General features: G+C 64.2%; 49 protein-coding genes and 2 pseudogenes (1 of these 51 only partly in view). 28 read left to right on the forward strand and 23 right to left on the reverse strand.

Annotated features, from left to right (window positions below; all coding sequences use genetic code 11):
* Positions 1–77 precede the first annotated feature (77 nt).
* Positions 78–2,240: an acetate--CoA ligase family protein gene (locus DB459_RS16555; protein ID WP_253706340.1), complete on the forward strand. Its 2,163-nt coding sequence runs from the start codon at positions 78–80 to the stop codon at positions 2,238–2,240.
* Positions 2,241–2,318: 78 nt separating this feature from the next.
* Complete coding sequence (locus DB459_RS16560; RefSeq protein ID WP_371926763.1) at positions 2,319–2,516, forward strand: hypothetical protein; 198 nt, start codon at positions 2,319–2,321, stop codon at positions 2,514–2,516.
* Between the two features lie 96 nt (positions 2,517–2,612).
* Here the strand turns inward: DB459_RS16560 and DB459_RS16565 are convergent, their stop codons facing one another.
* Genes DB459_RS16565 through DB459_RS16590 form a run of 6 tightly spaced genes read right to left on the reverse strand, consistent with a single transcriptional unit; the run spans position 2,613 to position 9,639 of the window.
* Positions 2,613–3,470 (reverse strand): aromatic ring-hydroxylating dioxygenase subunit alpha, encoded by an 858-nt coding sequence (locus DB459_RS16565; protein ID WP_253706342.1) that lies wholly within the window; start codon positions 3,468–3,470, stop codon positions 2,613–2,615.
* A 36-nt stretch (positions 3,471–3,506) separates the two neighbouring features.
* The gene (locus tag DB459_RS16570) at positions 3,507–4,907 is read right to left on the reverse strand and encodes an 8-oxoguanine deaminase (protein WP_253706344.1); all 1,401 of its coding nucleotides are present in this window, start codon (positions 4,905–4,907) and stop codon (positions 3,507–3,509) included.
* Positions 4,908–4,909: 2 nt separating this feature from the next.
* Positions 4,910–5,845: an ABC transporter permease gene (locus DB459_RS16575; protein ID WP_253706346.1), complete on the reverse strand. Its 936-nt coding sequence runs from the start codon at positions 5,843–5,845 to the stop codon at positions 4,910–4,912.
* Positions 5,846–5,858: 13 nt separating this feature from the next.
* Positions 5,859–6,911, reverse strand: a complete 1,053-nt coding sequence (locus DB459_RS16580; RefSeq protein WP_253706347.1) for an ABC transporter permease — start codon at positions 6,909–6,911, stop codon at positions 5,859–5,861.
* Positions 6,912–6,928: 17 nt separating this feature from the next.
* A complete protein-coding gene (locus DB459_RS16585) occupies positions 6,929–8,503 on the reverse strand; it encodes an ABC transporter ATP-binding protein (protein WP_253706349.1) in 1,575 nt (524 codons plus the stop codon).
* 23 nt (positions 8,504–8,526) lie between these two features.
* Positions 8,527–9,639: a BMP family ABC transporter substrate-binding protein gene (locus DB459_RS16590; RefSeq protein WP_253706350.1), complete on the reverse strand. Its 1,113-nt coding sequence runs from the start codon at positions 9,637–9,639 to the stop codon at positions 8,527–8,529.
* Positions 9,640–10,130: 491 nt separating this feature from the next.
* Between DB459_RS16590 and DB459_RS16595 the strand changes: the two genes are divergently transcribed.
* The 7 genes and pseudogenes from DB459_RS16595 to DB459_RS16625 form a co-directional block, all read left to right on the forward strand.
* A complete protein-coding gene (locus DB459_RS16595; RefSeq protein WP_253706351.1) occupies positions 10,131–10,364 on the forward strand; it encodes a hypothetical protein in 234 nt (77 codons plus the stop codon).
* Positions 10,365–10,461: 97 nt separating this feature from the next.
* Complete coding sequence (locus tag DB459_RS16600; RefSeq protein WP_253706353.1) at positions 10,462–11,160, forward strand: Rieske (2Fe-2S) protein; 699 nt, start codon at positions 10,462–10,464, stop codon at positions 11,158–11,160.
* Complete coding sequence (locus tag DB459_RS16605; protein WP_253706355.1) at positions 11,157–11,789, forward strand: glutathione S-transferase family protein; 633 nt, start codon at positions 11,157–11,159, stop codon at positions 11,787–11,789. Before DB459_RS16600 ends, DB459_RS16605 begins: the two co-directional genes overlap by 4 nt.
* 42 nt (positions 11,790–11,831) lie before the next feature.
* Positions 11,832–13,640, forward strand: a complete 1,809-nt coding sequence (locus DB459_RS16610) for an adenine deaminase (RefSeq protein WP_253706356.1) — start codon at positions 11,832–11,834, stop codon at positions 13,638–13,640.
* A gap of 18 nt (positions 13,641–13,658) precedes the next feature.
* Positions 13,659–13,946 carry a LysR family transcriptional regulator gene (locus DB459_RS16615; protein WP_253706357.1) on the forward strand — a complete coding sequence of 96 codons (288 nt, stop codon included), beginning with the start codon at positions 13,659–13,661 and terminating at the stop codon, positions 13,944–13,946.
* Positions 13,903–14,169: pseudogene (locus DB459_RS16620) on the forward strand (thiamine pyrophosphate-binding protein); the annotation flags it as partial. The gene DB459_RS16615 and the pseudogene DB459_RS16620, both read left to right, overlap by 44 nt.
* A gap of 1 nt (position 14,170) precedes the next feature.
* Positions 14,171–14,350 (forward strand): annotated as a pseudogene (locus DB459_RS16625) (fumarylacetoacetate hydrolase family protein); the annotation flags it as partial.
* Positions 14,351–14,374: 24 nt separating this feature from the next.
* Here DB459_RS16625 and DB459_RS16630 read toward each other — a convergent pair.
* Genes DB459_RS16630 through DB459_RS16645 form a run of 4 tightly spaced genes read right to left on the reverse strand, consistent with a single transcriptional unit; the run spans position 14,375 to position 18,088 of the window.
* Positions 14,375–14,821: a hypothetical protein gene (locus DB459_RS16630; RefSeq protein WP_253706358.1), complete on the reverse strand. Its 447-nt coding sequence runs from the start codon at positions 14,819–14,821 to the stop codon at positions 14,375–14,377.
* Between the two features lie 4 nt (positions 14,822–14,825).
* A complete protein-coding gene (locus tag DB459_RS16635) occupies positions 14,826–16,013 on the reverse strand; it encodes a glycosyltransferase family 4 protein (RefSeq protein ID WP_253706360.1) in 1,188 nt (395 codons plus the stop codon).
* A 9-nt stretch (positions 16,014–16,022) separates the two neighbouring features.
* Positions 16,023–17,300 carry a glycosyltransferase family 4 protein gene (locus tag DB459_RS16640; RefSeq protein WP_253706362.1) on the reverse strand — a complete coding sequence of 426 codons (1,278 nt, stop codon included), beginning with the start codon at positions 17,298–17,300 and terminating at the stop codon, positions 16,023–16,025.
* A complete protein-coding gene (locus tag DB459_RS16645) occupies positions 17,297–18,088 on the reverse strand; it encodes a WecB/TagA/CpsF family glycosyltransferase (RefSeq protein WP_253706364.1) in 792 nt (263 codons plus the stop codon). The genes DB459_RS16640 and DB459_RS16645 overlap by 4 nt, the downstream gene beginning before the upstream one ends.
* A gap of 62 nt (positions 18,089–18,150) precedes the next feature.
* Between DB459_RS16645 and DB459_RS16650 the strand changes: the two genes are divergently transcribed.
* Positions 18,151–19,389 carry an endo-1,4-beta-xylanase gene (locus DB459_RS16650; protein WP_253706365.1) on the forward strand — a complete coding sequence of 413 codons (1,239 nt, stop codon included), beginning with the start codon at positions 18,151–18,153 and terminating at the stop codon, positions 19,387–19,389.
* Positions 19,390–19,401: 12 nt separating this feature from the next.
* Here the strand turns inward: DB459_RS16650 and DB459_RS16655 are convergent, their stop codons facing one another.
* The 9 genes from DB459_RS16655 to DB459_RS16695 form a co-directional block, all read right to left on the reverse strand.
* Entirely contained in the window at positions 19,402–20,844 is a 1,443-nt protein-coding gene (locus DB459_RS16655; protein ID WP_253706367.1) for a lipopolysaccharide biosynthesis protein, read from the reverse strand.
* 3 nt (positions 20,845–20,847) lie between these two features.
* Entirely contained in the window at positions 20,848–21,897 is a 1,050-nt protein-coding gene (locus DB459_RS16660; RefSeq protein ID WP_253706369.1) for an acyltransferase, read from the reverse strand.
* On the reverse strand, positions 21,894–22,988 hold the full coding sequence (locus DB459_RS16665) for an acyltransferase (protein WP_253706370.1): 1,095 nt from the start codon (positions 22,986–22,988) through the stop codon (positions 21,894–21,896). Before DB459_RS16665 ends, DB459_RS16660 begins: the two co-directional genes overlap by 4 nt.
* Positions 22,989–23,109: 121 nt before the next feature.
* The gene (locus DB459_RS16670) at positions 23,110–23,976 is read right to left on the reverse strand and encodes a glycosyltransferase family 4 protein (protein WP_253706372.1); all 867 of its coding nucleotides are present in this window, start codon (positions 23,974–23,976) and stop codon (positions 23,110–23,112) included.
* 252 nt (positions 23,977–24,228) lie between these two features.
* Complete coding sequence (locus DB459_RS16675) at positions 24,229–25,512, reverse strand: VpsF family polysaccharide biosynthesis protein (protein ID WP_253706374.1); 1,284 nt, start codon at positions 25,510–25,512, stop codon at positions 24,229–24,231.
* A gap of 140 nt (positions 25,513–25,652) precedes the next feature.
* The gene (locus DB459_RS16680) at positions 25,653–27,959 is read right to left on the reverse strand and encodes a polysaccharide biosynthesis tyrosine autokinase (RefSeq protein WP_253706376.1); all 2,307 of its coding nucleotides are present in this window, start codon (positions 27,957–27,959) and stop codon (positions 25,653–25,655) included.
* On the reverse strand, positions 27,940–29,385 hold the full coding sequence (locus DB459_RS16685; protein WP_253706378.1) for an outer membrane beta-barrel protein: 1,446 nt from the start codon (positions 29,383–29,385) through the stop codon (positions 27,940–27,942). Before DB459_RS16685 ends, DB459_RS16680 begins: the two co-directional genes overlap by 20 nt.
* 374 nt (positions 29,386–29,759) lie before the next feature.
* Positions 29,760–30,338, reverse strand: a complete 579-nt coding sequence (locus DB459_RS16690; protein ID WP_253706379.1) for a polysaccharide biosynthesis/export family protein — start codon at positions 30,336–30,338, stop codon at positions 29,760–29,762.
* Between the two features lie 400 nt (positions 30,339–30,738).
* Positions 30,739–30,960: a hypothetical protein gene (locus DB459_RS16695; RefSeq protein ID WP_253706381.1), complete on the reverse strand. Its 222-nt coding sequence runs from the start codon at positions 30,958–30,960 to the stop codon at positions 30,739–30,741.
* A gap of 623 nt (positions 30,961–31,583) precedes the next feature.
* On the opposite strand from DB459_RS16695, the gene DB459_RS16700 reads away from it, so the two are divergent.
* The 4 genes from DB459_RS16700 (at position 31,584) to DB459_RS16715 (ending at position 36,163) form a co-directional block, all read left to right on the forward strand.
* The gene (locus DB459_RS16700; RefSeq protein ID WP_256519399.1) at positions 31,584–32,204 is read left to right on the forward strand and encodes a sugar transferase; all 621 of its coding nucleotides are present in this window, start codon (positions 31,584–31,586) and stop codon (positions 32,202–32,204) included.
* A gap of 275 nt (positions 32,205–32,479) precedes the next feature.
* A complete protein-coding gene (locus tag DB459_RS16705) occupies positions 32,480–33,916 on the forward strand; it encodes a mannose-1-phosphate guanylyltransferase/mannose-6-phosphate isomerase (protein ID WP_253706385.1) in 1,437 nt (478 codons plus the stop codon).
* Positions 33,917–34,131: 215 nt separating this feature from the next.
* Positions 34,132–34,785 carry an FkbM family methyltransferase gene (locus tag DB459_RS16710; protein WP_253706386.1) on the forward strand — a complete coding sequence of 218 codons (654 nt, stop codon included), beginning with the start codon at positions 34,132–34,134 and terminating at the stop codon, positions 34,783–34,785.
* Between the two features lie 52 nt (positions 34,786–34,837).
* Entirely contained in the window at positions 34,838–36,163 is a 1,326-nt protein-coding gene (locus tag DB459_RS16715) for a UDP-glucose/GDP-mannose dehydrogenase family protein (RefSeq protein ID WP_253706388.1), read from the forward strand.
* Positions 36,164–36,197: 34 nt separating this feature from the next.
* Here DB459_RS16715 and DB459_RS16720 read toward each other — a convergent pair whose 3' ends face one another.
* Positions 36,198–36,443 carry a PilZ domain-containing protein gene (locus DB459_RS16720; protein ID WP_253706390.1) on the reverse strand — a complete coding sequence of 82 codons (246 nt, stop codon included), beginning with the start codon at positions 36,441–36,443 and terminating at the stop codon, positions 36,198–36,200.
* 370 nt (positions 36,444–36,813) lie between these two features.
* Between DB459_RS16720 and ilvD the strand changes: the two genes are divergently transcribed.
* Positions 36,814–38,655 (forward strand): dihydroxy-acid dehydratase, encoded by a 1,842-nt coding sequence (gene ilvD, locus DB459_RS16725; protein WP_253706392.1) that lies wholly within the window; start codon positions 36,814–36,816, stop codon positions 38,653–38,655.
* A 65-nt stretch (positions 38,656–38,720) separates the two neighbouring features.
* On the opposite strand, the gene DB459_RS16730 is transcribed toward ilvD, so the two are convergent.
* Complete coding sequence (locus DB459_RS16730) at positions 38,721–39,158, reverse strand: translation initiation factor 2 (RefSeq protein ID WP_253706393.1); 438 nt, start codon at positions 39,156–39,158, stop codon at positions 38,721–38,723.
* A gap of 330 nt (positions 39,159–39,488) precedes the next feature.
* Between DB459_RS16730 and DB459_RS16735 the strand changes: the two genes are divergently transcribed.
* The 7 genes from DB459_RS16735 to DB459_RS16765 all read left to right on the forward strand — a co-directional run bounded on the left by DB459_RS16735 (position 39,489) and on the right by DB459_RS16765 (position 50,138).
* Complete coding sequence (locus DB459_RS16735; RefSeq protein ID WP_253706394.1) at positions 39,489–41,225, forward strand: NAD(P)H-dependent oxidoreductase subunit E; 1,737 nt, start codon at positions 39,489–39,491, stop codon at positions 41,223–41,225.
* Positions 41,222–43,996 carry a formate dehydrogenase subunit alpha gene (gene fdhF, locus DB459_RS16740; RefSeq protein WP_253706396.1) on the forward strand — a complete coding sequence of 925 codons (2,775 nt, stop codon included), beginning with the start codon at positions 41,222–41,224 and terminating at the stop codon, positions 43,994–43,996. The genes DB459_RS16735 and fdhF overlap by 4 nt, the downstream gene beginning before the upstream one ends.
* A gap of 721 nt (positions 43,997–44,717) precedes the next feature.
* On the forward strand, positions 44,718–45,410 hold the full coding sequence (locus DB459_RS16745; RefSeq protein ID WP_253706397.1) for an ABC transporter permease: 693 nt from the start codon (positions 44,718–44,720) through the stop codon (positions 45,408–45,410).
* Complete coding sequence (locus DB459_RS16750; protein WP_253706399.1) at positions 45,410–46,132, forward strand: ATP-binding cassette domain-containing protein; 723 nt, start codon at positions 45,410–45,412, stop codon at positions 46,130–46,132. Before DB459_RS16745 ends, DB459_RS16750 begins: the two co-directional genes overlap by 1 nt.
* 20 nt (positions 46,133–46,152) lie before the next feature.
* Positions 46,153–47,001 carry a substrate-binding domain-containing protein gene (locus DB459_RS16755; protein WP_253706401.1) on the forward strand — a complete coding sequence of 283 codons (849 nt, stop codon included), beginning with the start codon at positions 46,153–46,155 and terminating at the stop codon, positions 46,999–47,001.
* Positions 47,002–47,055: 54 nt separating this feature from the next.
* A complete protein-coding gene (locus DB459_RS16760) occupies positions 47,056–48,177 on the forward strand; it encodes a molybdopterin-binding protein (RefSeq protein ID WP_253706402.1) in 1,122 nt (373 codons plus the stop codon).
* A 2-nt stretch (positions 48,178–48,179) separates the two neighbouring features.
* Positions 48,180–50,138, forward strand: coding sequence for a molybdopterin biosynthesis protein (locus DB459_RS16765; protein WP_253706403.1), 1,959 nt, complete (start codon positions 48,180–48,182; stop codon positions 50,136–50,138).
* Between the two features lie 20 nt (positions 50,139–50,158).
* Here DB459_RS16765 and mobA read toward each other — a convergent pair whose 3' ends face one another.
* A complete protein-coding gene (mobA, locus tag DB459_RS16770) occupies positions 50,159–50,782 on the reverse strand; it encodes a molybdenum cofactor guanylyltransferase MobA (RefSeq protein ID WP_253706404.1) in 624 nt (207 codons plus the stop codon).
* A gap of 119 nt (positions 50,783–50,901) precedes the next feature.
* Between mobA and mobB the strand changes: the two genes are divergently transcribed.
* The 6 genes from mobB to DB459_RS16800 all read left to right on the forward strand — a co-directional run bounded on the left by mobB (position 50,902) and on the right by DB459_RS16800 (position 56,764).
* On the forward strand, positions 50,902–51,432 hold the full coding sequence (mobB, locus tag DB459_RS16775) for a molybdopterin-guanine dinucleotide biosynthesis protein B (protein ID WP_253706405.1): 531 nt from the start codon (positions 50,902–50,904) through the stop codon (positions 51,430–51,432).
* Positions 51,432–52,685: a gephyrin-like molybdotransferase Glp gene (gene glp / locus DB459_RS16780; RefSeq protein WP_253706407.1), complete on the forward strand. Its 1,254-nt coding sequence runs from the start codon at positions 51,432–51,434 to the stop codon at positions 52,683–52,685. The genes mobB and glp overlap by 1 nt, the downstream gene beginning before the upstream one ends.
* Before the next feature lie 380 nt (positions 52,686–53,065).
* On the forward strand, positions 53,066–53,908 hold the full coding sequence (locus DB459_RS16785; RefSeq protein WP_253706408.1) for an ABC transporter ATP-binding protein: 843 nt from the start codon (positions 53,066–53,068) through the stop codon (positions 53,906–53,908).
* Complete coding sequence (locus tag DB459_RS16790) at positions 53,905–54,699, forward strand: ABC transporter permease (RefSeq protein ID WP_253706410.1); 795 nt, start codon at positions 53,905–53,907, stop codon at positions 54,697–54,699. Before DB459_RS16785 ends, DB459_RS16790 begins: the two co-directional genes overlap by 4 nt.
* Positions 54,696–55,463, forward strand: coding sequence for an ABC transporter permease (locus tag DB459_RS16795; RefSeq protein ID WP_253706412.1), 768 nt, complete (start codon positions 54,696–54,698; stop codon positions 55,461–55,463). Before DB459_RS16790 ends, DB459_RS16795 begins: the two co-directional genes overlap by 4 nt.
* Positions 55,464–55,789: 326 nt before the next feature.
* Positions 55,790–56,764: an ABC transporter substrate-binding protein gene (locus DB459_RS16800; RefSeq protein WP_371926992.1), complete on the forward strand. Its 975-nt coding sequence runs from the start codon at positions 55,790–55,792 to the stop codon at positions 56,762–56,764.
* Positions 56,765–57,083: 319 nt separating this feature from the next.
* Here the strand turns inward: DB459_RS16800 and DB459_RS16805 are convergent, their stop codons facing one another.
* Positions 57,084–57,671: the end of a PEP/pyruvate-binding domain-containing protein gene (locus DB459_RS16805; protein ID WP_253706415.1), read on the reverse strand. 999 nt of this gene lie beyond the right edge of the window; 588 of the gene's 1,587 nt are visible here — the last part of the coding sequence; the start codon falls outside the window, past its right edge — the gene reads right to left on this strand; its stop codon occupies positions 57,084–57,086.

Consider the following 57,671-nt stretch of genomic DNA (forward strand, 5'->3'; position numbering starts at 1 on the left):
CGATTCGCGCGTGAGAGTGCCGTCCGAGGCTCGCGCGTTCGGCGCAAAGGACAAAAGGACGCGACAGGAGGAAATCAATGGCACAGGACGCAGCGCGCAAGATCGATCTGGGACATGAGGCCGCGGCGACGGTCCGCAGGGTGCTCGACGCGGTGAGGGCCGACGGCCGCACCAGTCTGACCGCCCCCGAAGGCAAGCTGGTCTGTGACGCCTATGGCATTCCGGTGCCGAAGGAGGGGCTTGCCAGGTCCGCGGCCGAGGCAGCCAGGATCGCGGGGGCCATGGGCTTTCCGGTGGTCATGAAGATCGTCTCGCCCGACATCCTGCACAAGACCGAGGCCGGGGGCGTCGTGGTCGGCGTCAAGAGCGCAGCCGATGCCGAACAGGCCTACGACACCATTCTGAAGAACGCCAAGGCCTACAAGGCTGACGCCAAGGTCGAGGGCGTGCAGGTGCAGCAGATGCTGCAGGGCGGCACCGAGGTCATCGTCGGCTCGATCACCGACGGCTCCTTCGGCAAGCTCGTCGCCTTCGGCCTCGGCGGAGTCCTGGTCGAGGTGCTCAAGGACGTTACCTTCCGCCTCGCACCGGCGACGCGTGATGAAGCGCTGTCGATGCTCGACGGCATCCAGGCAGCGGAGATGCTGCGCGGCGTGCGCGGCGGCGACCCGGTGAATCGCGACGCGCTCTCCGACGTCATCGTCAAGGTATCCCAGCTCGTCAGCGACTTCCCGGAGATCGTCGAACTCGACCTCAACCCGGTCTTCGCCACCAGGAAGGATGCGATCGCCGCCGACGTGCGCATCGTCGTCGATTTCGATTACAAGCCTCGTCCGGCGCCGCGCTCAAACGAGGAAATCGTCGCCGCGATGAACCGCATCATGATGCCGAAGGCGATCGCGGTGATCGGTGCCTCGGCCGAAGACGGCAAGATCGGCAATTCGGTGATGAAGAACCTGATCAATGGCGGCTATAAGGGCGCGATCTATCCGATCCACCCCAAAGCCACCGAGATCCTGGGCTACAAGGCCTACAAGAGCGTCAAGGATGTGGCCGGCGTGATCGACACCGCAGTGTTCGCGATCCCCGCCAAGTTCGTTGCCGCCGCGCTCGTCGAATGCGGTGAGAAGAAGATCCCGGGTGCCGTGCTGATTCCATCGGGCTTCGCCGAAGCCGGCGCACCGGAACTGCAGGCCGAGATCGTCGAGGTCGGCAAGAAGTACGACATCCGCCTGATGGGGCCGAACATCTACGGCTTCTACTATACGCCAGCCAATCTCTGCGCCACCTTCTGCACCGCCTATGACGTCAAGGGACACGCTGCGTTGTCGTCGCAGTCCGGCGGCATCGGCATGGCGATCATCGGCTTCTCGCGCTCCGCCAAAATGGGCGTCTCGGCCATTGTCGGTCTCGGCAACAAGTCGGACATCGACGAGGACGATCTGCTCGCCTTCTTCGAGCAGGACCCCAACACCAACCTGATCGCCCAGCACTGCGAGGACCTCAAGGACGGCCGCGCCTTCGCCGAGGCGGCCAGGCGGGTCTCCAAGAAGAAGCCGGTGGTGGTCCTCAAGGCGGGCCGTACTTCGGCCGGCGCCAAGGCTGCCTCGTCGCATACCGGCGCGCTCGCAGGCAACGACAAGATCTACGAGGACGTGTTGAAGCAGTCCGGCGTGATCCGGGCGCGCTCGCTGCGCCAGCTGCTCGAATTCGCCCGCGGCGTGCCGGTGCTGCCCACCCCCAAGGGTGAGAACGTGCTGATCATCACGGGCGCCGGCGGATCGGGTGTGCTGCTGTCCGACGCGGTGGTCGACAACGGCATGTCACTGATGGCGATGCCGCCGGATCTCGACGCTGCGTTCCGCAAGTTCATTCCGCCGTTCGGCGCGGCCGGAAATCCGGTCGACATCACCGGCGGCGAGCCGCCGATCACCTATGTCAACACGGTGAAGCTCGGATTGTCGGACGATCGCATCCACGCCCTGATTCTCGGCTACTGGCACACCATCGTCACCCCGCCGATGGTCTTCGCCCGCAACATGGTCGAGGTGAAGAAGGAGATGGAGGCCAAGGGCTTCGTCAAGCCGATGGTGGCCTCGCTGGCCGGCGACATCGAGGTCGAGGAGGCCGCGGAATATCTCTACCAGAACGGCATCCCGGCCTATGCCTATTCCACCGAATTGCCGGTCGAGGTGCTCGGCGCCAAGTACAAGTGGGCGCGCGGCGCCGGCCTCCTGTAAACGACGATTGCTGCGTCCGCCCAGCATCTGCCGGGCGGACGCAGACCTTTGGGTTGCGACCTTCACCTCCCGACCAAGATGCGAGGTGGCGATGGCGAAAGACATGATCCGGCGCAAGACCTCACATTCCTGCGGCGCCACAGCTTCGCGGTGCAGGCGCGGCCCTATCTGTGGAAACTGCGCAACCTGAGCCGTGAAACCGCCAACCTTGCGGTTGTCGACGACGGTGCCGTGATCATCGTCAATCGGGTGGAGAGCCGCGAAATCATGCGCTGAGTTACCAGCGTCGGCGGCCGTGCCCCGAGGGGCCTGCGGTCTCGGCAAGGCGGTGCTGTCGACCTATCCGGAGGATGGGGCGCCATAAGGCATGCTTCATGCGACGCGTCGGACGGTGCCGTAAACGATTCCCTTCTCCTTGAGCCAGCGCCGATACGCGACCGATGAGCCGTCGGCGCGGGTCGGAATTTCGGCGCGGGGCTCGAGCGGCAACAGCAGCGGCCGCTGGTTCTCCAGGATAATGCGATCCTGCAGGAAGATCAGCTGTTGAAACTGGACGAGCTCGGCGAGCTTCGACTGGTCGTCGATCAGGAACATCACGGGATGTGCCCGGCAGAGATCCTCAGCGAGCGGCTGAACGAACAGGCAGATCACGTCCCAGCGGTTGGCGGCGTTCGGGCAGGTCTTGTACAGGATCGTCACGAAAGGCGAAGCGACACGATACATGTATTGGGTGACGATCCCGTCGGTCGCCGACAGCGCTGCCTGCGGCTGGTAGAACTGACAGTCGGTCGCCCAAACCTCGTCGACGTCGCGGCGGATCTCGGTCGCGTAGTGCAGCACTTCAGTCTGCGGTTCCGCGCCGAGAATATCGGTGTGAACGAAAGGAAAATGCGCCATATCGAGGAAATTCTCGACAATCCGCAATCCTGACGAACGGACCGATATCGCGCCGCAGAGCACGTGACGGCGGTCGGACTCGTCGGCCTCGGGAATCGGTAGCACATCGCGATCGGGGCTGCCGAGGCTTAGCCAGAGATAGCCGTAACGCTGCCGCGTCGGCAGGGGCTCGCGCGTGCCAGCGAGGGTGGCGACGATCGTGCCGTCGCCGGATCGGCGGGTGACGATATCGGCGTCCAGAAGGCGGTGTTGCTTGGGTCCTTCGGGAATGTCGATCAACGGATCGATGACGTACCATTGATCAAGTGTCCCCGGTTCGATGATGCGGCGCATGGCGTTCGCTTCCTTGTGCGGCGAGGTCGGTCCGGCCTATTGCCGATAGATTCGCCTTATCACTTTCGCATGGGCGGCCAGTGCGGCCTCGACGTCAAAATCGAGGAACTCGCCGCGGCTGATGATCTCGCGCCCGTTGATGAAGGAATAGTCGACCTTGAACGGACCGCACATGATCATCGCCGCGAGCGGATCGCGCTGTGTGCCGGACAGTCCAAGCTGGTTGAGGCGGACGGCGATGAAATCGGCGCTCATGCCGGGTGCCAGATGGCCGACGTCGTCGCGGCCGAGCAGTTCGGCGCCGCCACGGGTCGCCATAACCAGGGACTCGCGCGCCGAGAGTGCCTTCGGGCTGCCGCCGAAGCCGCCACGGCCGCCCGGCGCTTCCGAAAGATAGCGGTTCGGCGCGACACGCTGCAGCATCTGCGCCAGCCGGGCTTCGAGGAAGAGGTTGGAGGTGTCGTTGGAGGCAGAACCGTCGACCCCGAGACCGCACGAGACGCCGGCATCAAGCATTTCGCGGATCTTCGCGATTCCCTGGCCGCATCTCATATTTGCCGACGGGCAATGCACCATGCCTGTGCCGGTTTCAGCGAACTGCCTGATCTCGTCGCTGTTGAGGAAGATGGCGTGGGCGAACCAGACGTCCGGCCCAAGCCAGCCGACCGAAGCTGCGAATTCTACCGGGCGCATACCGTAGGTCTTTCGGCAGTAGACCTCTTCATCAAGCTCTTCGGCAAGGTGGGCGTGCAGGTGTACGCCGGCATGGCTGCGGGCAAGCTGCGCCGCCTCCTTCATCAGTCCGGGTGTCACGGAGAACGGCGAACACGGTGCGAGCACGATGCGTGTCATCGCGTGCCGACTGCGATCGTGATGTGTCTGGATAAGGCGCTCGGCATCCTTGAGGATGTCTTCTTCGCGCTCGACGCATCGATCGGGGGGCAATCCTCCCTGGCTCTGGCCGCGCGACATCGCGCCGCGCGCGGCATGAAATCTCAGCCCGATATCCTGGGCTGCGGCAATGGTCGAGTCGAGCCGGACGTTATTGGGCTGGATGTAGAGGTGGTCGGAGCTCGTGGTACAGCCGGATGCGATCAATTCAGCCATGGCGACGCGAGCGCTGATATGGATCGCTTCGTCGTCCAGCTCCGCCCAGATCGGATAGAGTGTGGTGAGCCAGACGAATAGTTCGTCGTCCTGCACCATCACCCGAGTGAGGTTCTGGTACATGTGGTGGTGGGTATTGACCATCCCCGGCATCACCAGATGACCGCCGAGATCGAGAACCCGATCAGCCGACAAATGTGCCAGCTCCGACGTGGTACCGACCGCTTCGATGACGTTGCCGCGCACGAACAGTGCACCGTCCTTCAGCTCGCGCCGGGCATCGTCGAACGTGGCGAGATGGTCGATATTCTTGACGAGGAGTGTGTTCATGGTCACCGGAGGTCGCGATGGTAGGGAACGCCGAGCGCTGCAGGGGCGGCCATCGCCAGCCGCATGCGCCGCCAGGCAACGACCGGCACGATGATGAAGGCGATCGTGCCGAGGTAAGGAAGCATCGACAGGATTGGTGCCGCGACCGGCCAGTTGCGCGCCTGTCCGACAAACCCGAGCGAGGTGATGACGCCGAACAGCAGTGCGGCGAGCACCGCATTGAGCGGACGATAGCCCGCGAAGATGACCAGTGCCACGGCGATCCAGCCTCGGCCGGCGACGACGCCTTCGGACCATGATGGCACAAAGGCCAGGGTCAGATAGGCGCCGGCGCCAGCGGCGAGAGCCGCACCTGCAGCCACATACCAGAACCGGATCTTTTGTACGGCGATTCCTGCAGCGTCGGCCGCAGCCGGATTTTCACCGACCGCCCGCAGGTTGAGGCCGTGCCGGGTGCGGAACATCAGCAGATGAATCAGCGCCGGTAGAACGAAGTAGGTGAGATAGACGAGCACGTTCTGCGAAAACAGCGCACGGCCGATCAGCGGAAGAGAACTGAGATACGGCAGCTCAAATGGCGCGAAGACGGCCGGCGCCGGCATTCCGGAATAGGCCCTGCCGATGGTTGCCGCAAATCCGGTGCCCATCAATGTCAGCGCGAGCCCGCACAGCACCTGGTTGGCGCGGACCTGGACGACGATGGTGGCGAACACCATCCCGACGGCAAGACCGACGATGAGGGCGAGGACAAAGCCGGCCGCGGGGCTGCCGGTCGTCACGACGGTTGCGATGGCGGTGATCGCGCCAAGCGCCATCAGGCCTTCCACCCCCAGATTGACGACGCCCACGCGCTCGGCCAGTACCTCGCCGAGCGCGGCGAGGGCCAGTACGCCGCCCGCGAGGATAGAGGTCTGCAACATGCTGGTGATCAGGTCCATCGATGTTGCTCTGTCATGATTCGGCGGGCCGGGCGCGGACGAGCCGGAAATGCGCGAGCTCGTCACCGATCGCAGTGAAGAACAGTATCAGGCCGGTGATGGCGAGCACCGTCGAGGTGTTGACCCCCTGAGTCTGCAGGACGATTCCGGAATTGAGAATCACCGCCATCAGGGCGGCGGCGGCGATCACGCCGACGCAGGAGCCGCGGGCAAGCACCGCGACCATGATGCCGAGATAGCCGAAATTATTGGAGATGCCGCCCTGCAGCCGATGCACCGTGCCCGCGACTTCAAGCATACCGGCGACGCCCGCGATTGCGCCCGACAGCAGCATCACAGCGACGAGACGGCGGCGGAAGGGGATGCCGGCATAGGCAGCTGCCTGCGGATTTGAACCGGCGATACGGACTTCATATCCCCATTTCGTGAAGCCGAGCGTCGCTGCCACGACGAGGCAGATGACGATGGTGAGGGGGAAACCCCAATGGATCAGGCCCCAGAATTCCGGCACGTCGTGGACGAGGCGCGCCGTGGTGGCAAGCGCATGGCCGCCGGGGTCGAGCCAGGGGCCGGTCGAGACATAGTAGACGAGCAGGGTGGCAACGAAATTCAGCAACAGCGTGGTGATCAGTTCACTGACCTCCGCAAAGGCGCGGGCCAGGGTCGGAATCAGGATCCAGACGAGCCCGCCGGCGGCGCCGGCGACGAACATCAACGGCAGCATCAGGACCGTCGGACCAGGAATGAACAGGGCAACGCCGCTCGCGGCAAAGGCGCCCGCGTAGAACTGCCCGTCCGCGCCGATATTCCAGGCGCCGATGCGCAGTGCCACCGCGACGGAAAGGCCGGTGAGGATCAAGGGCGTGAGCAGGAGGCCGACATCCTCCAGGCCAAAGTCGGAGCCGAATGTCGAACGTAGCACCTGACCTGCGAGGTCAAGCGGCCGGGCGCCACCGGCGGCCAGCAGCGTTCCGGCGGCGGCGAGCGCCAGGGCTACGGCGGCAACGCGCGCGACGATTGCCGCGGCGGGAGAGGAGGATGGCAGGCGCTGTAGTCGGAGGGCCACGATCAGTCTCCGATGGCCTAGCGCTGCGACGGGGTGATGCGCTGGCCCCCCATCATTAGGCCGATCTGTTCGATCTGCGCCGTGGCCGTATCGATGACGCCCATGATCTCGCCATGGAACATCACGGCAATCCGATCCGATAACTTGAGGAGTTCCTCCAGCTCCTCGGAGATCACCACGAGACCGACACCGGAGTCCCGCAGTTCGATGAAGTAGCGCATCATTGCATTGATGGCACCGACGTCGAGGCCACGGCTCGGGTATGCCGCTATCAGAACGCGACGGGCAATGCGCATTTCTCGACGGGCGACGAAGCGTTGCTGGTTGCCGCCGGAGAGGTTGCGGATCGGCATGGCGAAATCGGGTATCGTGACCGAAGCGGCTGTCGCAATGGCCTTTGCCAGCGCCAGAGCTGCATGGGGCCGGAAGGCGCTCCTCACCGAAACCGGCGGCCGACCGTATTCCCGGATCGCGCCGTTGTCGGTCACGCTCAGCGCTGGCGCGAGGCCGCTGTGTAGCCGGTCTTCCGGAATATGGCCGACGCCGAAGCCGGAGATATCGGCAGCGCTGGCGGATGAGAAGTCCCGTCCGTCGATGCTGATCGCGCCGGAAGCGATGCGTCGCATCCCGGTGAGGACCTGGCTCAATTCCTTCTGGCCATTGCCGGCGACGCCGGCGATGCCGAGGATCTCTCCTGGAGCGAGATCGAGCGAGACGCTGTTCAAGACGATATTGCCGAGGTTGTCGCGAACCGTTACATCGCGAAGCTGGAGCATGGTTTTTTTGGAAGCGGGAACCGCGGCGCTGCTGCGGGCGCGCAGATCCTCGGTCGTGAAGTCATGGCCGACCATCAGCCTCGCCAGCATCCGTTGGTTGCAGTTTCGCGTCTCTTCCGTCGTCACCCGGCGGCCGCCGCGGAGCACCGTGATGCGATCCGAGATTTCCAGGACTTCATCGAGCTTGTGGCTGATGAAGATCACGGCGTTGCCGTGCGAGACGAATTCCTTCAGCGCCTTGAACAGTTCATGAGCTTCGGCAGGCGTGAGCACTGCGGTCGGCTCGTCCAGGATGAGAACCCGGGCCTTGCGCGCCAGCACTCGGAGAATTTCGACACGCTGCTGTTCGCCGGTGGACAGTTCGGCGATGCGAACCCCGGGGCGGACCGGCAGATTGAGCGAGGCTGCCAGCCTTTCCGTGCGTAATTCCAACTCCTGCGCACTGATCCGGCGCGGCGTTTCCGACCAGCCAAGATGCACGTTCTCCGCAACGGTGAAAGCCTTGACCAGCCTGAAGTGCTGGTGAACCATTCCAATCCCGGCCGCGATGGCTTCCACCGGTGACGCAAAGGTCTTGAGATATCCGTCGATGATGATCTCGCCTGCATCGGGCTGGTAGATGCCGGTGAGGATATTCATCAATGTCGACTTCCCCGCGCCATTCTCGCCGAGCAGCGCGTGGATCTCGCCCGGCTGTACGTCGAGATCCACGTTCTGGTTGGCGATTACGCCGGGAAAGGACTTGGCGATGCCCTTCAGCAGCACGATCGGCGGCGTTCCAGGCGCCGGGCGCAACCGCGATGTGATGTCGGGCATCGCGTTCATCCGAGACATCGAGGTCAGAGCCCGGTCACGCCGGCGATCGACCAGTCCCAGTTGTAGAGCTCCTGCTCGGTCATCTTGTGGCCCGCCGCGACCTTGACATTGCCCTTGGCGTCCTTGATCTCGCCGACGAATGGCGACCACCCGGCCAGGATCTTGTCCCGTACGGCGTCCGCCTGCTTGCGGACCTCTTCGGGAACCGTCTCGCCCCAGGCACCCCTGTCGACGCCGACGCCCATCGACAGGATGGTGCTGGATGGCGTCCATGTGCCGACAAGGCGTTTTCGGACCTCTTCGACGTAATACTTTTTGAAATCGACCACGATCGAGCTGATGTAGCCTTTGGGGCCGTAGCGGCGGATATCGGTGTTCCACATGACCGCTTTGGCGCCGCGTTTCTCGGCAACCTGCAGATAGCCCGCTTCATCCATGATGCCGAAGAGCAGGTCGCAGCCGTTGTCCAGCAGGGCGGTTCCAGCCTGTGTCGCAGCCTGAGGGTCAAACCAGGAGTTGATCGTGATGACCTGGATGGTGGCGTTGGGATTGACCGAGCGCGCGCCCATGAGGAAGGCGTTGGTGCCGGAGAAGACGGACGGCACCGGAAACGATGCGACATAGCCGAGTTTGCCGGTCTTGCTCATCAGTCCCGCCGCGACGCCCGTGACATAAGTGGGATACCAGTGCGCCACGTAGTAGGAGCCGAGATTGTCGAGCGGGTTGCGGCCGTCGCACTCAAAGAAGGCGACCTTGGGTGACCGTTTGGCGACGTCGTACAGGAAGTCACCGTAGTTCGAGGTCGCGAACACCATGCAGGCCCGCTCCGAGATGAACTGGCGGAAGGTCCGCGTCGCGTCGGCGGAATAGGGAATGCTTTCGACGAACAGCGTCTTGAGCTTGGGGAAGGCAGCCTGCACAGCCTTCATGCCCTGATCGTGACTCCACGTCCAGCCTTCATCGGTGACGGGACCGGTGTGGCCGAACGCGATCACGGCGTCCTTTTCATCCACAGGCAGCAGCGGCGCAGCGGCTCTTGCCGGCACGATCCAGCCTGGTGGCAGAAGTAGCGAGCTGCCTGCGGCGGCGCCGATATTGAGAAAGCCGCGACGAGAAAGGGTGCGGAGATCGGACATAGGTGACTTTAACCTCGTTGTGTTTGAGCCCGCGACGCCTTGAACATCGACGTTGTGCCGCTGTCGAAATCGTCTCGGGGCACATCGGGCGTTGCCGATTGCCTCCCCTTCATGACTTTCATCAGCAGCCGGCTGATTACCTTAGCAATCTCCATGCCGGCCATCGGCAACGTTCGGCGTCGAGGGCTGATCCTGCCGCAAGGCGGCGCTCGCTCGGTCAAGACGCGACGAACGCCTCGTCGCTGAACTGTGCAGAATCGCGTCAACCTCCGTCCCGAACTGAGCCGCATCAGTCTGTCGGGCCTCGGCTGTTTCGAACAGACGCTTCTTTTCGATCGGTGTGGTGCGTTAAAGGCAACACATTCGATCGTCGGAATCTCAAAAAACAAGCATATTTCTGCTTTGCTGCATAAAGGGTATGCAGCCGCCAATTTAGCGCTTGCTCCAAGGAGGCGATCGCCGAATAGATTGCAATGTGAGGTGTGAGCGTCATGCGAGAAGCCATCAGTATTGTCTTCATCGGGCATTTTCGCGCGGATAGCTTTTGCGAATTCGTCGACCATCGGGCTCGTCGGCTACAGCTCGATGTCGTGATGGAAAGAGCGGGCGACGAACGCATTGAGGTCAGGGTTGCGGGGCAGCCGGACCTGATCGATGCATTCGAGATGGCGTGCAGCCTCGGACCGATCGATTGCGTCGTTCGCGAGGTCGAGCGCGAAAGCTGATTGAATGCGAATCGCTTTTGGCAGCGGCTGTCATCGCAGTCGCGGGCGTTCTTCCTCCGGGCGATGCCGCGGCGGTGCGTGAACAGTGGAGTAGCGGATGGAGTTCGATCCCGGTTGGTATCCGGTCGGTCTCAGTGGGGGATTGGCGCCAGGTACCCTGGCGGGCACGCGATTGTTCGGTCGAGAGCTCGTTATCTGGCGCGACGCGAGCGGCGCCTGCCACGCGTGGGAGGACCGCTGTCCTCACCGCGGCATGCGACTGAGCTTCGGCTTCGTCCGCAACGACCACATCGCGTGCCTCTATCACGGGTGGCAATTCGATGGTGGAGCGCGGTGCCGCTACATTCCTGCGCACCCGGATCTCGAAGTGCCCGGTTCGATCTGCGTCGCAACCTATGCCGCGGTCGAGCGGCTGGGTATCATCTGGGCCTACAGCGAGGTGAATGTCGACGAGCCGGGCGTCGCCCCGCCTGATGAATGGACGCCGGTCACGCCGGTGCGCAGCCTCTCCGTCGATGTGTCGCCCGCAGGCGTGCTCGAAATGCTGAGCGAGACGCCCGCCAAGCGGACCGGCACGGCATGGACGCGAGCCTGCGGCGGCGACACGGTCATCCTTGCGCTGCAGCCGGTCGCGTCGAACGAAACCGTCCTCCATCTCGTGGTCGCTGGAGCGCCGGAGATCCATCGCGGCGCCGGCCAAAAACGCGTCTCTGCCTGGGGCGAGGCGCTCCGTCGCCAGCTCGAAGCGCGAGAAAACACATCGATTCCCAGCGTCTGGCAGGGGGCGGCTTGGTGAGCGAGATTCTGCTTTACGATTTCGAGCTCGACGAGAACTGCTACAAAGTGCGGCTGATGCTTTCGATGCTCGGCCTCGGTTACCGGAAGATCGCGGTCAACATGTTTCCAGGTCGCGAGCATCTCCAGCCGTCGCTGCTGGAGCTTAACCCGCGCGGCAGCCTGCCGATCCTCACAGACGGCGAGGTGGCGCTGTGCGAGGCCGAATCAATCCTCGCTTATCTGGTCCGGGCCTACGACGGCGGCGGCCAATGGCTGCCGGGGGAGCCGAAGCATTTCGGCCTGGTCGCGAGCTGGCTGCAGTTTGCCAGCCGTGAACTTCACGCGGCCTGGATGCTGCGCCGACACGCTGTGCTTGACGAACCCGCTGACGCGACGGCGCTCTGCGCCGTGGTTCGCAGGGCCTTCAGATTGATGGAAGATCACATGACGGCGCGTGGGTTCGACAATGCCGAGTGGTTCGTCGGCGATGGGCCGTCATTGGCCGAGATCGCGCTGTTTCCCGCGATCGCCCTGAGCCGGGATTTTGGTGTCGACCACGAGGCCTATCCGGCATTGCGGCGCTGGATGCGCCGAGTACGCTCGATCCCCGGTTTCCTGACAATGCCCGGAATTCCGGACTACTACTGAGCAGAGCTGCGCCATTCAGATTCCACACCAGGCAGAGACGACATGACCCGATCTCGACTGACCCGCTTTACAGTTGCGCCGCTCCACTCCATGACGCGTCGTCTCGCTGACGTCGCCGCCGGTCGTGTGGCGCCGGATCTCGTCATTGCGGGTGCCCGCATGCTCTCGACCTATTCCGAACGTTTGATCGACGGTCGTGAAATCTGGATTAGCGGCGGCCGCATCGCGGCGGTCAAGCCGGCCGGCAGCTGCAAGAAAACGGCCGGCAATGTCCCTATCTACGACGCCGCGGGCGGCATCATCGCGCCGGGGCTGGTCGATCCGCATATCCACATCGAATCCTCGATGGTCACCGCATGCGCTTACGCCGAGGCCGCATTGCTCAACGGCACCACGACGATCTTCTGCGACAGCCATGAAATCGGCAACGTCATGGATGTTGCCGGGGTGGAGGCGATGCTCGAGGACGCCCGTGAGGCGCCACTCTCGATCTTTCTCACCGTTCCGAGCACGGTGCCGGCGACCTCGCCGGAATTCGAGACCGCGGGTGGCGATCTGACCGCCGACAAGATCGCCGCTCTGTTCGACCGTTGGCCGGAGGCGGTCGGCCTCGGCGAGAAGATGGATTTCGTGCCCGTCACGATGGGCGACGAACGCAGTCACGCGATCCTGGCCGCGGCGCTCAAGCGCGGCCGTCCGGTCTCGGGGCACGTCTATGGTCGCGAATTCGTCGCCGCCTATGCCGCGAGCGGGGTCACCGACACCCACGAAGCCATCGATCGCGACATCGCGGATGACCTGCTGGAGGCGGGGGTGTGGCTGTTCCTGCGCGGCGGGCCCCCGACGACGCCCTGGCACAGCCTGCCCGAGGCGATCAGAACCATCACTGAACTCGGCGCATCGCACAAGCGTGTCGCGGTCTGTACCGATGACCGCGATGCCGACGATCTGCTCCACTTCGGTCTCGATTGGGTGGTGCGGCAGGCGGTCAGGGCTGGCATGTCGCCGGAGCAGGCATGGTCGATGGGCTCCTTGCATGGCGCTACGCGGTTCGGGGCGGAGAACGAAATCGGTGGTCTCGGCGGTGGCCGGCGCGCTGATCTCGTCCTGATGGACGAAGCTCTCAAACCCCAGTCGACCTGGTACGGAGGTGAACTCGTTGTCGACCGGGGCCGGATCACCGCGGTGCTCGATCAGGCGCTGTCGCATCGTTATCGGTATCCGAAGGCAGCCTACGCGACCGTCAAGCTTCCGACGGAGGTCAAGTTGACCCCGGAGCTGCCGGCCAGAGACTGTACCGTCAACGCAATCCGGACCGAGTTGCCCGGCATCACGCTGGCTCACCACCGGATGACCATCGAAGCGGCAACAGACTGGCCAACCCTGCTCCAGCGCCATGGCCTGTGCTTCGTTGCGGTGGTCGAGCGGCACGGCAAATCGGCAGGCAACGTAGCGCACGGCCTGCTCAAGGATTTCGGCCTCACGCGCGGAGCGGTGGGCTCGAGCGTCGGTCACGATAGCCACAACATCATCCTCGCCGGCACCAATGAGGAGGATATGCAGGTCGCGCTCGAGGCGATCAGGCAGCAGCAGGGCGGCGTCTGCGTCGTCGCCGACGGCGAGGTCAAGGCTCTCGTGCCGCTGCCGATCGCCGGACTGCTGTCCGACAAACGCGTCACGGTGGTTGCCGAAGAGGTAAAGCGCCTGAAGCAGGAGTGGGTCGAAGCGGGTTGCACCATTCCCTACATGGGATTCAACCTAATTCCGCTGTCGGTGATCCCGGAGATCCGCATCACGGACAAGGGGCTTGTGCTGGTGCCCGAAATGCGTCGGGCCATGTTGTTCGAATAGCGGAGCAGCCCCCAGGATATGGACCCGCACCGGCTCGGCCCGATCTCGACCCGTCTGCACTATTTTCAGCGCGTCGCCCGACTTGGTTCGATCGGGCAGGCGGCACGGCTCCTGAACGTCGCGCCGTCGTCGATCAGTCGCGTGGTGAGTTCGCTTGAGGAGGAACTACGGACTCCGCTGTTTGAGCGCGTTCGCCAGCGCCTTAAGCTGACCGGCGCCGGTGAAATCCTGCTGTATCGGACGCGGGCAAGCGGAGGGCGTCATGGCCAGAGTGCGAGCTGTCGATGCCGCGGTGCGTGTGCTTGAGAAGGAAGGCGTCACCTGCGCGGTCGGGGTTCCCGGCGCCGCGATCAACCCGCCCTCTTCGGCGCTGAAGGCGCGCGGTAGGATCCGCCGCATCCTGGCGCGACACGTCGAGGGCGCTTCCCACATGGCCGAGGGATACACCCGGGCGGCGCCTAGCAATGTCGGGCTCTGTCTTGGCACGTCCGGTACTGCCGGCACCGACATGGTCACGGGTATCCATTCAACCGCAAATCTTCAGCCCGCGAGAACTGGTCAGCGGGCTGTCTCAGGACATGACCGTGCTTCCCGGCGATCTGATCTGCTGCGGGACCTGGCTCGGCGTTGGAACCATGAAGGACGCCGTCAACCGGATGACGATCGCGATCGACGGGATTGGCGAACTGCACAACGAATTCCGGCAATGAAGGCGTTGCGAACCGTCGACGGCGTCAATCGTTGAGATCGTCTCCCCTGATCTTCTTGCATGGGGTCGCACTGGTCGACGATATTCGCACCAGCCGTTCCATGGAATTGGCGACGCGCTGGAGATCCTTCCGGGACAGAAAGCGCAAAGTCGCACGCGGATAGGCCTCGCAGAACTCCGACAGTGTCGCCGCTGTTGCGGCGATATTGTCCCGCTTGGGGATGACGGCGATGCCACCGTCGGCCAGCAGAAACGCGTCCTTGACGTTGGACATGCCGATGGCCGCCATGCAAATCTTGAAGAGATCCCGATAGGCTTGTGGCGGCTCGGGCAGGTCAGCAACGTTGAGCACGACGTCGCGGCTTTTGCCGCAGCTCTCGGCATGCGCGGGTCGTTCCGCTGCGAGGAGGAAGGCCGCAGCGACAAGCGCTGCTGCTGGTCGCGAAAGGCCCTTGCGCATGCCGCGGCTCATGTCGTCACTCGCCAACGCGGAGCAGCGCGGTCTGCTGATTGTCATTCCGGCTCGCGGGCGCGGGCAAGCCGTAGGTCGCTGCCGCGCAACGCTCCCAGGACAGCATCTGTGCGTGCGCCAGAGCGCCGGCCGAGAGGCGGTCCCGTACCTCGCGATCATCGGCCAGCACGGCGATGGCGCGCGCGATCGCGTCGACCGAGGGCGCGACAAGGAGGCCCGACTCCTCGCCGATGACCGCGTCAGGCACGCCGCCGATCTCCGTGGCGACGCTGGCGAGGCCGCCGGCCGCCGCTTCGAGGTAGACCAGGCCGAATCCTTCGACGCGTCCCGAAGAGTCCGGCACGCCCGTGAGGCAGAAGAAGTCGCTGGCGCCGTAAAGATCGCGGATCTCGCTGTCCGGTCGCGGCCCCAGCAGCCGGATGTCGCAGTCCGACGATGCGCAGAGTCCTCGCAGTTCGCCGACGTAGTCGCTCTCGCCATCCGGGCCGATCACGAGCCATATGATACGGCGGCGCAGCGCCTCCGGCAAACGGACCAGCGCCGCCAGGGTCATGTCGTGGCCTTTGCGACGTGTCAGGCGGGCGACAGTCACCATCACGATGCTGCTGTCGGCGATGCCATAAGCCCGTCGCGTAGAGTCCCGTTCCCTGCGCTGGCCGAACCAGTAGCTTGAAACCCCAAGCGGGATGGCCTTGACGCGCTGCGGCTCGATGGCGAAGCGTTGGCGAAACAGATCGCGCGTGTAGCGGCTGTTGGCCGCCACCACGGTGCGGGGACCGAAGACACCAGCGCTCCGAATGGCCAAGCGCTTCGCCGGTGTCTGCGTCTCGTTGATCTCGGTGCCATGCACAGTGACCACCAGGCGGGCGCGCGTTCGGTTTCGCGCCAGTCCCAGCGGGATGAAGAATGGCCAGTCGGCGGCATGGACCACGTCATAATCGTGCGCTGCGATCTGGCGCCGTGCGAGCATGATCTTCGCCGGAAGATGGCGCATCGAATGCAGGCCGCCCTGAAATCGCAGGACCTGGAACGGCAAGTCTCGATCGTGCGACGAAGTCTCGCTGAAATAGTCGGGGGCAATCACCGTAAGGCGCGCACCGAGGCTGGTCGCCGCCGCGGCAATCTCACGCACATAGGTGCCGATACCGCCGGTCGCCGGCGCAAATTCGCTGGTCAGCAGGAGAATATTCACGACACCCTCTCAGCAGGAGGCTGGAGTACCGACCATCCGGCGGGAATTCTGGATTTCCTGATGGTAGCGGAAGACACGGGCAAGTTGCGTGCCCGGCGTGAAGCTCTCGATTTCCTCGGCAATGCCGACCGGATCGAGGGCGCCGCGGACGATCGCGCCTCGGATCTCGACAAAGCGTCCTGCGAGCTGCTCGATCATCACCTCTCGCGATTCACTGCGTGGCACCAGAAAACCGCTTTTGCCGTCGCGGATGACGGCCTCGAGCTGGGGCAAGTGAGTGGCAACGACCGGGCGGCCGACCGCGAGGGTCTCGAGAACGAAACGCGGCATGCCCTCGAACTCGGATGTCAGAATCCCGCAATGGGCTCCGGCCAGCGTCGCCGCCATTCCGATGGCGTCCTTGAAGCCGTGCCGGATCGTTAGGCTCTCGATCGCGCTGAACTCCGCGAAACGATGGGGATCGCTGGTCCCGATGTAATGGAACTCGACCTTGCCGTTCAGCCGCTGGCGGACAAGGTCGATGGCTTTGAACATCAGCGGCGGGTCTTTGAACTCGTCGAGACGCCCGGCGAAGACGATGCGGAACGGCTCGATTTCCCCGGGGAAGGGCCGTGGTTCGAAGATCTCGGTGTTTACCCAGGTCCACAGGGTGTCGATCTTTTCCCGTTGCCTGGGATAGGTTTGCTGCAGGCGCTCGGTGATGAAGGGATTAACGCAAAGAAACCGCTCGCTCGCGTTGACGGCGAAGCGCTCGCCGGCATTGTGCACGAAGGAATATTTGCGCAACAGCGAATCCATCTGCAGCTTGGGAGCGCCCTCGCCGTGGAGCATCTGGATGAACGGCAGCCTCAGGACCGCGGGCAACCAGGAAAACTCGACGCGGCGGAGGTCGACCGTGCAGCGACGAGCGCGCAGCAGCCTGGCGATGGTTCCGAAATTACGCACCAGTGCGACGAAGAACTGTCCTGTCAGCGAACTCCGGATGCTGCGCGCCGCCTCGCGAGCCTGCTGGTCCGAATAGCGCAGGATCGGGAGGAAGTCGAAGGTGCGGCCACGAAAGGTCACCTTGTGAATTCGTCCGAGCTCCATGTCCCCGATCGAATCCACGCCGATGAACAGAAGATCGGTATCTTCGGGATGAAAGGTGATGAAGTCCCGGATATAGGTTTCGAGGCCGCCAACCTTCTGACCGCGCGGATCGAACGGGTGAATCAGGCAGATGTTGTACTTTCGCTTCGCATAGCCGGCGTTGCGGGCGCGTTGGGCGAGCGTCAGGGGCGATATCATGCGGCTTTCCTCGTCCGAGCATTTACAATTTGGGGGAGGCTGCGGATCACCAGGCGGGGGATCGTCGCCATGCATTTCACGTAACGGGGCCCCAACCGCCGCGGGTCGCTCAACACGCGCCAAGCCCATTCGAGGCCGGTCTTCTGGGTCAAGCTCGGCGCCCGGTACTGGGTGCCCGCGATGAAATCGAGTGCGGCGCCAATACAGAGAAATCCGGTTCCGTCGAGTTCGTCGAGACACCGCGCCGCGAAGATCTCCTGACGCGGCGCGCCGAGCGCCACAAAACACAATCGCGCGCCGGACGCGCGGATCAACTCGATCGCCGCGTCGGCTTCCGCCGAATAGGGATCGAATCGCGGGCCGGGCGAATAGGTGCCGACTACCCTCAGTCCAGGGTAGCGGGCGGCCATGCGTCTTGCCGTTCGATGAAGCGTCAGGCGGCTCGAGCCGAGCAGGAAAATCGGAATATCCTCTCGTCCGGCCTCCTCGCACAGCGGGTGGACAAGGTCGGCGCCGGTCGTGCGCTTCAACCGCACGCCGGCGAGGCGGCCGAGCGCCACAATGGGAAAGCCGTCGGCCGTGACAAAGCGCGCGCGCCGGTAGGCGGCGCGAAAGTCGGGCTCGCGGGCAAGCTTTTCGACATGATCGAGATTGATCGTACAGACGCTGAAACTCTCGCCCGCCTGAGCCGCGGATACGATGGACGAGACAGCTTCCGACATCGTGTGAATGTTGATCTCGATGCCGTCGACGCTGAGATGGCGCCGCTGCATGTCTGCGTCCCGCATGTGGATCTCCGTCAATCGGCGCCGGCGAGCAGGAAAGTCGTCGTGCAGCGTATTGGAACCGGTTGCACGTTCGAATTCTGCGTTGCGGATTCGTCAGTCATCAAAACGAACCATTGCGACGCAACAATGGCGTCGTTCACGGCGGGATGCGGAACATAGCGGCATCACGTCGATATACGTTCGACGAAATGGAGATCTGCATGCGCACTGGAATTTCGCGGCGGCAAATGTTTGCGATGACTGCCGCAGCCGGCCTGGCGTTACGAGGCGGAACCGCGACGGCGAAGGCCGAGCAGAGCCTCGGCGCGGTGGCAGCAGCCAATGGCTTCACGTTCGGTTCTGCGGCCGGTCCGGTCATCGACAAGGATCTCGCGTATCGTGAGCTCTACACAACCCACGCGAAAATCATCACCACAGATATTGCGCTGAAAATGGGCACGATCGCGCCGCAGCCTGGTCCGAAGCAATTCGCGAGCGCCGATCGCCTGCTTCAATTCTGTGCACACGACAACATCCCGATGCGCGGCCATTGTCTGATTTGGAACGAGTGGGTTCCGTCCTGGATCAAGGCGATGAGCAAGGCGGAGCGACAGACATACTTCGATCAATATATCGAAGAGGTGGTTGGGCGTTACGCGGGCAGGCTGCAGTCATGGGACATCGTCAACGAGCCGTTCTGGCCAGGCCACAAGGCTCCCGGCGGATATCGACTGGGGCCCTGGTACGATGCTTTCGGAACCGACTATATCCGTCGTGCCTTCGAACGGGCGACGTCCGTCGACAGCAGGACGCCGTTCGTTCTGAACGAGGCGCAGACCGAGCGCGACGATGATGTCGGGCGCACGGTTCGCGCCGGGCTGCTACGCCTGGTCGATGAACTCAAGGACGCCGGCGTCCGGCTTGATGCGGTGGGCCTGCAGGGACATCTTCAACCGGGCTATCCGCATGATGCCGGACGGTTCGCCGAATTCGTCCACGCCCTCGGCGAACGCAAGGTCGACATCTATATTACCGAGTTCGACGTCCGCGACGATACCTTCCCCGACGACATCGCGGTGCGGGATGCGATGATCGCCGAAACCGCAGAGAAGTTTCTCAATACGGTGCTGCGGATTCCGGCGGTGAAGACCGTCATCACGTGGGAACTCTCCGACAACTATTCCTTCTATACGGATGCGGCACGCAAGGCGAATCCTCTGGCCGAGAGGCTGCCGCGTCCCCTGCCGTTCGACAGCGAGTTGAAGAAGAAGCCGCTGTATTATGCGATGGTTCGGGCCTTTCAGAATGCCCGGAAGGCGTGATGGTGGGGGGCATCACGCCTCCGATTGCTGGGTCCGCGGCCGCAGCAACTTGAACAGGGTGGGTACATAGAGGGTGGCGAGGACGATGGAATAGACGGCTGCGCCGGCGAAAATATGCGCAAACAGAGCGAGATAGTTTTCCGCCGGCGGCAGCGCGTTCAGCACCAGCGCCATCAGCGCGGCCGCCGGGACGATGCGTAGGAGATGACCCAGCGGCAGGGTCAGTCCGAAGCGCAGGAACCCGATGGCGAAGCTGGCGCCCGCCGCGAGCGCAGCCGACAGCACGGCGGCAACAGCACCGCCGACGATGCCCCACAACCAGATACAGACGACGCTGGCGATCACGGTCGTGACGGCGTCGATGGCTGCGACGACGGTTAAGAGCCCGGTCCGGCTGTGCAGAAGGAAGACCTGATCGCCGAAATGGGCGCGAAAGTTGCGGATGGCGCCCGCCAGCACCGAAAGCGGCAGGATCGCGAGGGTAACCTGTTGGAACGGCTTTGCGATCAGAAGTTGGACGAACTCCGTGCGCAGCATGTAAATGCCGACGACACTGGGCGCGAGGATCGCGACTAGAAGCGCACTGTTGTCGGCGAGCTGGCGCATCGCGGCCGTGCTGCCGCCTTCCTCCATCTGCCTGACAGCGATTGGATATGCCGCGGCGGTCACCAGCATGGCCGCGACGGCGGCGGCGCGCTGGCCGAGACCGTAGCCGACCGCGAACAAGCCGGCGGCGGCGACACCCTGCATTTCGTCCACGATGAAGCGGGAGGCATTGAGCCCGACCCAGCCGAGGGCACCGCCGATGATCAGCGGAATGCCGTATTGCAGCGAATGACGGACGATCTTGCGGTCGACCGGCCAGAGGCGGTAGCCATGGCCGATCTTCGGCAGAACGGCGGCGACGGCGACGAATTGCGCGACCGCGTAGCCGGCGAGCGGCCATTCCGGCTCGTGACCGAGTATCCTGATCAGGGCGACGCCGAGGACAAACCCCACCGCGGGGCCGACGATCTGCTGGACCGAATAGACGCCGATCTGGTGCTGTACGCGCGCTCGCTCGCCGATATAGAGGTTGAGGGAGCGCGACACGACGTAGGCGACGACCGCGATGAGCAGGGCAGGGCTGGCATCCGGGGCGATGAGGAGCAGCAGGATCGCGACCACGATGGTGCTCTGACCCAGGACCGAGCCGAGAAGGACCGCATTCTCGGTTCGATAGAAGCTCTGGCGAGATTCGTCACCATCGAGGAAGCGGCCGAAGAAGCGCAGCGCATATTGCGACCACCACGAAATAAAGCCGATCTGGAGCAGTTCGTGGGTCGCGGTGATGAGGGTGATCACGCCGACTGTCTTCTCGTCGACGATATGCGTCCAGACGACCATGGCGATCAGCTGGAACAGTGGGCCGACGACCTGTGCGGGAAGATAGAGCAGGGTCTGTTTCAGAAGCATCGCTCAGGCTCCTAGCCAGCCGGCGACGCGGGCCGATGCGAGCGCCCGGACGGCCATGAGGGCGCTGATGCTGGTCAGCGCGGTCACGCCATAGGCGGTGAGAGAGGCTGTCAATGCACTGGACGCATACAGCGAAGTATGGTCGCGCAGAAGCCAGATGACGAAAATGTGCCAGAGATAGATGAAATAGCTGCCCGAGCCGAGGGCGGCGAGGAAGCGTATGGTCGGACGCACCGCGACCAGCGCGACGCAGAACATCGCGGCATAGGCGAAATAGGCGGTTGAATCGTAATCGGCGGCATCGCCGATCTTGAAGATCCGCACGGAGGCATAGACCGCGTAGGCGCCTAAAGTCGTCATGATCGCGACCGCACGTTTGCCGCGAAGAAGTGGCTCGAGATCGAGGGTGGCGAACAGGACGCCAAGGGCAAAGAAGCCGAACCAGAACGGCAGGTCCCGCATCCGCGCTTCCTCGATAACGGAGGGCGTAAAGGCGAGACGGGTCAGTAACGGATCAAGATAGCTGCCGCAGAGCAGGCCGAGCACGATCGCGAACAGCATCAGCGCTGCGAGGGCGTCGTGCATCTGGCGGCTCGAGCTCACTGTCCGGAACGCCAGCCAGGACAGGATTACGCAGCCGATATAGACGAAGACATAGTAGTAGACCGACACGTAGGCGAGCACGAAGCGCGCGGCAGTCGTCGTGATGCGATGATCCATCGCCGGATTGTGGGCCGCCATGTAGAGATAGGCGGCGACGAATGCAACGGCGTAAGGGATGAGCGTCGCCATCATCCGCTTGCGAAGCGGCACGCGCCCGGAGCGTGCCGTTAGAACGCCTGATGCGAACAGGAAGACCGGAACGCAAGGGCGCAAAGCGGCATCGATCAGCAGCGCCGAGGAAGTGCCGAGCGGCTGCTGCAGCGAATGAATGCCGATGACCATGAGGATCGCGATGCCGCGCATGGTGTCGATGGCGGAATCGCGGCCGGCCCGCGCAAGTGCGGCGGGGGCGGAGCGATGCCGCTCCAAGACTGTCGCCAGAACCGTCAATGCGTCGCCTCCTGAACCGGAAGCGCCGGTGTCGGTGCGGCGGGCGGCACGGCGGGATGGCCGGCGCCGGAGCGGCCAAAGGCGCGATTGAGGTGCTGGCGCAGTGGGGTTTCGAAGAACCGGTAGGACAGCACGCTGGCCGCCATGAGCGCCAGCACCGCAATCGGAATAAGTGTGAGCCGGCCCCCGGGGATCCAGCTCGGCAGATGACGCGCCCCAAAGGTCAGCACCACAGTGGCGACTGGAACGTGGAGCATATAGCAGGAGTAGGTCAAATGTGACCAGCGATGCAGTCCGAGTTTCGTTAGCGGTGTCGAATGCCCAGCGCAGTCGAAATGGATGGCCAGCAGGGCGATGGCGTACACCGCGAGAAGGCCGACCGATACCGAAAGATAGGAACCCAGCGCCAGAAACACGATCAACGAGGCGGGCAGGGCGAATGGATGAATGCGCCAGCGGGAGATCCAATCGCGGAACAGGTAGCTGGCGACACCAAGGTCGAAGGCGGGCAGTGCGCGGAACGCACCTCCCTGGTTGATCCACTCCGCCCAGGGTTCGCTTCTGGCGGCCAGCACCCATAGGCAGTTTGCGGCGACCGGAAGCACGACGAGAAGCAGTGCGAACTCCTTGCGCCTGAGGCAGAGCGCGGCAATCGCCGGAAAGGCGAGATAGCAGAACATTTCTGCGGACAGCGACCAGCTCGGGAAATTGAAAGTCAGCCGCTCGCCCCAGAGCGAATGGAGAAGGACCAACTGGGCGGGAAGGTCAGTGAACGGGTAGCGGTCCGGATTGTCCGATCGGACCATGCCGAAGTGAATGGCCAGCGCCAGAACGACGTAGAAGAGCAGCGTCGCGACATGAAGAGGATAGATCCGGGCCAGCCGACGCCAGACAAAATGGCCGACCGAGCGGGCGCTGTCGACGCTGTCGAGATACTGGCTGGCGATCACGTAGCCGGAGATCACGAAGAAAAGGTCGACGAACAGGTTGAAATGCTGGGTATGGATCAGCAGGAAATTGCCGATCGGCTGGCTCCTGGCGTAGTCCGAATAGTGGAGCGCCACGACAGCTCCGGCGGCGATGATGCGCAACGCATCGAGATGACGGGCGGACATTCTGCTGACTTGCACGTGATGCGTTCCAAATGACGTGATTTGGGGCAGGCAGCTCTGGCACCGGGGAGCGTCCGTGACGGGCGTGAAAGGCTGCTCGTCAAGTCGTCGGCCCCTGTTGCCGCGGCTCCAATTCGGTCCGGGTCGTTGTTGATGTTCGCTGCTCTGCAAGTTTCGTCATCAGTTCGATGGCCGCGGCACGGTCGCCGAGCGCCAGCTCGTTCCAGCGTTGCAGATTGCGTGAGGCGAGTGAAACGTAGGTGGCGCGCCAGCCCGGTTGGTCGACGGCATTGGCGATCGTTGACGCGGCGGCGGCGGGATCGCTCGTGTCGATGAATATCCCCGAATTGCCGAGGATCTCACGGAAAATGGCGTCTTTCGGTGCAACGATCGGCAGTCCGGCATATTGAGCTTCCAGCAGGGGCAGCCCGAGACCTTCCTCGTGTGACGTACAGATGAAGACGTCGGCGTCGTCGAGAAGTCGTCGGGCCTGTTCTGTCGTTTGATAGCCGTGCAGCTTGACGCCCGGACAGGCGGCGAGCGCGTCCCAGTCCGGGCCCCAGCCACGACGCCCGGCGATGTCGAGCGTCGCATCGGCAAAGCCAAGGCGGCGCAGGGCGGTGAGAATCCGGGCGGCGGCCGCCAGGTTCTTCCGCGGCTCGACTGTGCCGAGCGCGATCAGTCGCAGTGCCATCGGCTGTCCGGTGCGGGTCGGGCGCGCGGCCGGATCGAGCTCGAAGACATTTCGAACCGGAGGACGATAGAGCGTGATCTGGGCATCCGGCCGACAAACGGCTGCGAGCTTCGTTCTGGTATCGATCGAATTGACCAGGAAACGGGGATAGGAGCGCACGACCAGTTCGAACGGTTTCGACATGTAGAGGCGGGCGCGCCAGTTGAGATCGGCTTGCCGCGACAACAGAAAAAGGTCGTGAATATAGGGGAGAACGCGGTCGGCGAACGGCAACAACAGCGGACTGGGCGGAAAGCCAGGGCAGAGGAGGATCGACCGCGAGGCAGCCAGCTGCAGCGGCAGTTGGAAGGACTGGGTGGCGATCATCCGCAGCTTGCTGCTCGCGGTTACCGGAATGATCTCGAGGGGCGCCAGCGCCGATGGCGAGAACAGCTCGAGCGTGATGCGCTCCAGGCCGGTGACGTGGCGCCCGAGGTGCGTGTGATCGACATAAATGGCCATGCAAGCTCCCGGTCCCGCGCCCTGTTATGCTGATTGCTGCCGGTCGCCGCCGGCGCCCGTTCCTCGACGCTGGACGGCGGCAGGCGCGGACGGTCGATCGCGCGGCAGAAGCAGCGCAATCAGAACGACGAACTGCGCGAGCTGGATGTTCTTCGAAGAAAAGCTCACGGAACTCGCGGCGATGATGGCGATCAGCAGGAAGATGACGGTGACCGACCGCTCGGAACGCCGGAAGATCTCGACGAAGAGGGCGATCAATCCGAACGTGAGCAGCGCGGTATGAATGGCGCCGAACTGGACAGTGCTCGCGATCCAGAAATTCTCGATGCCGTAAGTCAGTCCGAGCTGGCTTTGAAGTGCGCTCACCCGGGCTTGATTCGGACCAAGCAGAAGCTCGCTCAGATCGAAGTGGGAAAGGAGGGCGACGGTCGCGACGCGGGCGTTGGCGCTGCCCTTGTCGGACGAAAAGCGCAGAAGCATCTTGTCGAAGATTCCGAGGTCGAATGCGGCGGACAGGGCCGCGATGACGACGAACAGCACGCATATGGCCGCAATCGCCGTCGGCAGCGACGTACGTCCGCCGCGAAGCATCCTGAGCATTTCGATGGCGCCGAGGCTGCCGAGAACCAGGAGCACGAAGACGAGGGCGGTGCGCCCGCCAAAAGCCATCAGCGAGCCGAGGCAGAAGGCGATCAGCGGCAGACGAAGTGTCGGCGCCGGACAGATCCGGGGGCGTAGCACGAGCGAGAGAATATAGGCCGCGACGAGACCCGAGGCGGTGAGTGGATGGCCCAGCAGGGCCGACGAGCGCCATTCGCCGTACACCACCAGATCGCCGCCGAGGCTCAGCGGGAACAGTCGATGTCCGGAGAAGTACTCGTAATAGCCGAGCACGACGTTGAGCAGGATCGTCAGATGCAGGGCCCAGACCAGCGGGCGCCTCTGTGCAGGCGAGAGCCGCCAGATCACCAGACAGAGCACCACAGGCAGAAGGAAGGTATCGATGATGACGGTGAATGGCCGTTCCAGCACGAACATCTGGATGAGCAGGAACGACCAGAACAGCAGGTGGACGAGAATCAGCTTGGCGCCGGACAACATCCGGTCGAGTTCCTCGATGGGATTGCCATTGCGAAAGAGAAGGATGATGAGGGCGAGAAACGCCGCATATGTTGTCGGATGCAGCTTTTCATAGAATGCGCCGCCCGTCGTCAGATAGTGAATCTTCCAGCTGGTCAGCATCGCCGCCGAGAGGGCGTAGACGCCGATGACGACAAGCACCATCAAGCCGGTGACGATGAAGTCCATCGGCAGGGCCGAGGCCGTAGTATTCGAGACGCTGCGTCCCGGGGGGAGCCGGGAGGCGCCGCTTGGTATGCGGTGACGCTGGGGCAATTTCGGCGCAAGCGGCCGGCCGACAACGGGTACCGGCAGGGAGCGCGGCTGCTTCACCGGTTCGCTCCAGGGCTGAGCGCCGGAGCTTCGTAGGGTTTGAGATAAGCCGAGCTCAGATAATAGTCGTAGAACTTGAGCCGGTGGAGATCGACGCGCGTCAGCACGGTTCCGAGCAATCGCCCATAGACCGGTGCGAGCAGGTTGATCGCGTGGGAGACGACATCGACCGGGGTCTGATTCCACGCAACCGACAGAATGATCCGGTCGGACATTTCGGCCAGGGCGCGACCGTCGACCAGGGGAACCAGGGGCGGCGAGTCGATAATGATGAGTTCGAAATGATCGCGCAGGTGATCAAGAATGTCCCGCATCCGTTCGGAGAAGATAAGTTCGGATGCAGCCTCGATATTCTGCACCGGAAGTGATGGCAGGATGGACAGCCCGGTACTGCGATCAAGGAGGATCGCCTGATCCAATGGAGCGTCGCCGATAGCGATGTCCATCAGGCCGATTTCGGCGTGCGGGCAGAGTGATCGCGTCAGCTCCGGATTGCGCAGGTCGCCATCGATCAAAAGGGTCTTGAGACCGAGCGAAGCCAGCGACTGCGCCAGATTTGCCGCAAGCGTCGTCTTCCCCTCGCCGTCGACGGCGGAGGTAACCATGAAGACCTTGACCGGTTCGGCCAGGAGGGCGCGCTGGACCGACAGCCTTACGGCGCGAATGGCTTCGGCGAAAAAGGTTCCCGGCTCTTCCATCGCATAGCGCAGCAGGGGGGGCTGGAGCGCTGCTGGCAGCAGTCGGGCGGTTCGGGAGTCATAGTGATCGAGGGCACGCCGACCGCGTTTGGCCAGCGCCGCAAGTTCCCGCGTGCCGATCAGCGGAATGGCCGCGAGGGCTGGAATGCCGGTCGCGCTCTGGGTCTGCTCGAGCGTCTTGACCCGACGGTCGAGATAGTCGGCGAGAAATGCCAGCACGCTCCCGAGACCGAAACCGACGATCAGCGCGAGGCCAAGAATAAGCGAACTCTTCGGCCAGGACGGCACGATGGGGACGCTGGCCTTGGTGACCACCCTCGAGTCGGGCATCTCGAGACTCTCCTGCGCCGCGGTGTCCTTGTAGCGCGCGAGATAGGATTCATAGAGGGTGCGGGTCGCCTCGGCTTCGCGTTGCAGCTCCCGCAGTCGCACCTGTGCCTGACCCGAGGCACTCGAGACGTCCTGCGCCTGGTCGAGGTTCTTCTGCAGCGACGCTTCCCGTGACAGCGCGACTTCGTAGTCGTGCTGGGTGCTGTCCATGATCCGCTTGATTTCCGTGTCGATCAGCCGTTGCGTGTCTCGCAGCTGGGCGCGGACGTTGGCCACGAGAGGATGGTGCGGTCCGTACTTGCTCGACATGTCGGCCAGATTCTTGGCGATGTCGGCATACTGGGTTCGTAGCCGGGTGATCAGGTCCGACGTGACGGCGGCGTTGATCCCGCCGGCATCCTTGCCGGACTGGGCCAGCTTCTGGACTTGGTCGAATTTCGCCTTGGTTTCGGCCGTCTGGCCCCGCGCTGCGATCAGCTGGTTGTTGAGATCCGTTATTTGCTGGTCGTTGATGGTCACGCCCTGCGAGACGGCGAGATTGTTGGCCGAGCGGAAATCGGCGACCGCCTTTTCGGCCGCGAGCACACGCGACTTCAAGGTGTTGATCTGTCCGTTCAGCCAGTCCGCGGCGATTCGGGTCGCCTCGTTCTTGGCTCGGACCTGCTCGGCGAAATATTTGTCGGCGATCGCATTGGCGATTCGTGCCGCCTTGGTCGGCTCTACCGAGCTCACATTGATGTCGACCAGGAACGTCGTGCCCTGCCGCACGACTTTCAGGCGTTTCTGAAGAATGTCGACCGCCACAGCCCTGGCGGCCTCTTCGGCGCTGGCGCCGCCGGCGGGGGCGCTTCGGGCGAACAGTCTCTTGATCGGGTCCAGCAGACCCGGCCGAGGCTGAAACTCGGGATCCTTGGTCAGATCGAGCTGGCCGACCACGCTGGACAGAATGGCGATGGACTGGATCATGAGAGCCTGGCTCTCGATCGTGGCATCGTCGGTTCCGAAATTCGAGAGCACCGTCTGGTTGGTATCGACGACATTGGCCCGGCGGGGGTCCACGAGCACCGTGGTGGTCGCAGTATATAATGTGTCGGTGGAGACGATGTAGATCACGGCGCAAACCAGCAAAGCCAGCGGAACTGCGGCCAGCATCTTCCAGCGTCGAAGCAGAATGCGAGCCATCTCGCGCAGATCGACCGTCGCCGGGTTCTCGCCGTGCTCTCCGGCCGGGAAAGCCGGAACGGGATAGTCGAAGTCAGAACTGCGCTGTAACATTGATTCCAACCTGATGTTTCTCGAAGCTGAAGACCGGGATGTCGCTGTCGCGCTTCAGGTAGCGGTGAAAGACGGAAACCGATGCAAATCGGTTCATCAGGTATTTGATGTTGGAATCCGTCGAGATGACATTGTCTTTGCGCAATTGACCGACGAAGCGATCCCGCTCGAAGCTCCCGGCCAGCGACACGACGACGTTGCGCAGCAGCTCGTAGTCGAGCCCGAGTTGTACAGCATTGGCGAGGACGCCGGTCGAGCCGGTCTCGGCCGTCTCGGTGACGATCTGTTCGGCTTTGAAATGGACATCGAGCAGGCGGGTCGGGCTCCAGGTCAACATCGCCCGATAGGTCGGTCCGGCGACCGTGCCGATGGTCGGGTCGACGAAGCGCTGTTGCACATAGCCGCCGCCGAATTCGGCCGTAATCAGGTGGGTGAGGCCGATTGTGACGCCGGAAAGAACCCTGTATCCGTCGGAATCGAGTGGATGACCCACGGTGCCGCGAAGATTGCGCTGGTTGCCTTCGACGCCCGCGAACCAGCCCAGGATCGGCGAAAAGGCGTAATCGACGCGGCCATGAAGCGTGTAGATCTGGCCGTCGCGAGAGCTCTGGTCGATCGCCGAACCGTCCTGTGCGCGGGTTGTGCCGTAGGCATAGGAGGCGGCGCCCATCCCCACGGACGTGGTCAGGCGATTGAATTCCTTGCGGACGCTGACGTCTCCCGAGAACAGGTCATAGGGTGTCGGCTGGACGGCATTGACCGGCGAACTCAGCGTGCCGACCCCCTCATTGAGGTGCGCCGCCTGGAATGCTGTCAGGACCATCAAATCCGGTGAGACATCAAGCCAAGCGTTGCCCTTAAGGCTGGCGTTTGTCTGGTTGAGGCCCGGATTCTGATTATACAGGATGGTCTGGGCATCGAGTTTGAGATCGATGCCGTGGCGTTCCCAAAGGGTATGGGCACGCAGGTTCGGTTCGACGACGGCGGCAATATCCGAACGCTTCATCACGTTGGAGGAAAAGATGTTGCTGTCGTAGAGAAGGCCGGCCGCTAGCGACGGATTGTACATCCAGGACCCGCTGCGGATGCCGATCGGCTCGTATCCCGGCTGTTGTCGAGTCTTCACCGGCATGTCCTCCGGTTGGATTTGTTCGCGGTAGTCCTCGCGGGCGTCACGATCCAACAGGTCCGGCAGCGGGGTTGGCTCGAACAGGCGCTGCGCGTTCCAGGGTGGAGCCACCGGGGTGAATGCGAGCGGAACCACCTGAGCTTGCGCAGGCGATGCCAGGCAAATCAGCAAAGGGACGGTGAGCGGAACGCCGGTCTGGAACCGGGCTCTGATAACGGAGGCAAGGTGTAGAGCGGACCCTAAAGTGCACTGGCCCACTTCGGGCAACCTCGACGTTTTCAACGCAATACGACTCATCGGGCGTTCCAAGCGGGAGAGATTCACGTTCGATGTCTGTGGCGAACATCTGTTCCTCGGCCATGCTTAAAACGTCATCGCGGCACGCTTCGAATTTGGGCTGTCGTTGAACGCTGATTGCGCAGAGGCGCCGCAACCCACACTTGCGGACAAGATCATCGCTGTGCTGCGTCCATTGGCGCACTCAACAATTCCGTAACGCACAAAAAGATCCTGCACTGCAAAGAGACCACAGTATGGCGATGCAGCGATCTATCGCGATGAACTGCGTCGGCGCGACTGCGAACGCAGAAGTGTCATTCGGCCGAACGAGTTTTCGTCCGACGTGCGCTCGAAGCGAAGCAGAATGTTCGAGTGAGCGTCGGCTTCGAGAGTCAGAAGTAGCGTTCTGGAATGCGAATGTTGTCGCCCGGGAAGACCGGAACCGGTGCATCCAATGCGTACACCTCTTCGACGGTGCTTCCCGCCCGCCGCAGATAGACCTTGTTCTCGTTGGCGCGATATGTGTAACCGCCGGCGCTTGCGACCGCGTCAAGGACGGTCAATCCGTTCCTGAAAGGATACTCGCCAGCCTTCTTGACCTCACCGAGGATATAGAAGGGACGATAGGCTGCGATTTCGACGTTCACTCGGGGGTCGCGAATGATTCCCTTTGAGAGTTCCGCAGCGATGGCGCGCTCAAGCTGACGCGCCGTTCGTCCTGCAGCCCTGACGCGACCGGCAAGCGGAACCGAAACGTAGCCGCCGCCATCGATTTCATATTCTCCGGTGATGTCCTGTTCGCCGTAGACCTTCACTCTCACCCTGTCGTTCGGTCCGAGAAGATAGCCCGACGACGATGCGTGCTGCGTCGTCGTCTGCGCAAAAGCGCCGGAATCAAGTCCGGAATCGGCAAGAAGAACGAAGCCTTGGAACAGCGTCAGCGCTGCGAGGTGCGCCAGTCGTTGCCGCATTGTGTGCTCCCGAAAGAAGATGGGGTGTTGCAACCGGCGTGAGCCAGTCGGTCGCGGAAAGATAGTCGGGCAAAAAAGGCAAAAACAAGTGGACTCAGCGCAGTTCCATGATCGAGGCCGATAATGAAGCGTGGTTCCCATTACATGGTGAACGTGAATGTATGCATTCGGCGTTGCCTGCTTCCGAACGCTGCAAATGGCACATGGCTCGCGTCGAAACGATGACTGCGCTTCATCTGCAAACCATGGTCATCGATCCCTCTGTCCTGAGTTTGAGCAGGCATGCGCATGAGAGTGGCAGCGCATGTAATCATGACGCGCTACATCCGCGGCCGCCGTCCTCGTTTGCGTGATCGGATGACCGAAATCGCAGCATCGCGAACGTGACCTGCTCCGACCGTCAGGAGCGCAAAAGCCAGATGAGGTACGCGATGATCATCCAGCCGATGACATTGGCGAGGATCAGGCCATTTCGGAGCTGACGACTGGAGCAGCGCATGGGCGATGGCGATGTCGTATCTACTTCATTCCCTTTATGTTGTGCCGGCGCGGGTAAGTACATCGGTTTTGTCGGCGCGTCGGGGTGGCCGATTCGATTGGCCTTGTCGGGCGCGGCGGTCATTGGCGGTCTCAAATCGCGTTAACGAATTTGCTTGTTGTGTGGAGCGCCCGGTCGGGAACAATGAACGAAGCGTCGCATGACGCCGGGCGGCGGGTTCCGCGCAAAGATATTCTGAAGCCGTGGCACTTTCTACATCGATCGGAGTTGCTCCTCTCCCTCTGGTGATTGCACGTGTCGTTCCGGGCCGTCGGACGCCGCGATTGTGCATGGCAGCTTGCGCGAACTGCAGTGCAACAAATCGACGACGACGACTAAGCCGCTCGCAATTCGCATCTTTTGTGCGCCGAGCATGAGCGTGACTGCATCGTGTGCGTGTGTCTGCCAAAAGTTTTCGCTTTGCCGCCGCATTTACTCCAAGAAAACTCGCAGAGTGACGGCCGACGTGGAATCGGATTTGTCGAGTTGATGTCGCATCGTTGCGATGTTCGTCCGGCAAGCTGGCCGCCGAGACCATGTGACGATCAATGCGTCGCGTCTGTTCGAAAGCGAGAGACATGACATCGACAGCCACACTCCAACCGGTTCGAGGCGACAATGTCACAGCGCTACGGCGGCCGCCGCTACTCGCCACACCGACTGCATACACGCGGGCCAGCGCCTATCGCCGGCGCCATTCGCGAGGGCTGGCGCATAGCGAGCCGGCGACCTCCGTCGCGAAGCGTGCATTCGACGTCGTTACGGCGAGCATGGCCCTGTTGTTCCTCGCCCCCCTCTTCGTCGGCATCGTGATCGCGATCAAGGCGACGTCGCCGGGCCCGGTCTTCTTCCGTCAGCATCGCTATGGCTATCGAAACCGGTTGTTCAAGATCTACAAGTTCCGCTCGATGCGGACGGAACTCTCGGATGTGGGTGGAACCCGGCAGGCGGTTCAGGGGGACCCGAGAGTGACCGCGCTCGGGCGTGTTCTTCGCGCGACGAGCCTCGATGAGCTTCCGCAGCTGATCAATGTCATCAAGGGCGACATGTCGCTCGTCGGACCGCGCCCGCACGTCCCGGGAATGCTTGCGGCGGACATGCTCTATGAGGATCTGGTTCCCTACTATTTCCAGCGCCACATCGCACGTCCGGGGATCACCGGTCTCGCTCAGGTCAGCGGCTGTCGCGGTAGCACCGCTGACGCCGCTGCTGCGATCGCCAGAATTGGCTACGACCTCGAATACATCGAAAAGTGGTCGTTGTGGGTGGACGTGAAGGTCATTGCCCGGACCGTGCAGCGGGAGTTTTTGTCGGGAAGCGGCTTCTAGTGTGGCGTCTCGCAATTGCCTACCGCCTTCGCTGCCCCCCCTCTCGTAGGCAATTGCGAGACATAAGCCACACTAGCACTTTGATTTTGCTAGTGTCCCTATGTCTCCGAATGACCGTGCGAGCGTGAGGCAAACGAAGCGGTCATTCGGAGACGGGACACTAGTGTGGCGTCTTGCAATTGCCTGTGGTGCGCGCTGCAAGGGAATACGAACGTTAGAACCGGGACACCAACGCGTCGTCTCGCGCGAGCGCAGATGTATTGGGGAGATAGGCGATGACACAAAATGCAGACGGGCGCATCGTCCCGGTGTTGCTGTCGGGGGGGACGGGGTCGCGCTTGTGGCCACTGTCCCGGGAGACTTATCCGAAGCAGCTTCTGGCGCTGCTGGGGGAAAGATCGTTATTGCAGCAGACCGCGCTTCGCGCCGTCGAACCTTCGCTATTTGGCGACATCACGGTTGTCACCAACGTTGAGCATCGGTTTAGCATCGCCGGGCAACTCCGCGAAATCGGCGTGACCGATCCGACCATGATCCTGGAGCCGGTGGGGCGAAATACGGCTCCGGCTATCGCAGTTGCGGCGCTCGTGGCCGCCGAAACCAATCCTGATGCGGTCATCCTCGCCATGCCGGTCGATCATTGGATCGGCGACATCGGCGCATTCCGTGCGGCGGTGGCCAGGGGGCTGGATGCCGCGCGTGAAGGGCGCTTTGTCCTGTTCGGTATGCGGCCGACCGCGCCGGCAACCGGGTTCGGCTATATTCACATCGGCGCACCGCTGAACGGTCGAGAAGGCACCTATGTGGTCTCGGATTTCGTCGAGAAGCCGAGCGAGAGCGTGGCCGAGAAGCTGGTGACGGGGGCTGAGCACCTCTGGAACAGCGGGATATTCCTGATCCCGGTTCGCCTGCTGATCTCGGAACTCGAGAGCCTTGCGCCGGACGTCCTCAGCGCGGCGCGCGCCTCGCTCGCGGCCGCCGGTCGCGACCGCGATTGCCTGCGCCTCGACCAGGCCTCTTTTGCCGGTGGCCCCGCGATCTCAATCGACCACGCGGTGATGGAGCAGACGGCCCACGCGGCGGTCGTTGCGGCGGATTTCGGATGGAGCGACGTTGGAAGCTGGTCGGCGCTCTGGGACGTGGCGGAAAAAGACGGCGACAACAACGTCGCGATCGGCGACGTGGTGATGGAGGATGCCAGGGACTGCTATGTCCGCGGCGAAGGACCGTTGATCGCAGCCCTCGGCGTCGAGAATCTCGTCATCACCGCGACGTCCGATGTTGTCCTGGTGGCCAGCAGGGACCGGGATCAGGATGTCGGCAAGCTGGTCAGCCGGCTGAAGAGCGATGGCCACAGCGCGGCGACCCAGACGCAGCGAGTCCATCGGCCGTGGGGCTATTATCAGTCCATTGACACCGGCAGCCGGTTCCAGGTCAAGCGCATCACGGTCAACCCCGGCGCCAAGCTGTCGCTGCAGAAGCACTTTCACCGCGCCGAGCACTGGGTGGTGGTCACCGGAACCGCGATCGTGACGCGCGACGACGAAGAAACCTTGCTGCGCGAGAACGAGTCCATCTTCGTGCCGCTTGGCTGCATGCACCGGCTCGAAAACCCGGGCAAGGTGCCGCTCAATCTCATCGAGGTGCAATGCGGCTCGTATCTCGGCGAAGACGATATCGTTCGCGTCGAGGACGTCTATCAACGGGTCTGAAGCCGAAGCATCCGTGCCGAATCCGGGGTCGGCGGCAGGCGCCGGCTCTGCATCATGCATAACTATAGAGGTAGCCGATGAGCGCTCTCCGACAGACCAAGACCGTGCTGAAAGAGGCATTTCCCTCGTTGTGGCTTCGTTGGCACTTCATGCATCTGCCGAAGACGGCGGAGATCGAGCGATCGTTTCTCAAGCGGTTCATTCGCGAGGATGCGGTGACGGTCGATGTCGGGGCGAATTGCGGACTCTACACTCGCGAACTGGCGAGACTGTCGCGCTGCGTTCATGCCTTCGAGCCGTCGCGCCAGATGGCGGATCTGTTGCGCAGGACCTCGGCGCCCAACGTGAATATCCACGAGGTCGCGCTGTCCGATCATAGTGGTGAGGCGGCTCTTTTCATTCCGGAGGGCGAACGGGGGCTGGTGCACGGACTGGCCTCGATCGAACCGCAGGCCTGTCAGTCGGGGAAGCCGGGGCGTGCCATTGCTGTGCCGACCGCACGTCTCGATGAGGTTGTGCAGGATGATGTCGAGTTCGTGAAGATCGACGTCGAAGGGCACGAGTTGAGCGTCCTGAATGGCGCCAACAGGCTGCTTGAGCGCTGCCAACCGGTCTTTCTGGTGGAAGCCGAAGATCGCCATCGCCCGGCTGCGACAAGTTGCGTCTTCGAATTCTTCCGCAACAGGAATTATCGCGGCTATTTTGTCGACGACGGTGATGTGCTTCCCATCGAGGCGTTCGACGTCGAGACCTTCCAGGATGTTGGTGCGCTGTTGCCCGACGGCGGGCGCAAGAACGGAAGGGCATATATCAACAACTTCTTCTTCTTTCCGATGCATCAGGACGGCCGGGAGATTTTGGTCGGGTGAAGGGCGTGACGGCCGATGTCGTCAATAACCGCGTAGCTGGACAGGAGCACCAATGCGGATTGCTATGATCGGAGCTGGCTATGTCGGGCTGGTGTCCGGAGCATGTTTTGCGGACTTCGGCCATCATGTGGTCTGCGTCGACAAGGATGGTGACAAGATCGGCGCGCTCAGGCGCGGCGACATCCCGATCTATGAGCCCGGCCTCGCCGAACTGGTCGCCGCCAACGTCAAGCATCATCGGTTGCGCTTTTCGCAAGACCTGTCGTCGGCGCTCGAGGACGCAGACGTCGTCTTCATCGCCGTCGGGACGCCGTCACGACGCGGGGACGGGCACGCCGATCTGTCCTATGTGTTCGCCGCGGCCCGCGAGATCTCGCGCGGTCTTGGCGACCGGTTCACCGTCGTCGTGACAAAATCGACAGTGCCTGTGGGCACGGGTGACGAAGTCGACCGGATCATCCGCGAAGAGGGCGGCAAGGCGAACGTCGCCATCGTCTCCAATCCGGAATTCCTGCGCGAAGGCGCAGCGATCCGCGACTTCAAGCACCCGGACAGGATCGTGATCGGGACCGAGGACAAGCAGGCGCGCGAAGTGATGGCTGAGCTCTATCGGCCGCTCTATCTCAATGCCGCGCCGATCATCTATACCGACCGCCGCTCGGCCGAGCTGACGAAATATGCGGCCAACTCCTTTCTTGCCACCAAGATCGCCTTCATCAACGAAGTCGCCGATCTCGCCGAGAAGGTCGGCGCCAATGTGCAGGAGGTTGCGCGCGGGATCGGGCTCGACAATCGCATCGGTTCGAAATTCCTGCATGCCGGGCCGGGATTCGGCGGATCGTGCTTTCCCAAGGATACCCTGGCGCTGATCAAGACCGGCCAGGACCACGAGGCACCGCAGCGGATCATCGAGACGGTCGTTGCCGTGAACGACCAGCGCAAGCGGGCCATGGCGCGGAAGGTCGCCAATGCGTTCGGCGGCAATATCCGCGGCAAGACCATCGCGGTGCTTGGGGTGACCTTCAAGCCGGACACCGACGATATGCGTGAAGCGCCCTCGATTCCCTTGATCACGGCGTTGCAGGACATGGGCGCCAATGTCCGCGTCTTCGATCCGGTGGGCCTCGGGCACGCCAGAACGATGCTGGGCGAGGACGTTGCTCTGGGCGAAGACTCCTATGACTGCGCAAGGGGAGCCCATGCGCTCGTCATCGTGACCGAATGGGAGCAGTTCCGCGCACTCGACCTGAAGGAGCTTGCGTCCGTCATGGCCTGTCCGGTCATTGTCGATCTGCGCAACATCTATTCACCGGACGAGGTGATCCGGAACGGCTTTCTGTATTTCGGCGTGGGGCGGCCGCAGCCCCCGGCCTATTGAAACGTCGAGGCTCGGTACAGGCGGCTGATCCGGGTCAGACGAATTCGACGCCGATGACGTTGCCATCGCGCCAGACCATGCGGCAACGGGCCGATTTTCGCACATCCATGTTCAGGGAGAGGCCGAGATCGCCGTCGACGAAGGTCGGGCCTTCGACGAAAAGTTTGGCGCCGCCGGTGGACAGGTCAAGCACCTTGCAGTGACGGCGGGCGAAGCCGCCGAGCGTCAGCCAGGCGTCCCGGCACATGGCGTGCCGTCGCGGTCGTTTCTCTCGTGCCATCGCCAACTCCCTTAAATTGAGATGGACAGTAGCAGCGGCGACTTTCCGAAAATTTGACGCAGAGCAGCAGGCTTGCAGCCGTTTTGCAAGCCTTCCGTAACCACGAGGTCCGGGAGCCGGGCGTCCCAGGTAACGGGAGGGTTCCGAAGCCGGCTGCGGATCAGATGTGTGAATGCGATAGGGGGCAGCCGGACGGCCGGCGCCTGTCCGTCGACCCGGGTTCCGCCCCGCCATGGCCGGGGCGACGGTCCGCCATGCCCCTCGGGCGAATTGCCACGGCCGGGCAAGTTGACTATTGGGAAGCGGAATTCCAGCCGTTCCGGCCTAAGCTCGAGCTTGAGGCCCAAAACCGCCTTCCGAGGACGCCCCGATGCCTGCCTATCGTTCCCGCACTACCACCCATGGCCGCAACATGGCCGGCGCCCGCGGCCTTTGGCGCGCCACCGGCATGAAGAACGAGGACTTCGGCAAGCCGATCATCGCGGTGGTCAATTCCTTCACCCAGTTCGTGCCCGGCCATGTCCATCTCAAGGATCTCGGCCAGCTCGTCGCCCGCGAGATCGAAAAGGCCGGCGGCGTCGCCAAGGAGTTCAATACCATCGCGGTGGATGATGGCATCGCCATGGGCCACGACGGCATGCTCTACAGCCTGCCGTCGCGGGAGATCATCGCCGACAGCGTCGAATACATGGTCAACGCCCATTGCGCCGACGCGATGGTCTGCATCTCCAACTGCGACAAGATCACCCCCGGCATGCTGATGGCGGCGCTGCGCCTCAACATTCCCGCGGTGTTCGTCTCCGGCGGCCCGATGGAATCCGGCAAGGTCAGCATCAAGGGCGCGACCCGCGCCGTCGACCTCATCGACGCCATGGTCGCCGCCGCCGACGACAATGTCAGCGATGCGGAGGTGGAGGTCATCGAGCGCTCGGCCTGCCCGACCTGCGGCTCCTGCTCGGGCATGTTCACCGCCAATTCCATGAACTGCCTGACCGAGGCGCTCGGCCTCGCGCTGCCGGGCAACGGTTCGGTGGTCGCCACCCATGCCGACCGCCGCGGCCTGTTCGTCGAGGCCGGCCATCTGATCGTCGACCTGGCGCGGCGCTATTACGAGCAGAACGACGAGACGGCGCTGCCGCGCAGCATCGCCGGCTTCAAGGCGTTCGAGAATGCCATGACCTTGGACATTGCCATGGGCGGCTCGACCAACACGGTGCTGCATCTGCTGGCCGCGGCCAGTGAGGGCGAAATCCCCTTCACCATGGCGGATATCGACCGGTTGTCGCGCCGGGTCCCGGTGCTGTGCAAAGTGGCGCCCTCAGTCGCCGACGTGCATCTCGAGGACGTCCATCGCGCCGGCGGCGTGATGGCGATCCTCGGCGAACTCGATCGCGCCGGCCTGATCAATCGCGGCCTGCCGACGGTGCACAGCGCCACCATCGAGGATGCGCTGGAGCGCTGGGACGTGATGCGTTCCGGCAGCGACGCCGTGCGCAGCTTCTATCGCGCCGCGCCGGGCGGCGTGCCGAGCCAGGTGGCCTTCAGCCAGGAGGCCCGCTTCGAGGCCCTCGACACCGATCGCGCCAAGGGGCGCATCCGCGACGCCGCACACGCCTTTTCGAAGGACGGCGGTCTTGCCGTGCTGACCGGCAATATCGCGCTCGATGGCTGCATCGTGAAGACCGCGGGCGTCGACGAGAGCATTCTCAAGTTCTCAGGTCCCGCACGGGTGTTCGAAAGCCAGGACGCGGCGGTCGAGGGCATCCTCACCAACAAGATCAAGCCGGGCGACGTCGTCGTGGTGCGCTATGAGGGGCCGCGCGGCGGCCCCGGCATGCAGGAGATGCTCTATCCGACGAGCTATCTGAAATCCAAGGGCCTCGGCAAGGTCTGCGCCCTGATCACCGATGGCCGCTTCTCCGGCGGCAGCTCGGGCCTGTCGATCGGCCACATCTCGCCGGAAGCCGCCGAAGGCGGCACCATCGGGCTCGTCGAGGAGGGTGATCGGATCGAGATCGACATTCCGAGCCGCTCGATCCGTCTCGCGGTTGACGACGCCGAACTGGCCCGCCGCCGCGCGGCGATGGAGGCGCGCGGCGCCACCGCCTGGAAGCCGGCCAAGCGCAACCGCAAGGTCTCCGCCGCCCTGCGGGCCTATGCGGCCCTGACCACCAGCGCCGCCAGGGGCGCGGTGCGCGCGGTGAAGGACTGAAAAGCCGCGGGGGCCCCTGCGGGCTCCCGCACTCTTGCAATCCTCGGCGCAGTCTTCGGCAATCCTCAGCTCACCGGCTTGGCGGGCGGGCGGCGGTTGATCGGTTTCGGCCGGGGCGGCGCCACCGGCTGCATGGTGACGATCACAGGGTTCGGCTTGTGATCCATCGCCGCTCCGCTCGCTCCATCGACAACCATGCCGCCGCCGCCGCCGAGCAACAGGTTTCCGGCGAAGCCGGCGGCTCCGGTCGAGGCGATCTCCCGCGTCAACGTCACCACCTGTGGCTCGTAGCCTTCCTTGTTGAAGGCGATGCTGATCTCGTCGTTGCGCTTGATCTTGATCGCGCAGGGCGTGATGCACGGCGCCGGATAGCTCGAACCTGAGACGACGGCTTCGACGCCTGAGGGCGTCAATGAGATGGCGATCTGCTCCTCCCAGCCACGGGTCACAGAGGCGCAGCCGGCGCACAATGACGCCAGCGCAAGCAAAACTAAAAAACGCATTCCTGAAATAGCTCCCAGCCCGCTTGCATCCAATCGCAACGCTGGCGCGAAGGCATGCCGAAACACACATGTTTGTTTGGTTGTAGGATCGGCCGCAGCAACTGGTTGTGGCAGGCCCGTCGTCGAGGCTGGGACTGCGGTGGCGGGAATAAGTGGTGGTTATGGAACCGCGCCCCAGCGCTGCGGCGATGACCCGTGAGGAAGTGCGAAAATCCTGTTAGCTTGGGTCCAACTGGGATCCTGGGAATTAGGCGTAATTCCTCTTGGCATCTGGCATGCCAGAACGTACAGTCGATCCCTGTCGGCGGGGCGGAAGCGAGAAAAATCCTGATGAGCAGCAACGGGATACATCCAGAGGACCGGCACGCTGAGGACCCGCGCAAGGTGCGGCCCTTCGAGCATCCGGGCGAGGGGCGGGGGCACGCCAAGCCGACGCCCAAGGGGCGCCAGGTTGATCCGGGCGCCGCGGATGAGATCGCCATGCTGCTCGGCAACCGGCCGCGCCGGCGCGACCTGCTGATCGAGCATCTCCATCTCGTTCAGGACACCTATCATCAGATCTCGGCGGCGCACCTTGCGGCGCTCGCCGACGAGATGAAGCTGTCCTTCGCGGAGGTGTTCGAGACCGCAACCTTTTACGCCCATTTCGACGTCGTGAAGGAAGGCGACGAGAGCATTCCGCCGCTGACCATCCGTGTCTGCGACTCCATCACCTGCGCCATGCTGGGCGCCGGCAAGCTCTACTCGGAATTGCAGCGTCAGGCCGGCCCGAACGTGCGGGTGGTGCGCGCCCCTTGTGTCGGGCTGTGCGATGTCGCGCCGGTTGCCGAGGTCGGGCATCACTTCGTCCAGGAGGCGACGCCCGCAGAGGTTCTTGCCACTGCCGAGCGCGGCGACACCCATCAGCATATTCCTGCCTACGTGGACTATGACGCCTATGTGCAGGGTGGCGGCTATAAGCTGCTCAACGACCTCCGGGCCGGTCGTATCGGCAAGGAAGACATCCTCAAGGTGCTGGACGATTCCAGTCTGCGTGGTCTCGGCGGTGCCGGCTTCCCCACCGGCCGCAAATGGCGCGCCGTTCTCGGCGAGCCCGGGTCGCGGCTGATGGCGGTGAACGGCGACGAGGGCGAACCCGGCACGTTCAAGGATCGCCTCTATCTCAACGGCGACCCGCACCGCTTTCTCGAGGGGACGCTGATCGCCGCCCATGTGGTCGAGGCCGAGGACGTCTACATCTACCTGCGCGACGAATATCCGGCCGCTCGCGAGATCCTGACCCGCGAGATCGCGAAACTGCCCCCGGACGGGCCGCGCCTGCATATGCGCCGTGGCGCCGGCGCCTATATCTGCGGCGAGGAATCCTCGCTGCTGGAGAGTATCGAGGGCAAGCGCGGCCTGCCTCGGCACAAGCCGCCCTATCCGTTCCAGGTCGGACTGTTCGGCCAGCCGACGCTGATCAACAATGTCGAGACCCTGTACTGGGTGCGCGACCTCGTCGAGAAGGGCGCGTCGTGGTGGACCTCCCAGGGCCGCAATGGCCGTCATGGGCTGCGCAGCTATTCGGTGTCCGGACGGGTGAAGAATCCGGGCGTCAAGCTGGCCCCGGCTGGACTGACCATCCGGGAACTGATCGGGGAATATTGCGGCGGCATGGCCGAAGGCCACAACTTCCGCGCATATCTGCCGGGCGGCGCCTCGGGCGGCATCCTGCCGGCGAGCATGGGCGACATTCCGCTCGATTTCGGCACATTGGAGAAATACGGCTGCTTCATCGGTTCGGCGGCGATCGTCGTGCTGTCCGATCACGATGACGTCAAGCAAGCGGCGCTCAATCTGATGCGCTTCTTCGAGGATGAAAGCTGCGGCCAGTGCACGCCGTGTCGGGTCGGCACCCAGAAGGCCGCGGTCCTGATGCAGGAGCGGGTCTGGAACCGGCCTTTGCTGGAGGAATTGAGCCAGACCATGCGGGATGCCTCGATCTGCGGGCTCGGCCAGGCGGCCTCGAATCCGCTGATCTGCGTGATTAGGTATTTCCCCGAGGAATTCGCGGAGGCGGCCGAATGACCAAGCCCCAGACCATTGCCTTCGAACTCGATGGCCGCGAGGTCCTGGCACGTCCGGGCGAAACGATCTGGCAGGTCGCCGAGCGCCTCGGTACCGAGATTCCGCATCTGTGCTATTCGCCCGCGCCGGACTATCGCGCCGACGGCAATTGCCGCGCCTGCATGGTCGAGATCGAGGGCGAGCGCGTGCTCGCCGCGTCGTGCAAGCGCATGCCGACGGCGGGCATGAAGGTGACGACCGAAAGCCTGCGCGCCTCAGCCGCGCGCAAGATGGTGATGGAACTCTTGGTCGCCGATCAGCCGGCTCGTGCCACGGCCCATGATCCGGATTCGAAGTTCTGGCACTGGGCGGAGCGGGTCGGCGTCACGGAGAGCCGCTTTCCGGCGGCCGGGCGCCGGGCCGGCGATGCCAGCCATCCCGCCATGCGCGTCAACCTCGATGCCTGCATTCAGTGCGGGTTGTGCGTCCGCGCCTGCCGCGAGGTCCAGGTCAACGACGTGATTGGCATGGCCTATCGCAATGCCGGCGCCAAGATCGTGTTCGACTTCGACGACCCCATGGGCCAATCCACCTGCGTCGCCTGCGGCGAATGCGTCCAGGCTTGCCCCACCGGTGCCCTGATGCCCGCCGCGCTGCTCGACGACAGGCAGACCCGGACGGTCTATGCCGACCGCAAGGTCGATTCGCTTTGTCCGTTCTGCGGCGTCGGCTGCCAGGTCACCTATCAGGTCAAGGACGAGAAGATCGTCTATGCCGAAGGTCGCGATGGCCCGGCCAATCACAACCGGCTCTGCGTCAAGGGCCGCTTCGGCTTCGACTACATCCACCACCCGCATCGGCTGACCAAGCCGCTGGTGCGGCTGCCGAAGGCGCGGAAGGACGCCAACGATCAGGTCGATCCTGCCGATCCCTTCACCCACTTCCGCGAAGCGTCGTGGGAAGAGGCGCTCGACATCGCCGCCAAGGGGCTCGTCAAGATCCGCGACGAGAAGGGCCCCAAGGCACTGGCCGGCTTCGGCTCCGCCAAGGGCTCCAACGAAGAGGCCTATCTGTTCCAGAAGCTGGTGCGCACCGGCTTTCGCTCCAACAATGTCGACCACTGCACCCGGCTGTGCCATGCCTCGTCGGTGGCGGCGCTGATGGAGGGGCTCAATTCCGGCGCGGTATCGGCCCCCTTCGCCGCCGCCATGGACGCCGAGGTGATCATCGTGATCGGCGCCAATCCGACGGTCAATCATCCCGTCGCCGCCACCTACATCAAGAACGCCGCCCAGCGCGGCGCCAAGCTGGTCGTGATGGACCCGCGGCGGCAGACGCTGTCGCGGCATGCCTACAAGCATCTCGCCTTCAAGCCGGGCAGCGACGTCGCGATGCTGAATGCGATGCTCAACACCATCGTCACCGAGGGGCTGACGGACGAACAGTACATCGCCGGCTATACTGAGGGTTTCGACGATCTCAAGGAGCGCATCAAGGACTTCACGCCGGAAAAGATGGAGCCGATCTGCGGCGTTCCGGCGGAGACACTGCGGGAAGTCGCGCGCCTCTACGCGACCTCGCGCGCCTCGATCATCTTCTGGGGCATGGGTATCAGCCAGCATGTCCATGGCACCGACAATGCGCGCTGCCTGATCGCGCTCGCGCTCGTCACCGGTCAGATCGGCCGGCCCGGCACCGGACTGCATCCGCTGCGTGGCCAGAATAACGTTCAGGGCGCCTCCGATGCCGGCCTCATTCCGATGTTCCTGCCGGATTACCAGCCGGTGGGGCGCGCCGACCTGCGCGAGCCCTTCGAGAAACTGTGGCACCAGGAGCTCGATCCCAACCGCGGCCTCACCGTGGTGGAGATCATGAATGCCATCCATGCCGGCGAGATACACGGCATGTATATCGAGGGCGAAAATCCCGCGATGTCGGATCCGGACCTGCAACATGCCCGCGAGGCATTGGCCAAGCTCGACCATCTCGTGGTTCAGGACCTGTTCGTCACCGAGACCGCCTTCCACGCCGACGTGATCCTGCCGGCCTCGGCCTTTGCCGAGAAGGTCGGCACCTTCACCAACACCGACCGGCGTGTGCAGATCGCCCGCCAGGTCATCGACCCGCCGAGCGGCGCCCGCCAGGACCTGTGGATCATTCAGGAGATCGCGCGCCGCATGGGCCTGCCGTGGGACTATGCCGGTCCGGCCGACGTCTTCGCGGAGATGACGCAGGTCATGCCCTCGCTCAAGAACATCACCTGGGAGCGGCTGGAGAACGAAGGCGCCGTCACCTATCCCGTCGATTCGCCCGACAAGCCGGGCAACGAGATCATCTTCACCACCGGCTTCCCCACCGAGAGCGGCCGCGGCAAGATCGTCCCGGCCCACGTCGTCCCGCCGGATGAATTGCCCGACGGCGAATATCCCATGGTGCTGTCCACCGGGCGGGTGCTCGAGCACTGGCACACCGGCTCCATGACCCGCCGCGCCGGCGTGCTCGACCAGATCGAGCCCGAGGCGGTCGCCTTCATGGCGCCGAAAGACATGCGGCGGATGGGGCTCAAGCCCGGCGACTTCGCCCGGCTGATGACGCGGCGCGGGGCGGTGGAGATCAAGATCCGCGCCGACCGCGACGTGCCCGAGAACATGGTGTTCATGCCGTTCTGCTACGCCGAGGCGGCGGCCAATCTCCTGACCAACCCGGCGCTCGATCCCTTCGGCAAGATCCCGGAATTCAAGTTCTGCGCGGTCCGGGCCGAGCCGGTCGAACTGCACTCGGCGGCGGAGTGACGCGGCGCTAGTGTGGCGTCTCGCAATTGCCTATGCCTTTGCGGCAAGCCTCTCATAGGCAATTGCGAGACATAAGCCACACTAGCTTTTTGATTTTGCTAGTGTCCCGATGTCTCCGAATGACCGTGCGAGGGTGAGGCAAACGAAGCGGTAATTCGGAGACGGGACACTAGTGCGGTGGATCTGACGCTCGTATCCGTATTGCAGCGAGTTCTTCGTACGAGCGTCAGATCCAAAACCGCACTAGCTTTTTGATTTTGCTAGTGTCCCGATGTCTCCGAATGACCGTGCGAGGGTGAGGCAAACGAAGCGGTAATTCGGAGACGGAACACTAGTGCGGTGGATCTGACGCTCGTATCCGTATTGCAGCGAGTTCTTCGTACGAGCGTCAGATCCAAAACCGCACTAGCTTTTTGATTTTGCTAGTGTCCCTTTGGTTCTAACGTTCGTAGAAGTGCTCGCCGCAAGGGAAGACGAACGTTAGAACCGGGACGCTAGACGTTGCCAGCGGCGGGGCCGGGCGGGTAAATTAATCGTCCCTCCATATCCAGCCCTTGGTGCCGGCGGGCGGCCGGTGCGCGTCCGGGCAGTCGGGGTGCGGCGAGGGACGTCTGCTCAATTCCACCCGCCCCCTTCTGTCGGGATGCCGGTCTGCGGTAAACTCCCTTCCCGGGCGGAGGGAATGGGATGCCCGCCTGCAAACTGGAGTTGATACCGCACGATGCCCGGCGCGCTTGATGCATGGCACCTGATCGTGAGTGGCGACGCGACGCTGTTCGCGATCGTACGGCTGTCGTTGCTGGTCAGCCTGTCGGCGGTGATGCTCGCCGCCATGGTCGGATTGCCGTTCGGTGCGTTTCTCGCCCTGGTGCGGTTTCCGGGACGTGATGTCGTCGTCGTGGCGCTGAATGCCTTCATGGGACTGCCGCCGGTGGTGGTCGGGCTCGCCCTCTACCTTCTGCTGTCGCGCTCGGGACCGCTTGGACATTTCGGCCTGCTGTTCACGCCCACGGCCATGATCTTCGCTCAGGCTGCGCTGATCCTGCCGATCATTGCCGCTTTGACGCGGCAGACGGTTGAGGATATGTGGAGCGAATATCGCGATGAACTGACGGCCATGGATGTCGGCCCGCTCGACCGTGTGACGACACTGCTGTGGGACGCCCGCATCAGCCTGGTCACTGCGCTGCTCGCCGGGTTCGGCCGGGCCGCCGCCGAGGTAGGCGCGGTGATGATCGTCGGCGGTAATATCGACGGCTTCACCCGCACCATGACCACGGCGATCGCGCTCGAGACTTCCAAGGGCGACCTCGCGCTGGCCATGGGGCTCGGCCTGATCCTGGTCGTGCTCGTGCTCGCCATCAATGCCGCTGCCTGGGGCGTGCGCGCCGTGGCCGAGCGGCAGGCGATATGATGCGTGCGCCGCTCAGCGAATTGCCGGTGGTTCTGGAGCACGTCACGCTTGACGCAGGCCCGGCGCGGCTGCTCGACGATGTCGATCTGACGATCGCACCCGGTCCGCCGACCGTGATCGTCGGCCCGAACGGCGCCGGCAAGTCGTCTCTGCTGCGTGTCCTGATGGGGCTCGCTGCGCCGACCTCGGGCCGCATCACCTGGGGTGGCCGCGAGGGCTCGGGCTTCAAGCGCCGCGCGCTGCTATTCCAGCGGCCGGTGATGCTGCGCCGCTCGGCCGCAGGCAACATCGTCTATGCGCTGCGTCAGTCCGGCGCCAGCCGGCGCGAGGTGCCGGCGCGGCTGGCGGTGCTGCTGGCGCAGGTCGGCCTGACCGAGCTGGGCGAGCGGCCGGCGCGGCGGCTGTCCGGCGGCGAGCAGCAACGCCTGGCGCTTGCCCGTGCCTTCGCCCGCGATCCGGAACTCCTGCTGCTCGACGAGCCGACCGCGAGCCTCGACCCCGCTGCGACCAAAGCAGTCGAGGAAATCGTCCGCGCGGCATCGGGGGCCGGCATCAAGGTGGTGATGGCCTCGCATGACCTCGGCCAGGTTCGCCGCCTCGCCGGCGAGGTGGTCTTCATGCTGCGCGGAAGCGTCCGGGCGCGCGCCGCCACAGATGCGTTTTTCGATCGCCCCCCGAACGCCGAAGCCGCCGCCTTCCTGCGCGGCGAGATCGTCATCTGACCTCAGAGAAGGAGTTTCCCATGTCGTCACGCAGGTCCTCGGCCCCAATTGCCGCGCTGCTCGCCTTGCTCGTCTTCGGCGCTGGCAGCATTGCACCAAGCTGCGCCGAAGATCGCTCCATCGTGGTGGCGTCCACCACGTCGACCCAGGATTCGGGGCTGTTCGGTCACATCCTGCCGCTGTTCAAGGCCAAGACCGGCATCGAGGTGAAGGTGATCGCGCAGGGCACCGGCCAGGCGCTGGACACCGCACGGCGCGGCGACGCCGATGTGGTCTTCGTGCATGCGCGGCCGCTGGAGGAAAAATTCCTCGCCGACGGCTTCGGCGTCAAACGTTACGACGTGATGTACAACGACTTCGTCCTGATCGGGCCGAAGGGCGATCCGGCCGGCGTCAAGGGGTCGAAGGACATCGTCTCCGCGCTGACCGCTATTCGTGACAAGGGCGCGCCGTTCGTCTCGCGCGGCGACCGTTCCGGCACGCATACCGCAGAGCTTGCGCTGTGGAAGCAGGCGGGGATCGATCCGTCGGCCGGCAAGGGCAGCTGGTACCGTGACATCGGCCAGGGCATGGGCGCGGCGCTCAACATGGCGAGCGCCAGCAATGCCTATCTGCTGTCCGACCGCGGCACCTGGATCTCGTTCAAGAACCGCGGCGATCTCGATGTCTTGGTCGAGGGCGACAAGCGGCTGTTCAATCAATACGGCGTCATGCTGGTCAACCCCGGAAAATTCCCGAATGTGAAGGTGAAGGAGGGCCAGGCCTTCGTCGACTGGCTGATCTCGCCCGAAGGCCAGGCGGCGATCGCCGGCTACCGCATCGACGGCCAGCAGCTCTTCTTCCCGGATGCCGACAAGAACCGGTCGTGAGGGCGCCCGGCGCCACGGTTGCGGATTGGTGACCCGATCGGTCACAGTCGGACCATGACACAGCTCCGGCCAGCATTCCTGACGCCGATCGACGACGTGCTGGCACGGCTTCGTGCCGGATGCGGGCCCGTCGTGCCGGTGGCGCTGCCGCTCGACGAGAGTTTTGGCTGCGTGGCCGCGGCGATGGCGCCCTTGCCTTGCGCGCTGCCGGCGCGAGCCGTGGCGATGATCGACGGCTGGGCATTGACCGCCGCCGATCTCACCGGCGCGTCAGCATACACGCCGGTGCCGCTGCCCAGCGCGCCGGCCTTCGTCGCGGTCGGCGGCAGCCTGCCGGCAGGCTGCGACTGCGTGCTCGAGGACAGTGCGGTCGAGCGTGTTGGCCCCGTCTTTCAGGCGCTCGGCGAAGCGATCCCGGGCCAGGGCGTGCGTCGGGCCGGCGAGGACGCTCCGGCCGGTCAGACGCTGATCCAGCAGGGCCGTGCGGTCACCCTCGTTGACCTCTTCGTTGCTCGCCAGGCCGGGCTGGCCGACCTCAGCGTCCGCCGTCCGCGTCTGGCTCTGATCGACGTTCCGGCGTCGGACGGATCGACTGCGACCGCCGATTTGCTCGTGGCGCTTGCCCGAGCCGCCGGCGCGCAGGTGCTGCGCAGCCGCGCCGGTGGTCGTGACGTGGCGGCCGTGATGGCGGCGCTGGCAGCGGTCGAGGCCGACGTCGTTCTCACTGTCGGCGGGACCGGTGCCGGGCCCGGCGATGCCACGGTCGCAGCGCTCGCCGCCGCGGGGGCCCTGCCGGTTCATGGCATGGCGTTGCAGCCGGGGCGCAGTGCCGCCGCGGCGCTGCACGGCCGGGTTCCGGTTGTCGCCTGTCCGGGGGCCGGCGCTGCGGCATTGGCAGCGTGGTGGACACTGGCCGAACCGATCCTGGACTGGCTGGCGGGGCGTGGTCATCGTCGGAGGGTGGTGCGGCCGCTGGTGCGCAAGATCGCTTCGCAGATCGGCTTGACCGAGGTGGTGCTGCTGCGCGACACCAGCGAGGGCTGGCTGCCGCTTGCCGTCGGCGACCTGCCGGTCGCCGCGCTGGCTGCGGCGGATGCCTGGGTCGCGGTGGCGCCGGGCAGCGAAGGCCATGCGGCCGGCGAGGCGCTCGCGGCCTCGCCGCTACGCGCTGGATGATGATGACAATGGCAGATCAGTCGACCAAAGCCGTGCCGGAGCGTGCCAAAGGCGACCAGACCCAGTTTCTCGACGTGCTGTCGCGCGAAGAGGCGATGGCACGGTTCGCGTCGGCGCTGTTTCCGCGGCCGCTGCCGGCGGTCGAGTGCGATCTCGCCGCAGCGCTGGGTCTCGTGTTGGCGCACGACGTGGTGGCGCCGATCGACGTGCCTCCGTTCGATCGCGCCAATGTCGACGGTTTCGCCGTCCGCGCCGCCGACACCGCCGCCGCCAGCGAGACCGCTCCGGTGCACCTCGATCTGACCGGCGAGGTGATTGCCTGCGGTGTCGCGCCGCGGCGGACCATCGGGCGAGGCGAGGCCAGCGTCATCGCGACTGGCGGGCCGCTGCCGCGCGGTGCCGATGCGGTGGTCATGGTCGAGCATACCCAGCCGGCCGGCGTGCGGATCGCGTTGCGGCGACCGGCGTTGCCCGGCCAGTTCGTCTCCTATGCCGGTTCCGACATTGCTCGCCGCGAGGTGCTGCTGCGCGCCGGCACGCTCATCGGCTCGCGCGAGATTGGCATGCTCGCCGCTTGCGGCCTGGCGCGCGTGCTCGTGATCCGCAAGCCGAAGGTCGCGGTGATCTCCACCGGCGACGAATTGGTGCAGCCCGGGGCGGAACTGCAGCCGGCGGCGATTTACGATTCGAACGGCGCGATCGTCACCGCGGCGGTCGCCGAGAACGGCGGCGAGCCGGTTTTCCTCGGAGCCTTTCCCGACCAGGAGGACAAGCTCGCCGAGGTGCTCGCCGGCGCGGTCGAAACCTACGACATGGTGATCCTGTCCGGCGGCACCTCGAAGGGCGAGGGGGATGTGTCCCATCGCATCATCGCCCGGCTCGGGCCGCCGGGCATCGTCGCCCACGGCATCGCGCTCAAACCGGGCAAGCCGTTGTGCCTCGCAGTCTGCAGCGGAAAGCCTGTGGTGGTGCTGCCGGGCTTCCCGACCTCGGCGATGTTCACCTTCCACGACATGATCGTGCCGGTGCTGCGCCGGTTGGCCGGACTGCCGCCCCGCGCCGAGACGAAAGTCATGGCGACGCTGCCGCTGCGCGTCTCATCCGAACTCGGCCGCACCGAATTCGTCATGGTGTCGCTGGTCGCGGGCGTCGATGGTCTGATCGCCTATCCGACCGGAAAGGGCTCCGGCGCCATCACCTCCTTCGCCCAGGCCGACGGCTTTCTGCGGGTCGATGCGCTTGCGGATCACCTGCCCGCCGGAAGCAGTATCGAAGTGACGCTGTTCACGCCTCACGCCCGCGTGCCCGATCTCGTCATCATCGGCAGCCACTGCACCGGGCTCGATCTCGTCACCTCCCCGCTCGCTCGCGCCGGGCTCAACGTGCGCAGCATTGCTGTCGGCAGTCTTGGCGGATTAGCGGCCGCGCGCCGCGGCGAATGCGACTTCGCGCCGATCCATCTCTTTGACGCGGCGAGCGAAACCTACAACACGCCCTATCTCAGCGAGGGCCTGGAATTGGTGCCGGGCTGGCGGCGCATGCAGGGCTTCGTCTTTCGCATCGACGATGATCGCTTCAAGGGCCTGAGCGCCGCCGACGCGGTGCAGGCGGCGCTCGCTGACGGAGCCTGTCTGATGGTCAACCGCAACCAGGGGGCGGGGACCCGCATCCTGATCGACCGCCTGCTCGATGGCGCCCGACCCGACGGATACTTCAACCAGCCGCGCTCGCATAATGCGGTGGCCGCAGCGGTAGCCCAGGGGCGGGCCGACTGGGGGGTCACCATCGCGCCCGTCGCCCGCATCGCTGGCCTCGGCTTTCTGCCGCTGACCGAAGAGCATTACGATTTTGCGCTGGTCGCCGCGCGCCGCGACCGGCCCGCCGTGCAGGCATTTCTCGCTTCGCTGCGGTCCGACGAAAGCCGCGCCGCGCTCCGCCATGCCGGGTTTGAACCGGCATGAACAGCGCCCTCATTCCGCCGTCAGCCGTCCTCGTCGCGGGCGATCTGCTCGGCGATGGCGAGGTCGGCTTCGGTATTGGCGTTGAAGAACGGGTCGAACGGCGTTGCCGGCCACGCCACCAGGGCGAGGCGATGGCGCGCGGTGAAGCGATGCACCGCGCGGATGTTCTCCTGCGTCAGGGCATGGCGCAGCGCTTCGCGCAGCTTGACCGGCCACAGCGCAATGGTGTGGTGGGTCTCATCGCCGGATGCGGCGACCGCGATCTCGGCGCTTTCGGCGCTGCGGGCGGCGACAAGGCGGGAGACCAGGTCGCGCGGCAGGAACGGGCAATCGCCGGCGGCGCTCACCATGAGCTCGGCTTTCGGATAGCGGCTCGCGACGAAATCGAGGCCGGCGAGAATTCCGGCGAGAGGACCGGCAAAACCTTCGATCGAGTCCGCCACCACCGGCAGGTGGGTAGCCGCGAAGCGGCGCGGATCGCCGTTGGCATTGAGCACCAGGTGGTCGCATTGCGGCGCCAGCCGGTCGATGACGCGCGCGAGGAGGGTCTTGCCGCCGATCATGCGCATGGGCTTGTCGCCGCCGCCCATGCGGCGGGCGAGGCCGCCGGCGAGAATGAGGCCGATGACGGGGTGCGCGATCATGCCCCTGAGATAGCCGAGGCGCCGTCTTTTGCAAGCCTGATGGCGTTCGGCACGTTCGGGCTGGCGTGCGGCCTCTCCATGTCGGGGCGATGTCAACGCGTGACGAGCGGAGCCGCCTCATGAAGATCATCGGCCTCGCCGGCTGGAGTGGCGCCGGCAAGACCACACTGCTGCAGCGATTGATCCCGCAGCTTGCGGCGCAGGGATTGCGGGTATCGACCGTCAAGCATGCCCACCACAATTTCGATGTCGACGTGCCCGGCAAGGATTCCTGGCTGCACCGAAAGGCCGGCGCCTTCGAGGTGCTGGTCGCATCCAGCCGGCGCTGGGCCCTGATGCATGAATTGCGCAGCGATGCCGAGCCACCGCTCGACGAACTGCTCCGCAAGCTCTCGCCGGCTGATCTCGTCATCGTCGAGGGCTTCAAGGCCGGCAGCCATCCCAAAATCGAGGTGTACCGGCAGGCCAACGGCAAGCCGCTGCTCTATCCTGGCGATCCGGCGATCGTCGGCATCGCCAGCGATATCGAACTCGAGACGCGGTTGCCGCTGGCGTCGCTCGACGATGCGGCGGCGGTGGCGAAACTGGCGCTGGCGGCGGCACGGCCGATTGCCGACGTGCTTGCGGCCGCAGCGCGTGGAGAGAAATGATGGCTCAGCTATCCGACGACTGCTTCGCCTTCGGCGGGCCGATGCTCTCGGTGGACGAGGCCGTCAAGCTGATCTCCACGCGCATGACGGCAGTATCCGAAACCGAAGGCGTTGCCCTTGCCGAGGCCGACGGGCGTATCCTCGCCAGCGATGTCGTTGCGCCGCTGCCGGTGCCGCCCTTCACCAACTCGGCCGTCGATGGTTTCGCCGTGGCGAGCGGCGATCTGCCCGCAGGAGAAGCCGGGCGATTCCAGGTGGAGGGGCGGCTCGCCGCGGGCGGGCGGGCCGCAACGCCGCACTCGGGCCACGCTCTGCGGATATTCACCGGCGCCCCGATGCCGCCGGGCCTCGACACCGTCTTCATGCAGGAGGACGTCCAGCTTCAGGGCGATGGCAGTGTGCTGTTGCCGCCGGGCCTCAAAGCTGGAGCGAATGTCCGTCCTGCGGGCGAGGACATCGCCGCAGGCAGTGTCGCCCTTGCCGCGGGAACGCGGTTGCGGCCGCAGGAACTGGCCGTGGCTGCGGCACTCGGTTTCACCGAAGTCGATGTGCGGCGGCGCATCCGTGTCGCTGTGCTTTCGACCGGTGACGAGGTGGTCGAGCCGGGTGCGCCGCGGGGCCCGTCGCAGCTCTACGATTCCAACCGCGTGATGCTCGCCACCATGCTGCGCCGCCAGGGCTGCGCAGTGAGCGATTTCGGTATCGTGCCGGATGATGCCGAGCGTGTCGCGGCCGTGCTTGCCGAGGCCGCGAAGGGCAATGACCTGATCGTCACATCGGGAGGCGTCTCGACCGGCGAGGAGGATCACGTCAAGGCTGCAGTGGAAAGCGCTGGCCGGCTGGTGTTGTGGCGTATGGCGATCAAGCCGGGACGGCCGGTCGCCATGGGCGTCATCGAAGGCGCCGCGCTGATCGGCCTGCCGGGTAATCCGGTGGCGAGTTTCGTCACCTTCGTCCACGTGGTCCAGCCGGCGATCGCCGCGCTGGCCGGCGCCCGCTGGCAGCGTCCGCTTCCGCTGCCGGTGCGCGCCGCCTTCAGCTATCGTAAGAAGCCGGGCCGGCGCGAATATGTCCGGGCCCATCTAAGGATCGCTGCCGATGGAAGCGTCGAAGCGATCAAGTTTCCGCGTGAAGGCGCCGGGCTGCTCTCGTCCCTGACGCACACCGATGGTCTCGTCGAACTGCCCGAGGACATCAGCCAGGTCGCCCCCGGCGATCGCGTCGGTTTTCTGTGGTTCGCCCAGCTGATCTAGTGTCCTGTCTCCGAATGACCGCTCCATTTGCCTCATGCTCGCACGGTCATTCGAAGACATAAGGACACTAGCAAAATCAAAGTGCTAGTGTGGCTTATGTCTCGCAATTGCCTACGAGAGGCTTGCCGCGAAGGCGGTAGGCAATTGCGAGACGCCACACTAGCGAAAGCCGGAATCAGACCTGCGCAGCGGATCTGAAAGCGTTGTCAGCAACATGCCGCATCGCCCGCGCACCGTCGCGGCGGCCGGCGCGGCCCGAGCGCCGAAAAAGCCGGCAGCTTTCATGGGCATCGCGCGTTAATTCTAATCTTAAAGTAATTTGAGGGCTGGGGTAGAATATGGTCCGTGATGTTCCGCCCGCGCCAACCCAAGGGTCGAGAATGAGGCCGTTGACACTGCTGCATGACGATCATCTTGCATCGCAGCCGCACGCCGCGCCGCCAACCGTCATCGAGATCAGGGGCGTCTCGCAAAGCTTCGAGACCGCCGGGCGCAAGAGCCATCTGGCGCTTTCCGACATCTCGCTGTCGATTGACGATGGCGCCTTCGTCTCGATCCTCGGACCGTCCGGCTGCGGCAAGTCGACCTTGCTCTACATCGTCGGCGGCTTCGTCAGACCGACGGCCGGCAAGGTCAGCATGCGCGACAAGCCAGTCACCGGGCCTGGTCCCGATCGCGGCCCGGTGTTCCAGGAATTCGCGCTGTTTCCCTGGAAGACGGTGCTGGGCAATGTCACCTACGGGCTGCGCCAGCAGGGCGTGGCTCGCACCGCGGCCGAGGCGCGCGCTCGGCAGTTGCTCGAGATGGTCGGGCTGAAGGGCTTCGAGGGCTTCTATCCCAAGGAACTGTCCGGCGGCATGAAGCAGCGCGTCGCCATTGCCCGAACGCTCGCCTATAATCCGGCGGTGCTGCTGATGGACGAGCCGTTCGGCGCGCTCGACGCCCACACCCGGACCCGGTTGCAGAACGATCTGCTTGATATCTGGGAACGCGACCGCAAGACCGTGCTGTTCGTTACCCACGCGGTGGACGAGGCGGTGTTTCTCTCCGACAAGGTCGTGGTGATGACGCGCTCGCCGGGCCGCATCAAGGCGGTGATCGATATCGATCTGCCGCGGCCACGCCGACGCGCCGACCTCCTGCTCGATCCGCATTACCAGAAATACGTCGTCGACATCGAGAAGCTGATCGAGGACGCTCCCGACATCGAGCACCGCGCATGAGCGCGGGGGCGGCGTCGCGGCGCTGGCTCGTGCGTTTCGCGCCGGTGCTGGCCTGCCTCGGTCTGCTGGCGGTCTGGCAACTCGCGTCGCTGCTGCTGACCACGGAGAGCGTGCCGTCGGCGCTGGAGGCTCTGCGCGCCGTGCCGCAGATCCTCACCGACCGCGAATCCCTCGTCAACATTCTCGATTCCATCCGGCGCATGATCATCGGCCTCTCGGCCGCCGTGGTGGTCGCGATCCCGCTCGGGCTGCTCATGGGCCGGGTCAAGACGGTGGCCGCGCTCGCCAATCCGCTGCTGATGGTGATTTACCCGGTGCCCAAGGCCGCGTTGATGCCGATCATCATGCTCTGGCTCGGCGTCGGCGATCTCTCGAAGACCCTCGTCATCTTTCTCGCGGTGACGCTGCCGATCATCTATCACTCGTTCCAGGGCGCCCGCGCCGTGGAGGAAAAGATGCTGTGGTCGGGCGCGGCGATGGGAATGTCGGCGCCGCAACGCATGCTGCGGATCGTGTTGCCGGCGGCCTTGCCGGAAATCCTCGCGGGCTGTCGCACCGGTCTCGTGCTGGCGCTGATCACCATGGTCACCAGCGAGATGATCGCAAGGAAGTCCGGCGCCGGCAACATCCTGTTCAACGCGCTCGACATGGGGCAGTACGACACCGTCTTCGCCATGATCATCATCATCGGCGCGCTGGGCATCGTGCTCGACGGCGCGTTCGACCGCTTGCGCCGTGCGTTGGTCTCCTGGTCGGAATCGGCGCAGGACATTCCGCTGAGTTTCTCATGATCGCACGCTTGTTCTCTCGCGAACTGTTGCTTGGGCTGCTGCCGATCCTGGGGCTGGGATTGCTCTGGCAGGCGCTGGTGTCGTTCGGGGCCGCGCCGATCGCGCTGCTGCCGCCGCCGGCTCTCGTCTTCGCGCGGCTCGGCCATCAACTCGCCACCGGCGAGTTTCTCGACCAGGCCGGCGCGACGCTGCTGCGGCTGTTCGTCGGCTTTGCCGTCGCCGTGGTCCTCGGCGTCGGCATCGGGCTCATGGCCGCGGTCAATCCCACCGTCGGCGCCGTCATCAGGCCGATCGTGCGCGTGCTGGCGCCGGTGCCAAAGGTCGCGCTCTATCCGGCCCTCTTGCTGCTGCTCGGCTTTGATCACGCTTCGAAGATGGCGCTCGTCACTGCCGACGCGCTGTTTCCGATCCTGCTCTCCACCTATTACGGCGCCTCGATGGTCGAGCAGAAGCTCATATGGTCGGCGCTCGCCGCCGGAACGCCGCCGCGCGAGGTGATCTACAAGGTGGTGCTGCCGGCCGCGCTGCCGTCGATCCTCACCGGCTGTCGCATTGGACTGGTGATCTCCTGCATCGTCGTCTTCCTGGCCGAGATGATCTCCTCGACCAACGGGCTCGGCTATCTGCTGGTGCGCGCGGCGCGCAGCTTCCAGACGGTCGACATGTTCGTGCCGCTGATCTCGATTTCGCTGCTTGGGCTGATCCTCAATGCTGCGCTCAATGGGCTACGCAAGATGCTGCTGCGCGGCTTTTCCGAGAACTAGTGCCCCGTCTCCGAATTACCGCTACGTTTGCCTCGCACTCTCACGGTCATTCGGAGACATAGGGACACTAGCAAAATCAAAGTGCTGGTGTGGCTTATGTCTCGCAATTGCCTACGAGAGGGTTGCCGCGAAGGCGGTAGGCAATTGCGAGACGCCACACTAGTGTCCTGTCTCCGAATTACCGCTTCGTTTGCCTCACCCTCGCACGGTCATTCGGAGACAGGACACTAGTGGGGCATGAACTATCTTGCTGTAACGTTTGAAGCATGAAACACTTTGCTGCGACGGCGCGCTGACGAGAGGATGGGGATATTAGCATGCGCAACATGATGAAGCGGGTGACTGTGGCGGGCGCTACGCTGGCGGCGCTGGTGACGGCCAATGGCGCCATGGCGCAGCAGACCATCCGGGTCGGCTGGACCATTCCGGCGGAAGAGTCCAAATACTGGATGATGAAGCGGCCGGACCAGTTCCCCGATCTCGGCAAGAAGTACAAGATCGAATGGACCCAGTTTCAGGGCACCTCGCCGATGACCCAGGCGCTTGCCGCCGGCGCGCTGGATTGCGCGACGCAGGCGCCGTTGTCCCTCGCCAACGGCGCGGTCAATGGCGGGCTGAAGGCCTATATCGTCGCCCAGCATGTGTTCGAGAAACCCGGCGGGTTCTCGGTGTATTGGGCGGTCAAGGAGGACTCTCCGATCAAGACGATCGCTGACCTGAAGGGCAAGACGGTCGGCATCTCCGTGCTCGGCGGCGGCACCTATGGTCCTTTCGCCATGCTGCTGAAGAAGAACGGCGTCGACCCGGAAAAGGATATCAAGCTGGTCGAAGTCGGTTTCGCCGTGTCGGAGGATGCGCTGCGTCAGGGCCGGGTCGATGCGGTCAACATGAACCAGCCCTTTGCCGCCCGCGCCGAGGCCAAGGGCGGCACCCGCAAGCTGTTTGCACTCTCCGAGGCGATGCCGAACATCGTCCACATCCTTGAGGCCTGCCGGGCCGATTTCGTCGACAAGAATCCTGATCTGGTGAAGGCCTATGTCGCGGATATCACCCGCGGCATGAAGATGGCGCTGGCCAATCGCGAGGAGACGATCAAGGTGGTGTCCGAGGTGATGAAGGCGCCGCCGGCGGTGCTGGAGACCTATCTGCTCAAGAGCAACGATTTCGGCCGCGATCCGGTGGCGGCGCCGAACTTCGAGGCGATCCAGACCATGCTCGACATCTACGCCGAAACCGGCATGCTGCCGAAGATGAGTGTGAAGCAGTTCTATAATCCGGACGTGGTGGCGCCGATTCAGTAGACGTTATCGCCTCTCGGTCTTGAGCAATGGCCGGCTGAGCCCGGCCATTGCTTTTTGTCCCATGCCGAGCGTCGGTTGAATGTTCGTTGAGCTTTCGGAGATCGTCGCGCGCAGGCGCTAGTGTCCCGTCTCCATCGCGCCAGCAGAGCGGCAAGGTTCCCGGCGGGCGCGCCGGCAAGCTCGATGACGCAAGAGACGAGCGGCGGGACCAGCACGACAATGGCGGAACGATCATTCATGGCACGCTCCTGATAGCGGTGGTCAGCTCCGGGGCGGACGCATCGGACTTAATTCCCCCATCCCGCGGTCGATGACAGGCTCAGGTCGCTGTGGCGCGATCGGCTTCCCATCTTGCGACTTCGGCGAGTTCGGCCTCGGGATGCAGGGTGGCCACTTTGAAGCGGCCGAGATAGACCTTGCCGTCGCTCCCATCGATCGAGAGCCAATCGCCTTCACCAAGGCGGGCATCCTCCAGCATCGCGCCTCCGGGGCCATCGAGGCGCAGGCGCGTGCAGCCGACGATGCAGGGCTTGCCGAGTTGGCGCGCCACCAGCGCCGCGTGGGAGGTTAGTGCCCCGGTCACCGTCACGATGCCGGACGCCACGGCAAAGCCGGCGATGTCGCCGGTGCTGGCTTCGGGACGAAGCAGGATGACGGGATCGCCCGCAGCGGCGATCTGCCGCGCATCCTCGGTGCTGAAGGCGGCCCGGCCGACAGCGACACCTGCGCTGGCGCCGACGCCTTGGGCCGCAGGTTCGCCGGCATCGATCAGCCGCGTCTCGGCGATGGCGTCGAGGTCGATGCCCTGAATCCGGCGCAAGCCCGCTTGCGGCGTCAGCACGCCCTCGCGGACGAAATCCACGGCAAAGCGCAGGGCAGCGCGAGGCGTTCGCTTGGCATCCCGGGT

It is taken from the genome of Bradyrhizobium sp. WD16, from assembly GCF_024181725.1.
Lineage (GTDB): Bacteria > Pseudomonadota > Alphaproteobacteria > Rhizobiales > Xanthobacteraceae > Bradyrhizobium_A.

Bases quoted from the DNA above. Each gene is read 5' to 3' on its own strand.
- DB459_RS16645 (WP_253706364.1), bottom strand. From the start codon at position 18,088: ATGCGGGACGCAGACATGCAGCGGCGCCATCTCAGCGTCGACGGCATC.
- glp (WP_253706407.1), top strand. From the start codon at position 51,432: ATGGCTCAGCTATCCGACGACTGCTTCGCCTTCGGCGGGCCGATGCTC.
- DB459_RS16795 (WP_253706412.1), top strand. From the start codon at position 54,696: ATGATCGCACGCTTGTTCTCTCGCGAACTGTTGCTTGGGCTGCTGCCG.
- DB459_RS16565 (WP_253706342.1), bottom strand. From the start codon at position 3,470: ATGCGCCGCATCATCGAACCGGGGACACTTGATCAATGGTACGTCATC.
- DB459_RS16720 (WP_253706390.1), bottom strand. From the start codon at position 36,443: ATGGCACGAGAGAAACGACCGCGACGGCACGCCATGTGCCGGGACGCC.
- DB459_RS16600 (WP_253706353.1), top strand. From the start codon at position 10,462: ATGGAGTTCGATCCCGGTTGGTATCCGGTCGGTCTCAGTGGGGGATTG.
- DB459_RS16800 (WP_371926992.1), top strand. From the start codon at position 55,790: ATGATGAAGCGGGTGACTGTGGCGGGCGCTACGCTGGCGGCGCTGGTG.
- DB459_RS16760 (WP_253706402.1), top strand. From the start codon at position 47,056: ATGACACAGCTCCGGCCAGCATTCCTGACGCCGATCGACGACGTGCTG.
- DB459_RS16585 (WP_253706349.1), bottom strand. From the start codon at position 8,503: ATGCCCGACATCACATCGCGGTTGCGCCCGGCGCCTGGAACGCCGCCG.
- DB459_RS16765 (WP_253706403.1), top strand. From the start codon at position 48,180: ATGACAATGGCAGATCAGTCGACCAAAGCCGTGCCGGAGCGTGCCAAA.
- DB459_RS16730 (WP_253706393.1), bottom strand. From the start codon at position 39,158: ATGCGTTTTTTAGTTTTGCTTGCGCTGGCGTCATTGTGCGCCGGCTGC.
- DB459_RS16590 (WP_253706350.1), bottom strand. From the start codon at position 9,639: ATGTCCGATCTCCGCACCCTTTCTCGTCGCGGCTTTCTCAATATCGGC.
- DB459_RS16675 (WP_253706374.1), bottom strand. From the start codon at position 25,512: ATGGACTTCATCGTCACCGGCTTGATGGTGCTTGTCGTCATCGGCGTC.
- DB459_RS16595 (WP_253706351.1), top strand. From the start codon at position 10,131: ATGCGAGAAGCCATCAGTATTGTCTTCATCGGGCATTTTCGCGCGGAT.
- DB459_RS16790 (WP_253706410.1), top strand. From the start codon at position 53,905: ATGAGCGCGGGGGCGGCGTCGCGGCGCTGGCTCGTGCGTTTCGCGCCG.
- ilvD (WP_253706392.1), top strand. From the start codon at position 36,814: ATGCCTGCCTATCGTTCCCGCACTACCACCCATGGCCGCAACATGGCC.
- DB459_RS16695 (WP_253706381.1), bottom strand. From the start codon at position 30,960: ATGACCGCCGCGCCCGACAAGGCCAATCGAATCGGCCACCCCGACGCG.
- DB459_RS16745 (WP_253706397.1), top strand. From the start codon at position 44,718: ATGCCCGGCGCGCTTGATGCATGGCACCTGATCGTGAGTGGCGACGCG.
- DB459_RS16570 (WP_253706344.1), bottom strand. From the start codon at position 4,907: ATGAACACACTCCTCGTCAAGAATATCGACCATCTCGCCACGTTCGAC.
- DB459_RS16630 (WP_253706358.1), bottom strand. From the start codon at position 14,821: ATGAGCCGCGGCATGCGCAAGGGCCTTTCGCGACCAGCAGCAGCGCTT.
- mobB (WP_253706405.1), top strand. From the start codon at position 50,902: ATGAAGATCATCGGCCTCGCCGGCTGGAGTGGCGCCGGCAAGACCACA.
- DB459_RS16685 (WP_253706378.1), bottom strand. From the start codon at position 29,385: ATGAGTCGTATTGCGTTGAAAACGTCGAGGTTGCCCGAAGTGGGCCAG.
- DB459_RS16750 (WP_253706399.1), top strand. From the start codon at position 45,410: ATGCGTGCGCCGCTCAGCGAATTGCCGGTGGTTCTGGAGCACGTCACG.
- DB459_RS16655 (WP_253706367.1), bottom strand. From the start codon at position 20,844: ATGCTTCTGAAACAGACCCTGCTCTATCTTCCCGCACAGGTCGTCGGC.
- DB459_RS16735 (WP_253706394.1), top strand. From the start codon at position 39,489: ATGAGCAGCAACGGGATACATCCAGAGGACCGGCACGCTGAGGACCCG.
- DB459_RS16610 (WP_253706356.1), top strand. From the start codon at position 11,832: ATGACCCGATCTCGACTGACCCGCTTTACAGTTGCGCCGCTCCACTCC.
- fdhF (WP_253706396.1), top strand. From the start codon at position 41,222: ATGACCAAGCCCCAGACCATTGCCTTCGAACTCGATGGCCGCGAGGTC.
- DB459_RS16755 (WP_253706401.1), top strand. From the start codon at position 46,153: ATGTCGTCACGCAGGTCCTCGGCCCCAATTGCCGCGCTGCTCGCCTTG.
- DB459_RS16555 (WP_253706340.1), top strand. From the start codon at position 78: ATGGCACAGGACGCAGCGCGCAAGATCGATCTGGGACATGAGGCCGCG.
- DB459_RS16560 (WP_371926763.1), top strand. From the start codon at position 2,319: ATGCGAGGTGGCGATGGCGAAAGACATGATCCGGCGCAAGACCTCACA.
- DB459_RS16715 (WP_253706388.1), top strand. From the start codon at position 34,838: ATGCGGATTGCTATGATCGGAGCTGGCTATGTCGGGCTGGTGTCCGGA.
- mobA (WP_253706404.1), bottom strand. From the start codon at position 50,782: ATGATCGCGCACCCCGTCATCGGCCTCATTCTCGCCGGCGGCCTCGCC.
- DB459_RS16680 (WP_253706376.1), bottom strand. From the start codon at position 27,959: ATGTTACAGCGCAGTTCTGACTTCGACTATCCCGTTCCGGCTTTCCCG.
- DB459_RS16690 (WP_253706379.1), bottom strand. From the start codon at position 30,338: ATGCGGCAACGACTGGCGCACCTCGCAGCGCTGACGCTGTTCCAAGGC.
- DB459_RS16575 (WP_253706346.1), bottom strand. From the start codon at position 5,845: ATGGACCTGATCACCAGCATGTTGCAGACCTCTATCCTCGCGGGCGGC.
- DB459_RS16615 (WP_253706357.1), top strand. From the start codon at position 13,659: ATGGACCCGCACCGGCTCGGCCCGATCTCGACCCGTCTGCACTATTTT.
- DB459_RS16640 (WP_253706362.1), bottom strand. From the start codon at position 17,300: ATGATATCGCCCCTGACGCTCGCCCAACGCGCCCGCAACGCCGGCTAT.
- DB459_RS16785 (WP_253706408.1), top strand. From the start codon at position 53,066: ATGAGGCCGTTGACACTGCTGCATGACGATCATCTTGCATCGCAGCCG.
- DB459_RS16705 (WP_253706385.1), top strand. From the start codon at position 32,480: ATGACACAAAATGCAGACGGGCGCATCGTCCCGGTGTTGCTGTCGGGG.